The organism is Cyanobium gracile UHCC 0281, from assembly GCF_034931305.1.
Classification (GTDB): Bacteria; Cyanobacteriota; Cyanobacteriia; order PCC-6307; family Cyanobiaceae; genus Cyanobium; species Cyanobium gracile_A.
Genome location: NZ_JAYGHY010000012.1, coordinates 1 through 56,840 on the forward strand (window position 1 = coordinate 1; position 56,840 = coordinate 56,840).

Here is a 56,840-nt window from a genome sequence, read left to right on the forward strand (position 1 = left end):
CGCCAGCCCAGCGGCCCCCGCGCCGCCGCCGCCGCCGGTGGAACCCGCCAACCCCTGAGGGCGTCGCTCAGAGCCGGGCGACGGCGGCCCGGGTTTCCTTGGCGATCTGCTTGTTCTTTTCGTCCTGGCGCTTGTCGTGCAGCTTGCGGCCCTTGCCCAGGCCGATGGTGATCTTGATCCAGGAGCCCTTCAGGTGCAGGTTGAGCGGAATCAGGGTGAGGCCCTTCTGATCGAGGGAGACGCGCAGCTTGTCGATCTCGCGCCGATGGGCCAGCAGCTTGCGCACCCGCAGCGGCTCGTGGTTGAAGAACTTGCCGGCGTGGCTGTGGGGGGAGATGTGGACGTTGTGGAGCTGCATCTCGCCGTTGCGGATCAGGCAGAAGCCGTCGCGCAGGTTCACCTGGCCGGCCCGGATCGACTTCACCTCGGTGCCGAGCAGTTCGATGCCGGTCTCGAGGGTTTCAAGAATCTCGTACTGGTGTCTGGCCAGGCGGTTGTCGGCCAGCAGCCGGTTGGCCGGGTCGGCGCTCTTGGCGCCACCGCCCTTCCTGCCGGGCCCCTTCGCCATCGCTTCGTCCCGAATCACCTGGGTGCTCCCCGACCCTAGGCAGCAGCCGGTACCCTCCAGCCATGGCGATCATCTCTTCGGGGGGACCGACCGGGCGTGTCCCGGGAGCGGGCGGGGGCCAAGCCAGCCCGGCCGCCCCGGAGCGCCTCGTTGACCCCACCGCCCGGCCCGAGGAGGAGCCAGTGGTCCGGGAGGATGGCCTGCGGCCTCGCCGCCTGGCGGACTACATCGGCCAGAGCGAGCTCAAGCAGGTGCTGCGCATTGCCGTGGAGGCCACCCGCCGCCGCCAGGAGGCCCTCGACCACGTGCTGCTCTACGGCCCCCCCGGCCTCGGCAAGACCACCATGGCCCTGGTGTTGGCCGAGGAACTGGGGGTGCGCTGCCGCATCACCAGCGCCCCGGCCCTGGAACGACCCCGCGACATCGTCGGACTGCTGGTGAACCTGCAGCCCCGTGAGGTGCTGTTCATCGATGAGATCCACCGGCTCAACCGGGTGGCCGAGGAGATCCTCTACCCGGCCATGGAAGACTTCCGCCTCGATCTCACCGTGGGCAAGGGCACCACCGCCCGCACCCGCAGCCTGGACGTGGCCCCGTTCACCCTGGTGGGGGCCACCACCCGCGCCGGTTCGCTGAGTTCGCCGCTGCGGGATCGCTTCGGCCTGATCCAGCGGCTGGAGTTCTATGGCCTCGCCGACCTTGAGGCGATCGTGGTGCGGGCCGCTGGCCTGCTGCAGCTGCCCCTGCGGCCCTGCGCCGCCCAGGAGGTGGCCCGCCGCTGCCGGGGCACGCCCAGGATCGCCAACCGCTTGCTGCGCCGGGTGCGGGACGTGGCCGCTGTGGGGGGGCACGGCCAGATCGATGCGGCGCTGGTGGATGCGGCCCTCTCCCTGCACCGGGTGGATGGCCGCGGCCTGGATGCCAGCGACCGCCGCCTGCTGCGCCTGATGCTGGAGGCCTACGGCGGCGGCCCGGTAGGGCTGGAAACCCTGGCCGCGGGGCTGGGGGAGGACCCCGCCACCCTCGAAGCGGTGGTGGAGCCCTACCTGCTGCAGCTGGGTTTCCTGCAGCGCACCCCCCGGGGACGGATCGTCACTGCTGCCGGCCGCGCCCACCTCGATGGTCCCGCCGCGGTGGCGGCGTGAGGCACCGAAAGGGGGCGGCTCTGGCTGTGCTGGCCCTGCTGCTGGCGGGGCTCCTGGCCTGGGCGCCGGCGGGATGGGCCGAGGCCGCCCCTGCGGCGCCGTCTCTGCCCGTGCTGTTTGACCGGGCCCTGGCCGCCAGCCGCGAGGGGCGTTTCGGCGAGGCCCTGCCCCTGTGGGACCAGGTGGTGGACCTGGCGCCGCAGGATGCCTCGGCCTGGAGCAACCGCGGCAACGTGCAGCTGGCCCTGGGGGATCCGCTGGCGGCGATCGCCGACCAGGACCGGGCCATCGAGCTGGAGCCCGCCAGCGCCGACCCCCACCTCAACCGCGGCACCGCCGAGGAGGCCCTGGGCCTGTGGCCGGCCGCCGCCGCCGACTACCGCTGGATCCTGGAGCGAGATCCCCTCGATGCCTCGGCCCTCTACAACCTGGGCAACGTGGAGGGCTCCCAGGACGACTGGCCGGCGGCCCGCCAATGCTTCGAAGCGGCCGCCGGCGCCCGGCCTGGCTTCGCCATGGCCCGCTCCAGCGCCGCCCTGGCCGCCTTCCAGCTGGGGGACACCACGGTGGCGGAGAAACAGCTGCGTGACCTGATCCGCCGCTACCCCCTGTTCGCCGACGCCCGCGCCGGCCTCACGGCGCTGCTCTGGCAAAAGGGTGCCCGGGGTGAGGCGGAGAGCCACTGGGCCGCGGCCTCCGGCCTCGATCCCCGCTACCGGCAGGAAGAATGGCTGTTGCAGATACGGCGCTGGCCGCCCGTTCCCGTGCAGGCTCTGGCCCAGTTCCTGGCCCTGGCCCCCTGAACCGGCTTCGCCCCATCGGCTTCCCCCTCCGCCCATGACCCCGTTGTCCTTTCCCCCCATGGCCCCGGCTGATGCCACCTGGGAGGCGCTCGGGATGGACGCGACCCTGCAGGCGGCGTTGCCGGAGCTGATCCAGCTGCGGCGCCACATCCACCGCCATCCCGAGCTGAGCGGCCACGAGCAGCAGACCGCCGCCCTGGTGGCCGGTGAGTTGCGGCGCTGGGGCTGGGAGGTGCGCGAAGGGGTGGGTCGCACCGGCGTGGTGGCCGAACTGGGTCCGCTGGGGGCTCCCCTGGTGGCCCTGCGGGCCGACATGGACGCGTTGCCGATCGAGGAGCGCACCCAGCTCGCCTACGCCTCCAGCCGCCAGGGCCTGATGCACGCCTGCGGCCACGACATCCACACCACCGTGGGCCTCGGGGTGGCCCGGCTGCTGGCCAGCGTGTCCGACCGGCTCACGGCCCGGGTGCGGCTGCTGTTCCAGCCGGCGGAGGAAACGGCGGAGGGGGCGGCCTGGATGCGCGCCGACGGGGCGATGGACGGGGTGCAGGCCCTGTTCGGGGTGCACGTGTTCCCCAGCCTGGAGGTGGGAACCGTGGGGGTGCGCAGCGGCAGCCTCACGGCCGCGGCGGGGGAACTGGAGGTGGAGGTGCTGGGGGAAGGGGGCCATGGCGCCCGGCCGCACCAGAGCACCGACGCGATCTGGATCGCCGCCCGGGTGGTGAGTGGCCTGCAGGAGGCGATCAGCCGCCGGCTCGATCCCTTGCACCCGGTGGTGGTGAGCTTCGGGCTGATCGAAGGCGGCAAGGCCTTTAACGTCATCGCCGACCACGTGAGGCTGCTGGGCACGGTTCGCTGCCTGGATCTGGAGGTGCACGCCCAGCTGCCGGGCTGGATCGAGGACACCGTCCATGCCCTCTGCCGCGGCCACGGCGGTGAAGCGAGGGTGCATTACCGCTGCATCTCGCCGCCGGTGCACAACGATCCGGAGCTCACCCAGCTGGTGGCCGACGCGGCCGTGGCCCTGCTGGGCCGCTCGAGGGTGCAGTGGCTGGAGCAGCCGTCTCTGGGGGCCGAGGACTTCGCTGAACTGTTGGCCAACACCCGCGGCACGATGTTTCGCCTGGGGGTGGCCGGACCCGGTGGCTGCTCGCCCCTGCACAGCAACAGCTTCGATCCTGACGAGGGCTGCCTGGAGGTGGGCATCAAGGTGCTGGCCCTCAGCCTGCTGCGCTGGATGGAGCAGCCGGTTTGAGTGTCCGTCGGGCCCCTCGGTTCCTGGCCGCCCTGCTGGCGCTCTCGGCGCCGCTGCTGATCCTGCTGGCCCTGCTGGTGCTGCTCACCCGCCAGGGGGCCGACCGGCTGCCGGCGATTCCCGCTCTGGTGATCGGCTGCGGGCTGCTGGGCACCAGCATGCTGCGCCGCCGCCGCCGACGGGCCGAGTTGCTGCGCGCGCTGCGCCAAGGTGAAGCCTCCCCGCCCTGATCCCCGTGAGTGAGTCCACCCCCGATCTGGAAGCGGCGCGGCAGGCGATCGCTTCGGGCGATCCGAGCCGGGCGATGCCGGCCCTGGCGGGGCTGCGGGCCGTGGAGGCGGAGGCGGCCATCCCGTTGCTGCTGCTGGGCCTGGAGCAGACCACCTTCGTGATCCGCTCACTGGCCTGCGCCGGCCTGGGGGTGAAGCGCAGCGAGGTGGGCTGGGCGGCCCTGGAGACGGCGGTGCGGCAGGACGAGGACGCCAATGTGCGCGCCGAGGCCGCCAACGCCCTGGCCAGCTACGGGGTGGAGCGGGCCTGGCCCCTGCTGCGGGACGCCTTCGTGGCCGACGACCAGTGGCTGGTGCGCTGCAGCATCCTCTCGGCCCTGGCCGAACAGGAGGACATGCCTCCGGCCTGGCTGCTGGAGCTGGCCCGGGAGGCGGTGGCCGATGGCGACGGCACGGTGCGGGCCGGCGGGGCCGAGATCCTGGGCCGGCTGGTGCGTGAGGGCCGCAGGCCGGAGGCGGCCCAGGCCCGCGAGGCCCTGGCGGCGCTGCAGGGCGACGGCGACCATCGCGTCACGGCCATTGCTTTGGACGGCCTGCAGGCCTGATCCCTGCGCCAGACGCCTGCGCCTGCACCGGGCCGGGTTCGTGGGGCCTGGTCATGGTGCGGCGCTGTTGATTCCCGATCCTGTACAGGCTGTACAGAACCGGGAATCATGGTTGTGGAGCCCTGTCCCCGTTCCGCCTTGGCCTTGCCACCTTTCAGCTTGGCCCCATCCCCGATCTGCCTTGCTAGCTTTCGAGCGTCACTAGGGGTGCCCGGCGCAGGATCCACCGATCGCTTCGCCCAGGGCTGAGATCACACCCTCCGAACCTGATCCGGGTCATGCCGGCGCAGGGAAGTGGAACCAGGAATGTGAAACCAGTCTCAGGCCGCGCCCCCGCCCTTTGCCGTAGCCCGTCATGCGCAGCGCCTGGATCCAGAAGCGTCGTGGTCAAGCCAACGTCACCCAGCTGCATTACGCCCGCCAGGGGGTGATCACCGAGGAGATGGCCTTCGTGGCCCAGCGGGAAAACCTTCCCGAGTCGCTGGTGATGGAGGAGGTGGCCCGAGGCCGCATGATCATCCCGGCCAACATCGAGCACCCTGGCCTGGAGCCGATGGCGATCGGCATTGCCAGCAAGTGCAAGGTGAACGCCAACATCGGCGCCTCCCCCAATGCCTCCGACCTCAACGAGGAGGTGGAGAAGCTGAAGCTGGCGGTGAAGTACGGCGCCGACACGGTGATGGATCTCTCCACCGGCGGGGTCAACCTCGATGAGGTGCGCACGGCGATCATCAACGCCTCCACGGTGCCGATCGGCACGGTGCCCGTGTACCAGGCGCTGGAGAGCGTGCACGGCTCGATCGAGAAGCTCGACGCCGACGATTTCCTGCACATCATCGAGAAGCACTGCCAGCAGGGGGTCGACTACCAGACGATCCATGCGGGCCTGCTGATCGAGCACCTGCCGCTGGTGAAGGGCCGCCTCACCGGAATCGTGAGCCGCGGCGGCGGCATCCTGGCCCAATGGATGCTTTACCACCACAGGCAAAACCCGCTGTTCACCCGCTTCGATGACATCTGCGAGATCTTCAAGCGCTACGACTGCAGCTTCTCCTTGGGGGACTCGCTGCGGCCGGGCTGCCAGCACGATGCCTCCGATGCGGCCCAGCTGGCGGAACTGAAGACGCTGGGTGAACTCACCCGACGCGCCTGGAAGCACGACGTGCAGGTGATGGTGGAGGGTCCGGGCCATGTGCCGATGGACCAGATCGAGTTCAACGTCAAGAAGCAGATGGAAGAGTGCAGCGAGGCGCCCTTCTACGTGCTCGGCCCCCTCGTCACCGATATCGCCCCCGGCTACGACCACATCACCAGTGCCATCGGCGCGGCCCTGGCCGGCTGGCACGGCACGGCGATGCTCTGCTATGTGACGCCGAAGGAACACCTGGGCCTGCCCAATGCAGAGGATGTGCGCGAGGGCCTGATCGCCTACAAGATCGCCGCCCACGCCGCCGACATCGCCCGCCACCGCCCCGGCGCCCGCGACCGCGACGACGAGCTCAGCCGGGCCCGCTATGCCTTCGACTGGAACAAGCAGTTCGATCTGAGCCTGGATCCGGAGCGGGCGCGGGAGTACCACGACGAAACCCTGCCCGCCGACATCTACAAGCAGGCCGAGTTCTGCTCAATGTGCGGCCCCAAGCACTGCCCGATGCAGACCAAGATCACCGACGAAGACATCGAGGGTCTGGAGCAGGTGCTGGCCGAGCAGAAGAAGGCCCAGGGGGAACCGCTGGGGGTCTGATTTGAGTTTGGGGCGCGGCTCGTATCCGCCGCCAGCGTGGCTTCCCGTCATCGGGTGGGGAGCGATCTGGCGTCGGTAGAGCGGCCCCAGCTGGTGATTGCCAGCGGCACCTTCCATGCGGAGCGTGTTCGCGGAACCGCCGAAGAGCAAGTTAGTTCCTGTGATACCTCACTTTCTGCCCCTCCCGCTCACTCTGGAACCGCTGCAGCCGGTGCGTCAGCGCCCGTAGTCGCTTCATGTCGCGCGAGTTCACCGGATCAAACAGATCCCCCCGGGCGGTTTCGATGAACACCAGCACGTCCCTGGGGGTACAGGGGCCGCTTTTCCAGCCGTGGAATTCCCGATGCAGATCGGGCACCAGCTCCAGGATGTTCTCCGGCAGGTCGGCCAGATCCGGTCGGCTGCCCCGGTCGAACAGATGGTGGCCGTCGAGGTCGATCTTCTTGTGCACCGCCGCCTTCTTGCCGGTGATCTCGCAGCGATGGCCGGCGGCCGACTTGGCGCGCTTGATGGCCCGGTCCACGTCTTCGGTGAGGTAGCGGATCTCGGAGTTGAAGCAGGCCTCCACCACATCGCCCACGGCTTCGATCCAGGCCTGGCGCGTTTTGGTGATGCGACTGTTGACCCGCATGTCGCGGCCCACGCGGGCGATGCCCCGCTGGCTGATCAGCAGCTGCCGCTCCGCGCTCTCCAGGAAGTCCTTGTTGAGCTCCAGGGCTTCTTCCCCTTCTTCGGTGCCGGCGGTGCGAAGCCGGTTCCAGGAGTTGTTCAGCCCCAGGTAGCTGCTCTGCAGGATGCCCACGGTGGTTTTGCGGCTCACGAAGGCCAGATCGCCCCGGATCTCCAGCGTGCCGCCGGCTTCGATGAATTCCTGGGTGATCCGCCGCGACACCAGCAGCTGCTTGCGCTTCTGCTGCACGTTGAACAGCCGATCGCGGAACCAACCCAGCACGCCCGTTTTCTCGGTGGCTTCGATGTAGCGGGCCAGGGCCTCCACGCCCTCCTCGCTGAAGCGCCGGGGCCGCCGCCCGTTGGCGCCGGCCACTGCGGGGCCGGCGTACTCGAAGTTGTTTCATCTGTCTCCCCTCTCCCTGCCAGCCTCCGGGGCCCTTGGTCTGACAGGGCCCGGTAGCTGCTGAGCGCCTTGGGTAGGGAGCTGCCCCCTGCAGTGCCTCGACAATGGCATGGAGCGCCATCACCATGGCGGCCTCCGGTCAATGGCCGATCAGGAACTCCCTCGTGACGGCGGGTGGGGCTGGAGCATCTCCGACTGTCCGGCCTCTCCCGGATCATGTTCTCCCCGGTGGCGCAGTCCATGGCCGAGATGCGCCAGAGCACCTCACCGACGAGGGCCTAGGGCGGTGGCACCACCGGGGACGGGTGGCTGTCGCAGTCGTGCTGGGCGTTCGATGGAGTCCTGGATCTTGACCAGCGCTCCCCCCGGGGCGATCCCCGCGATCAGGAACACGGTCTGGCTTCGGCGGTCATCGGCCACAAGGCTTGCTGCCGGATCCATGGTGGAAACGTCGTTCACGACCCGATCGCCTTGGCCGGTGTTCTCCCTCCAGTCACAGGGTGCAGGTGCCGGTGCCCAGCATCGCCAGCCCCCGGCGCCCGGTCGAGGAGGCCAGCGCGGCTGAGCCGGCTAACTGACCTACGACGCCGAGCTCCGGCGTGATGTCTGCCCGGCAGACTGCGGCCTGATCGCCGCTGGACACGGCGCCGGTATCGTCCTGCTCGCCCCCCGGCGCCATGGCTTGGCCTTCCCGGTGCTGCGCGGCCTGGTCGAAGCGCCCGTGCGGGACCCGCTGCTCGGCCGGCTCAACCGCTGACGGTGGTAGAGGCCGATCAGTCGCCACCGAAGTCGCTGGCCCAGATGCAGGCGCTGGCGGCCATGGCCGATCGGGTGGTGCACCTGCCAGGACGCCTGAGCGCCCGCGAGGAGTGCGGCGCCACGTTGGCGGAGCTCCTGCGCTGATGGGTTGCTGCTCAGTGGACAGGCCCTCGGAAATGGGTTGCTCGGGGGCCCACCGCTTTGCAGACGCCCTTGGGCGAGTGCTTGCGGATGATCGGCTCCGGTGTGTGTGGCGAATTCTTTTCATGGTGGAGTCCCCGGCGCAGTCTGGTCGGTTGAGGACTCTCCTTCACCCTGGAACGGTTTCCGGGGTCCATGTCAAGGGCATCAAGAGGTTGTGGTAGATGAAGGTTCCGCAGCGTATACAGATAGATCTCGAGGTCAGGTTGAGTGCTCCGCTCACCAGCCCGTCATTTCGTTTCCTTGAAAACAGTTTGGGAAAGGCGTGGGTTCCCAAACCATAGTCGCATTCTGCTCCCGCGGTGAAGGCTTCGACGAAACAGAGTCCCGCTTGGAAAGTTGCTTGACACCTATCTTGGTCAGTGCTTAAATTAAACAAACTCTGAGAACAGAAAGAGCCAATATGTCGGCAGTCGCGACGCCCGAAATCAATCTTGCCATTGTGTCTTCAGCGTTTAATGAAGAAGCGAATATTCTCTCGCTATATGAAGCCTGTGCTGAGGCCGCTGAAGGTCTTCAGCGTGAAATGCCGATGACTATCTTGAACTGGCGCCTCTTTCTGATTGATAATTGCAGTGAAGACCAAACGACTTTGGAAATCAGGAGATTGATTCGTAGGGATCAGCGGGTTATCGCCTTTCGGAATGCCCGTAACTATGGGGTTGAGCCTTCCTTTATGTATGGGCTTCAAAGTGTTGAAGAGGCTGATGTTGTCATGCTCATGTGTGCAGACCTGCAAGATCCACCAAGCATTGGCTTTAGCATGCTCAAGCAATGGATTGATGGCAGAGACAGCATTGATGCTGTACTTGGCAGCAAGGAAAGATCTGCGGGCACTCCCTTCATTAAGCTTGGTCGTAAACTCTATTACCGTATGATGAACTTCTCTAATCGTGATCAGGCTGTCCTGCGTGGTTTCCATGGTTTTGGTTGTTATTCTAGCTCCGTTATTAATCAAGCCCTTTGGCTGTGGTCGAACACTTCATTGAATATGCGCAGTTGCTTGATCAGTGCTTCGGGCTGTCATCAGGTTGTGCGTTACGTCCAGCCAGACAGAGTCGCTGGCCGCTCTAGCTATTCTTTCCTTGGGTATGTAAACGAGGCCCTCGTCGCAATCTTTTCAGGAAGTTCTATCGCAGGAAGGATTAGCCTCAGAATTGGAGCCTTTGGAATCTTGGTGTCAGTTCTCCTTGCACTTTCTATTCTTGCCAATAAGCTATCAGGCTTTAGTGGCTATGCACCCGGTACGGTGACAGTCGCGATCCTCGTCATTTTTTCTGCAGCTATTCAAATGATCATGCTTTCGTTGGTGTCAAGACAAATTGAAGCACAATCAAGAGTCTCCTATCGGCAGCCTGTTCAAAGTAGGCGCATATCTGATTGATGGTAGTCCTGTCCTACCGCTATTGCAAGTTTTTGCTTGCAGGTATATTCTTCACGCTTGCAGGACCATCTCTTTTTGTGGTTCTAGCGTCTCAATTGGCACCAGGCCTCGCTTCATTCTTCTCTGAAATTATCATCCACTGCCTCCGCTATTTCTCTCATAGTCGGTTTATCTTTAGCGAGAATAAAAGTAGGGGAATCCGTACATATCTTTCTGCAGCAGTTCCCCTTAGTCTGTTGAATATATGTCTGGCAATGTCGCTGACTGGGTTGATTGGCAAGATCAATATGGCCATTGTATTAGGGGTTCTTGGAAGTACTGGAGGATATCTCTGGTCCAAGATATGCTATCGGTATGATCTATCTGCGAAAATACGTGAAAGCAGAAAAGGGCCATGATTGGCACCTTTGCTATGGTGTGGCATCAAACCCAGACTTATGAAAGGCATCACTTGCACTTAAAGCCTTTCCCCGTGGCCTCTAGGAACATGATCCGACCATTTTGAATGAGCTTTTCCAGAGCTTCCCCCTATGGAATCAAGCAAGATACTCAAGTGACTTAGTGATAGCAAGAGCGGAGTCAACTATCTGGCGGTCTAATGACTTGATCTTGACGCCATAAGTCCTTGCCATTTCCGTGTAGCCTGAGGCTTCAGCGCAATAAATATCCATGGGTAAACTAGAGTCTACATCTGCAATGGGAGCCGGAAGATCAAAGTGATTTGAGACCATCAATGCCAATTCTTCAAGGCTCACTGTTGCATTCACAGCTGGAATAGCCTTGGATGGAGGAGTGTCTTCACTTAGGAGCCAATGCAGTGCAAGCTCAGCGATATTACTTGCATTACCGTAGCTTCTAATCACTGGATGTGGAGCTCTGATGGTTATCCGTTTCCGAGCAGCGGCCTGAAGAAGAAAATCGCCTAATGCATACTTCTTTGGATCACGCATCCAGCGGCCAGTTAACGCGTAAACTCTCAGGATCAAGCTGGGTGCGATTGATGACAATCGTCTTTCTTCATCAAGCTTTAGAGCTCCATAAAGCTGGTGTGCGGTGGATGGGGACCATACGGCTTCATCTAGACCAGTTTCAACCAAGGTGGCTGCTCCAGAGGAAATCTCTATAACTCGAGTCGTCGGTCTCGCCTCTAAGGCTTTGCTCGCTAAATCGGTGATCTTGCGATTCATTGCAATGAATGTCTCTTCCCCCAACGCATGCAACCGGTCTGGGGTTAGAAATGCACAATGAATCAGCGCGGACAACGGTTCTCGTACGGCAAGCTCTGGTAAGGCCTCCAATGGCAGAATTCTGAGATACGTGTTATCTGAGAGGGCTAATCGTCCCTCGCGGCTCGCAAAGGGTGTGACTCGGATCTTGAATTCTTCGGGTGAGATGAGTCGCTGCAGTTCATCAATCACAGTACGACCAACCCATCCCGTTGCTCCCGTAACTGCGATCAAGCCGTCCATCACGATTAGGTGGACTCCATGGCCAAGGGGCTTGCCTCTGGTTCCATTTCACCAAACCGTCTGCCAAAGGCAAGCTTTGGGTATACCTTACTGGTCTGTGAAAGCTTTACCTCAAGGAGATAGGGACCTTCCTCGCTCAACATCCGCGCCAAAGCCTGATCAACGCATCCGGGTTCATCAAGGCGATCAGCGGGAATACCATAAGCCTGCGACAAAGCAACGAAGTTAGGGGACGAGTAACCAATGACAGTGGATTGTAAATTGTCCCTGAAATACGATTCTTGGAACTGCCGAACCATTCCATGGCAGTTATTGTTGAATAGTACGATCTTCAAATCGAGTTGGTTCCGGCGCAGTGTCTCGAGCTCCTGTATATTCAATTGAAAGCTGCCATCGCCGCTCACCAAAATGGCTCGGGCTTTTGGTGCGGCCATGATCGCGCCGATGGCAGCCGGCAGCCCGAAGCCCATTGCTCCCATGCCACCAGATGTAATGAACCGATCGTTTTTCTTAAAGTCTAGGCTTTGTGCGGCCCACATCTGGTGTTGCCCCACGTCAGTAACATAAAGAACTTGCCTCCCTGGCTGAGTTTGACTTAGTGATTGGAGAACCTGCACAGGATTAATTTCTTGCGGCTCTGCTCTGTACTCTGAGTCTGCGGGAAACTGATTGCGTAGGGTGGAAATACGCTCTCGCCACCTATGCGGAGTCGCAGCTAGAGGGTCCTGCGGTATGTCCATTTTCAGTGCTGAGGCCAATTCAGCGATGCTGGCATTAATTGTCCTCTGTGGTTTGATGCGTACCCCGATCTCAGCATGATCAACATCAACTTGCCAGATCTGCTTGCCTTCACAAAAGCTACCAACGTCTGCACCAGTCTGACGAATGTCAAGTCGACTGCCGACCACCACCAGCAGATCTGCCTCTCCCAGGATCTTATTGGCCCAGCGGTTTCCATAAGACCCGATAAAGCCGACCCGCTGGTCGTTGGTGGCGCTGAATAAGTCTACGGCCATCAGCGATAGCACCACAGGAATGGCCAGCTGTGCGCTAATCTGCCTTGCAGCCACTCGGTTCTGAAAACTTGCAGCACCCCCTCCAAGAAGAAGCAGTGGCCGCTCCGCTCGGGTAATTGCATCGAGAAGATCAGCGACTTGTCCATGCAGGACAGGATTGACTGTCTCACAGGAGATTGAGGGGAGGGGGCTTGCGCCTGATCGAGTTAATACTGGCTTTGCCAGTTCCAGAGGTATATCTTCTGACTGAACATTCATGGGAATGTCCACGAGACACGGGCCTTGTCGGCCTTCGAGGGCAATATTGAAAGCTTCTTCAAGGACACGGGGAAGATCCGCCGCATTCCTCAACTGAACCGCCAATTTACAGATTGGTTGGACCATCGTTACGATGTCGGTTTCCTGAAATCCAAGCTGCCGAACACCAGTGTCGACCTTGAGTTCATGGGTATTGACTTGACCTGTAATGAACACTGCCGGAGTTGAATCAAAGAAGCAGCTTCCGATGGCGGTGAGGAGATTTGTTGCGCCAGGTCCACTCGTCGCCAAAGCCACACCAGGAACGCCACTGGTTCGAGCGAAGCCCTCGGCCGCGAAGCCTGCGCCTTGCTCGTGATGGCAGGAAACGATCCGGATCTCTGTTGTGTTACTAAGGGAATCTAGAAGATGGGTAATCATGCCTCCCACCAGTTCAAAAGCATGGGTGACACCTCTGGATTCCAGGTAGAGAGCAACGAAATCGGAGGCTTTCATTTCAGCGATACTGTGGGAAAGATAATGATTGGAACTATTTGACGTTCAACAAGCAGTAATGCGAACTCTTTTGCCTTCGATTCTTTCCGTGAGTTCGGAGAGGGATTCAGATGACTCTAGCCGTAGTACACCAGAATGAATTTCCCAAAGCCTGAGGACTGAAGAAGGATGTGGCAAACTGCCAAATGCGAATTGACATTTGAGAAAGCTATGTCCCCTTAGGTAGTCCAGTGTGAATTGCAACAACTGATTCTCAGTTCTGACCAACTTCTGCCCAAGGGGCCTCTTGTATCCATCTGTCGCTGGGTTGTCACCAGTCCTTTGGATGGGATTCGTGACAGATGCAACGGGAAACAAGAAATCCATTCGAGTTTGCAGACGGCTTGATGAAATGCAGTGGACTAGAACGAAGGTTTGCAGATGTCGACGACGCCACTGCGGATGACCTTCTTGGAATCAAAAGCCCCAGTATCGTAGCCGATCTGAGGAGTAGCGGACAGTTGGGTCGTCCCCCGTCGGCTACTCTCCCAGCTGTCAGTCGACGCTCTTTCCTAACCTCTCCTTCCTTCTCGAGCAGAATCACACCAACAGATTCGGTTTCAGTCATGGAGGCACTTCGCCACCACCGACAGCCCCTGCTTGTCTTGATCATTTGAATTTCTCGCTCCCCATGGTGCAGTGGAGACTGGGTCAGGCTCCTTTGATTAGGGGTTGGCGTTGTCCAAGAGCGCTTCGGCCATGCTAGAAAACAGCAATCATTGAAGGGCTCGACTTGGAGTGATTGCCTTCCCTCATATTCCTTCCTATGTCAATGTGGCGATCACAAGTCAGAATATCTCGTTAATGTCTAATCTCTGGGTGGTCTATCCGGCGCCTTTTGAGGATTAGGAGCGGCCAACGTTTATTCCTATTGCATAGCAGGCGTGACTGGCTAGTCGTTGGGCTCTAGCCAGTTTCAGCCAGGTGGATTCCTTGGACTTCCAGTGTCTATTGACAGAGAACCTTCGGTTCATCAGGCACTCTGCCAAGGCGAATCGACGACTCCTTATAGGACTCTGCAACCGCGTACAGATTCAAGTATTTGTTGCGCTGACAAAGCAACACTCTTGAGTTATGGAACCGTGCACACCAGAACCAGGCGGATCTCTTCTTCCGCTGGTTACGGGTAGGCATCTGAGGAGCAACAGCACCATCGGGAGATGATGCGGCTACTCCCAGACTTTCCATGGAGCCTTGTGGGACTGCCACAGCTCCTCGAGATACACTCGGTCTCGCAGCGTGTCCATGGGCTGCCAAAAGCCTTGGTGCTTATACGCCGCCAACTGTCCGTCCGTCGCCAGACCCTTGAGAGGTTCTTGTTCCCAGATGACCTGATCGTCATGAATACGTTCAATAACCGAGGGCTGCAGTACAAAGAAGCCACCGTTGATCCAGCCCCCATCTCCATGGGGTTTTTCCTGGAAGCCATGAACGATATTTGCCTCATTGAATTCCAGGGCGCCGAACCGGCCAGGCGGCTGCACGGCCGTGAGGGTTGCTTCAAGGCCATGGTTGCGGTGGAAAGCCACTAGTCCAGTGATGTCGACATCTGAAACGCCGTCGCCATAAGTGAAACAGAATGAGTCGTCGCCAATATATTCTTTCACTCTCCTTAGTCTTCCCCCTGTAAGTGTGGATTCGCCTGTATCTACCAGGGTCACCTTCCAAGGTTCGGCGGCTTGGCGATGAACCTCCATGTGATTGATATCCATCCGGAAGGTTACATCGCTTGTATGCAGGAAGTAGTTCGCGAAATACTCCTTGATGACGTAGCCCTTGTACCCACAGCAAATTACAAACTCGTTGATGCCGTGAAAACTGTAGGTCTTGAGAATATGCCAAAGGATTGGCTTGCCCCCAATCTCCACCATGGGTTTGGGCTTGAGATGGGTTTCTTCGCTGATGCGGGTGCCGAGGCCTCCAGCCAAAATGACAGCCTTCATGATGAGGTGGTGTGAGCCAACGGTGGACGCACGGTTTTGGCCGGCGCTTTTGCCGACTGACTATAATCCACCTTCATCCTGGCAAGCCATGCACGTACTATCTTGATCTGTGATGTGAGTTTTCGCCTGATGACTTTAGCTCACGCATCGGACATGGCTCTAGCCTTCTCTCGGGCCATTTCCCACCAAGCTGTGAGGAGGTCATCCTTATCACGATTCATTCCTAAACCCAGATGCCCAATCTCTGGCTGCTCTTGTAGACATGCATCTTATCGATGTGATCTTATTCTCATGCCTGGCTCGGTAGACTAGTCATCCGTGACGCGAGTCGCAACTCCACAAGGTCTCCATGGTCAGACTGTTGCGAATCACCATCGAAGGCGGTCGATCATCTCCATATCTTCTTTTGGGGTCTGGTTCTTTATTGCTTCCAGGCTGCTATCTTCTCTCCATGCCTGTACATGAATTGGCGTGCATCACGTCTTGCCTTGGATGGGTCTGCGGCTGTAGTTCTTATTTGCAGATATCGACCGGCAGGCGTTTTCCTTGCTGTTCGCGTCGTCAAGCCTGATAGACGAGATGATAGGAAGCTCTCGTTACTTAGAGCCTGAGTGCACTCTCCCGAATAGGTATGCCTGATTATCTCCATATGGATCGGCATATGTTCTGATTAACTGTAAGCTTGGATCGGAGCGTAGGAGGCTTAACACCTGACCTTGTATTTTACTGCTTGGAAGCCACGGAAACGTATCCGTATTGCTTGCATTGAATGCCACCACGTAGTCCGATGAGTTGATCGATTGAACGAAGAGCGGCAAGTTGTCAGACAGGTAAAGGTCTCTTGTATTGTTCAGGACATTGTCCTTGGCGAACTGGAACTTTAGTGTAAAGCTATTGAAAAACTTGTTAGAAGTGGTAAAAAAGACTGATATTGGCTTTTCGTTCCTTATCCTGTTTTCCTTTTGATTTTCGAGGATGTCATTATAGAGGGACTCGATGGCGCTTCTCCGATATTGTACTTCTGACGACAATACCCCTGTCTGTTTGCTTATGTGGTACCAAGGCCATTGAAATTGTCCCACCCCGAACAAGAAAATGACGATGATGAAGGCATAGCTAAAGTTAGAGCCATATCGACTGCTTCTCAGTGCCCTGGATACTTCGGCAACGAGTATTACGAAAGTGCATAGAATGTAGAAGTAGAGAGATGCCCCAAAAAAATTCATCTTAAGTTTGGGAGCCGTAACGAGAAGATACAGAATAAAAAAGCCAAGCCACAATGGCAGCGAACTGGTCAATCTTTTCCAGTCTTTCTTGCTAAGCAATGCAGCAGTGCACACAACTACGAAGAGAAACCATGCGTAGATCCACTTGCCCATGGCAATCTGCCCGCTTGCCGATGTCAGATAGTAGGAAAGATGATCGAATAGAGTCAGCTCAGCATTGGGATCCCACATTGAGGCGTTGCTGCTGAACACAACTTCATAAATGTATGCATAAACCTGCTTATGTGCTGCCACGTAATACGGCATTGCAATCGTCAGCGCAACTACAAGGCAGCGAATGTTTGATGCCAGAGCGGAACGTCTGCTAAGCTTAAAATCTTGTCGTCGGATGTCAAATAAAAAGGCAACAAATAGGCTGGCAAGGGCCGCGATTAACGTAATTGGAAAAATTGATGGCTTTGCTAGAAGCGATAATCCAATCAGTAAGCCAATGATTAAGGAACTCTTTTTGCTCCTGGTAACCCTAGATTGCTCTCTAAGTGAAAGAATTGTAAATGTTGCCGTGATTAAGCCCCAGGCAAGATCTGGCCTGCACTCAATGACCAATTGTCCAGTAACGGGCCAAGATAGGGCAATCATTCCTATGAGGATCTTCCCGGCCCTGGAAACACCTTGAGCTAAGCTATCGACAAGGACAAGCAAGAAAAGGACAAAGATGCCGTTGACGATAGGAGGGGCCCAGTTGTGGACCCCAAAGATGGAAAAGCCAATCAGAGGTACTAGCGTCGCCAGAGGTGCATGAGGAGGGCTTTCAATGAAGTTCTCCGCAAGTGCCTTTGCCCCATGATCATAGAGTATATTGAGCCTCGTTAGGGCATCCGTGAAGTATACTATGTCGTCGTAGGTTGGCGGCAGGGCTAATTGCCCTTGACGTAACGACTGATTGATGACTAGAGCGGTAAAGACTATCGACATCAAAAGCCAGATGATGAGATTATCTCTCCTGTCAGCCGTCCTGTGCATGGGATTGCAGAGCTTGTTCTGTGGCATGGTAATAGAGCGCCAGTGATGAGCCTGGACGCTTAAGGCATGCAGCTTGCCTTGCTACAGATTAAAGACGCGGGGCTCGCTCAGTGGATGTGACCCTTGTGATATATCTTTGGGATTGGAACTCTTTGATTTGCCGTGTCTGACGAACACCCAGGCGTTTTGTCGGTCTGGCTGCACACGCTGATTCATCAATCCTGCCATGGCTTCGTCGGATCCGTTGTTAGGTTTTGTTTGCCTTTAACTGGGTGCGAACCTTTCGCTGGTTGGTCATGCCTGCTGCTGACTGGACCACCTGGGGGGTATCGACCTAAGGCCGAGTCGCACCGAGGCTTGTCATCGTTCTACGTCTCGTCCCGTAGCAGGTTGTCACGGGCTGCCGATGTGCCGTACGGCCTCACGAGGGCCCTGGACTACTGCTGGTTCGACTGCCTTCCCAGGATCGGAGGCCAGATAGACCGCACCGCCTTCCCGTGGCTCCAGGGGTTTAAGGCCTTGACTTTTCCGGCTTCTATCCCAGGGCCTCAGAGGCTTTTCCACGCCATGGGGCGATGATGTCGGGTCATTTTCGTTGAAGCTTCTAGTCGTCCACCACGCTGACGCAGGCCAGATGAATGGCGCCACCCACGAAAGCCTTGACCTGCCCTGTCTACCGGAATTCAGTCCCGGTGAAGCCCCCTCGCGTTGATGGCCGGCGATCTTCTGGCGACCATGCTCAACGTGTGTCAGTTGCTTGCTGTCGCCATGGTTCAGGTCGCCAAGTCGTTCCTGCTGGTATCGCTGCACTGACAGTTGCGGGCTGCGGATACGTTCCAGTCACTGATACAGGCGATGCCTTGGGGCGATCGATTGTGACCGGTGTCAGTCACTGTCCGGCTATCCGCCTACAGATTCAACGTCGATGTTTGAGACCCACGGACAGCGGTGGCTTGTTCAGATCTGGCATCCGCCGCCGGGAGTTGTGAACACAGCGTTGATTCGCGAGTATTGCCATATTGTTTGAATGGAAACCAGCCAATCTTCTGAGCAGGACTCCTGCCCTTTCGAGGGGATCCCGGATCGGGCGTTCCCTGCCGTTCCTGCCCAGGCGAGCTATGGAGTGATTATCCGTGGCGTGTGAGGCCTTAGGCAGTGGTCCGCACCACAACCCGGCCATCCAGGTCCCCCCCCCCCTTGCCACGGAGCTGCCTGCTGAGGCCGAACGCATGGAGGCCTTGTCTCGCAACGACCCCCTACATTCCTTCAAGCACTGCGGCTACTGGCAGCCCATGGACACCCTGCGCGACTGTCAGCGGCTCGGAGACCTCTGGCAGCAGGGCCGTGCCCCCTGGAAGATCTGGAGCTGACCATGACCGGCGCCTCCCCTAGGCGGGCCTGGCAGCAGCCCGATCCCGCCTTCTGGCAGGGCAGACGCGTGCTGCTCACTGGCCATACCGGCTTCAAGGGCAGCTGGCTGTCCCTCTGGCTCTGTGAGCTGGGGGCCAACGTGTCAGGTTTCGCCCTGGCGCCTGACACCGATCCCTCCCTGTTCGACCAGCTCGGCCTGTCCAGCCGCCTCGCCCACCACGTGGGCGACCTGCGTGATCCGGCCGCTCTCACGCAGCTGGTGGAGAGCTGCCAGCCGGAGGTGGTGCTGCACCTGGCGGCCCAGCCCCTGGTGCGCCGCAGCTACGCCGAGCCGGTGCTCACCTGGGAAACCAACGTCCTGGGCACCATCCATCTGATCGAGGCCCTGCGCCCGCTCACCCATCCCTGCGCCGCGGTGCTGATCACCACCGACAAGGTGTACCGCAACAACGAATGGCTCTACGGCTACCGGGAGAACGACCCCCTTGGCGGCCACGACCCCTACAGCAGCAGCAAGGCCGCTGCCGAGCTGGCCATCAGCTCCTGGCGCGCCAGCTACTGCGGCACCCTGCCCCACCAGTCGCCCCACCTGCGCCTGGCCAGCGCCCGGGCCGGCAACGTCATCGGTGGCGGCGACTGGGCCGCCGACCGCATCATTCCCGACACCGTCCGCTCCCTGCGCGCCGGTGAGTCCATCACCCTGCGCAACCCCGCCGCCACCCGGCCCTGGCAGCATGTGCTCGAACCCCTCGGCGGCTACCTGGCCCTGGCCGAGGCCCTCGCCGAGCCGGCCCGCGGCGCGGCCATGGCCGAAGCCTTCAACTTCGGTCCCCAGCTGGAGGCCAACCGGCCCGTGCAGGAGTTGGTGGAGCAGGCCCTGGTGCACTGGCCCGGCACCTGGATCGATGCCTCCGATCCCATCGCCCCCCACGAGGCTGGCCTGCTCAACCTGGTGGTGGACAAGGCCCACCACCGCCTCGGCTGGTCGCCCCGCTGGGATTTCGCCACCACCACCGCCCGCACGCTTCAGTGGTACCGCCGCGTGATCGAAGCAGGCGACGACCCCCTGGCCTGCTGCCTCGACGACCTCACCGCCTATCTCGCCTGCTGCCCGCCGGGCCGATCCACCCCATGACCGCCGACCTCGACCAGCTCAAGCAGGAGATCCTGCGTCTCACCCGCGACTACGCCCGCCGGGCCCACGCCGCCTTCCGCCCCGGCGACGACCCGGATCGCACCCCCCATACCGACGGCCAGACGATTCCCTACGCGGGCCGGGTCTTCACCGAAGACGAAGTGGAGGCGGCCGTGGGCACCACCCTCGACTTCTGGCTCACCCTCGGAAGCGAGGGGGCGGCGATGGAAAGCGAGCTGGCGGCCTTCCTGGGGGTGCGCCACAGCCTGCTGGTCAATTCCGGCTCCTCGGCGAATCTGGTGGCCATCTCGGCCCTCACCTCCCACCGCCTGCCGGCAGAGCGGCGCCTGCGGCCCGGTGACGAGGTGATCACCGTGGCGGCCGGCTTCCCCACCACCGTGGCGCCGATCCTGCAGGTGGGCGCGGTGCCGGTGTTCATCGACGCCGACCCGATCACCGGCAACGCCCGCTGCGACCAGCTCGAAGCGGCCTACCGCCCCGGGGTCACCAAGGCCGTGATGATGGCTCACGCCCTGGGCAATCCCTTCGATTTGACGGCCGTGCTGCGCTTCTGCCGCGCCCACGACCTCTATCTGGTGGAGGACAACTGCGACGCCCTGGGCTGCTCCTATTCCATGCCCCGGGAGCTGGCCGAATCCCTCGGCTTCACCACCAACAGCCCCGGCCTCGATGAGGGTCCCGACCGCGTCATCCGCTGGACCGGCACCTGGGGCGACATCAGCACCCAGAGCTTCTACCCGCCCCACCACCTCACCATGGGCGAGGGCGGCGCCGTCAACATCATTCGCGACCAGAAGCTCAAGGTGGTTGCCGAGAGCTTCCGCGACTGGGGCCGCGACTGCTGGTGCCCCTCCGGCAAGGACGACACCTGCGGCAAGCGCTTCGACTGGCAGCTGGGCGAACTGCCCGCCGGCTACGACCACAAGTACATCTACAGCCACCTGGGCTTCAACCTCAAACCGCTCGATCCCCAGGCCGCCATCGGCCGTGTGCAGCTGCGCCGCCTGCCGGAGTTCATCGAGGCCCGCAAGCGCAACTGGCAGACCCTGCGCGAGGGGCTGGTGGCCACCGAGTCCGTGCTGGAGTTCTCCCTGCCCACCCACGCCACCGGCTGGGATCCGGCGGGTGGCTTCTCCTGGGATGCCACGGGCTGCCGTACCGACTGCTCCTGGTTCGGCTTCAAGATCTCGGTGAAACCCGACGCCCCCTTCCGCCGCACCGACCTGGCCCGGGAGCTTGATGCCCACCGCATCGGCAACCGCATGCTGTTCGGCGGCAATCTGGTGCGCCAGCCGGCCTTCGTGCAGCTGCGCGCCGATCGCCCCGAGGCCCTGCGGGTGGTGGGCGATCTGGCCGGCGCCGATGCGATCATGGTCGACACCCTGTTCCTGGGTACCTACCCGGGCCTGACGGCTCCGATGCTGGCCAAGGAGATCGCCGTGATCCGGGCCTTCTGCCAGGCCTGATGCGGCTGTTCCTCACCGGCGGCACCGGTTTCGTCGGCTCCCACGTGCTGGCGGCGGCCCTGGCGGCGGGCCACCAGGTGCGGGCCCTGCGCCGCAGCCCCGCCTCCGCCCCGGTGATTCCCCTGCCCTGCCAGCCCGAATGGTGCGAGGGCGATCTGCACAGCCTCACCGCCCCCCAGCTGCAGGGGGTGGAGGTTGTGCTGCACCTGGCCTCGGCGGGGGTGAGCCCGAAGCAGGTGCCATGGGCCGAGCTGATGCAGGCCAACGTGGCCGGCAGCCTGCGGCTGCTGGAGCTGGCAGCGGACGCTGGGGTGCGCCGCTGCGTCGTCACCGGCACCAGCCACGAGTACGGCAATGCCGCCCGCCGCTACGACGCCATTCCCCCCGACGCCCCCCTGGAGCCCCTCAGCGCTTACGGGGCCAGCAAGGCGGCAGCGTTCCAGCTGCTGCGCACCTTCGCCATCGAGCGGGGCCTGGAGCTCTTCTACGGCCGCATCTTCACGGCCTATGGCGAGGGCCAGTTTGCGGGCAACTTCTGGCCGTCCCTGCGCCGTGCCGCCCTCGCCGGCGACGATTTCCCCATGACATCGGGCCGGCAGGTCAGCGATTTCATTCCCGTCGCCGCCGTGGCCACCCACCTGCTGGAGGCCTGCACGCGCCCCGACCTCATCGCCGGAGTACCCCTGGTGACCAACATCGGTTCGGGGGCCGCCACCAGCCTGCTGGCCTTCGCCGAGGCGGAATGGGGGCGCCTGGGGGCGACCGGTAGATTGCTGCCCGCCAGCCTTCCCGACCGCCCCGATCAGATCGAACGGTATGTGCCCGACCTGCGCGGGCTGAGGATTCCGGCCTCTCCCCTCCCCTGAATCCGATGAAGGTCCTGATCACCGGCGGTTGCGGCTTTCTCGGCTCCAACCTGGCCGCCTCCTACCTTCAACAAGGGGCCGAGGTGATCGTGGTCGACGCCCTGTTCCGGCGCGGTTCGGCGGCCAACCTGAACTGGCTGGAGCAGCAGGCCGCCCCGGGCCGCTTCCACTTCATCCAGGCCGATCTGGCCGAGGCCGAGGCCGTGCTGGCCGTGTTCCGCCGCCACGCCCCCTTCGACTACATCTGCCATGTGGGCGGCCAGGTGGCGATGACCACCTCCCTGACCGATCCCGCCCGCGACCTGCAGACCAACGTGCTCGGCACCTTCGCTGTGCTCGAAGCCGCCCGGGCCCTTTCTCCTGAAGCCCTGATCGCCTACAGCAGCACCAACAAGGTCTACGGGGATCTGGAGGGGCTGCGCTACGAGGAGACCGCCACCCGCTACCGGCTGCCGGATCACCCCGAAGGGCTCGACGAATCGCTGGGGCTGGATTTCTCCACCCCCTACGGCTGCTCCAAGGGCGCCGCCGACCAGTATGTGCGTGACTGGGCCAGGGTCTATGGCCTGAAAACGGTGGTCTTCCGCCATTCCTCGATCTTCGGCGGCCGCCAGTTCGCCTCCTTCGACCAGGGCTGGGTGGGCTGGTTCTGCCAGAAGGCGATCGAGCAGAAGCGGGCCCACCTCGCCGGCGTTTCCCCCGAGCCTTTCACCATCGCCGGCACCGGCAAGCAGGTGCGCGACGTGCTCCACGCCGACGACCTGATCCGCCTTTACCGGGCCGCCTACGACCACAGGGAACAGATGAACGGCGAGATCTTCAACATCGGTGGCGGCGTGGCCAATTCCCTCAGCCTGCTGGAGCTGTTCGCCCTGCTTGCCGAGCTGCTGGCTATCCCGCCGCTGGTGTACACGCCCACCCCCCGGCGGGCCAGCGACCAGGATTGCTTCATCGCCGATATCGGCAAGGCTGGGCGGCTGCTCGGCTGGTCGCCGGCCATCTCCTGCCGCGATGGGGTCAGCCGCATGCTCGCGTGGACCGAAACCAACCTGATGGCGGCCTGAATCAAGCCGTTGCGCAGAACCATGGTCACTGTCCTCCAGAGGATCCAGACGTTCCGGCAGTCAGCGGAGCAGCGGCTGCCTCCCCGGCTCCACGCTTTTCTCGTCTCCGCCGCCCTGATCGGCCTCTGCGCCCTCGGCTACCACCTGCGGCGCCCGTCCGTATCGCTGCAACCCGGTCTCTACGCGGAAGATGGCTCGATCTTCCTGCAGCAGGCCATTGATCAGGGCGCCGGATCGCTGGTTCAGCTGTATGCGGGCTACAGCCATCTTCTGCAGCGGATCACCGCCCTGACGGCCGTGAATCTTCTTTCGCCGCTGGCCTATCCCGGCTTCTTTCTGCTGGTGGCCTGGGTGTCGTACCTGCTGCCCCTGGTCAGCGTCGAGGCCCTGATCGGCGCCGGGGTGTTCAGCCGGGTGTTGCGGCTGGCCTACATCCCCTACGTCTACTACCCCTATGCAGGCGAAACCTATCTGAATCTGCCCAATGCCTACATCTTCTTCCCGCTCGGCTTCATCCTGATCGCCTATGGCGTGGTGGCGCAGCAGGGCACTGGGCGTGCGGAGGTCTTCCGATCTCCGCTCCTCAAGGGAGCGTTGTTCCTCTACGGGCTGGTGGCGGCGTTCACCGGCCCGTTCATGGCTCTCTACACGATTCCGCTGATGATCTTCGCTGGCCTGCGTCGCCGCCGGCTGCCGCTCCGGCCCCTGTGGCTGAGCCTGCCGGTGCTGCTGTCGTCCCTGCAGATCTACTTTTCCCAGCTGCAGACCAACTACCCCCTCTCCACGGCCCAGGCGCTGGCCAAGCTGCTGATGCGGCCCGGAGTGCTGCTCGACTGGTTCACGGTGCACATGATCGCCCCGCTGCTGGGGGGCTACAAGCCCTGGTGGTACCTGCGGGACCTGCCCGATCCCCTGCAACTGCTGGCCGTGCTCGGGGTGCTGCTCCTGGTCGTGTTGGCCGTGCGTGTGGTGACAGCGCGCATGGGCCAGCCGGCCCTGCTTTACCTGGCCATCTTCTCCACCCTGGTGCTCTCCTTCTCCAGCCTGCTGGTGGCGACCCGTCGCGGGGTGGACCTGAAGATGTTGAGCGTTGAAGATGCGGGCGGGCGCTTCTTCTATTGGAACACTGTCCTGTTTCTGTCAGTGTTGGTATTGGCCTTCTTTTTTCTGGCCCGGGACCAACGAACGCGTAACAGTGCAACAGCTCGTTCCCTGGCCATCTGGCTGGTGCTGACCGTCGTTTTCTATCACAACAATGTCATCAACAGGCCTGTCTTTGACGTGAGTCCAACGGGGCAGATCAGAACCATCGGCTACGAGGGTCAGCTGAGCGAGCAATGCGGCAGTCCACGTCCTCAGCCAATTCAGATTTTTGGAGGTCCAACGTGGAATTTCCACCTAGGCCAGCGGCAGATTCAGCTTCTCTGTGCCGGCAAAACCTAACGCCCGAACATACCCACAGCGACGATCGCATAGCCGAGGGTGATTGCCACCAGGCTTGCCGGCTGAAGTGCGGCCGAATCCTTGAGCGCGAAGAGCACATAGAGAAGCGGATACTGCAGGCTCAGCATCAAAACCGCCAGTTTGCGGTCGGCGGCGGGCAGCACGAGTGCCGTGATCCCGAACGACGCGCCATAGCAAAGCAGAGAGGCCACCAGATAAAGCATTGAGGTGCGGATGCCTTCGGCAGGAGGTCGGATCCGCAAGATGAATTGGCCCAGGCATGCCGCGAGAACGGCAGCCAAAAGATACACTGCCTGCAGCATGCTTTTCGTCAACATTGGGCCATCATATCGCCATTTGCATTCCATGTTACAACGAGTCTTCCAACGTTGAAGCCCTCTATGTGAGGCTGTCAAAGGTTCTTGAGCAGTTCCCTGACGATGCTTTCTCGGTTGTATTTGCCGATAATTGCTCCACCGACCACACGGTCGCACTGATTGAGGGATTGGCGGCACGGGATTCGCGGGTTGGCCTGATTCGCAATGTCTCGAACTTCGGCTTTGTGCGCTCCTCCGCCAACGCTCTGCTAGTCCCGGATGCTGATGCCAATGTCTTTCTGATGGCCGATCTTCAGGATCCCCCCGAGTTGGTGGCCGATCTGATCACGGCCTGGAAGCAGGGCGACAACCAGGTGATCTTTGCCGTTCGGCGTTCGAGCCATGAGAGCCCGATCCTGTTTCTCTGCAAGAAGATCTACTACGCCACGCTCTCCTGGCTCTCCGACTATCCGATGGTTCGCGATACCACCGGTTTCGGCATCTACGACCGTTCGGTGATCCTGGCCCTGCGGGAGTCGATCGATTCCTACCCCTTCATCAAGGGTCTGGTCTGCGCCATCGGCTTCAAGTGGTCGACGATTCCCTACGTGAGTGCCGATCGCAAGGGGGGCAGCAGTTCTGCCTCCCTGTCGTTCCTGGTGGATTTCGGCGTGCTTGGCATCGTCACCTCCTCCCGCAAGCCGATGCGCCTGATCACCACAGCCGGCCTGTCGCTCGGGGCCCTCTCGATCCTGCTGTCGTTCGTGGTGATGCTCAGCAAGCTGATCTTCTGGGATAGCTTCCAGTTTGGCCTGGCCATGCTCTCAATCTCGGCGCTGTTCTTCGCCGGCGCGATGATGTTCGCGCTCGGGATCCTGGGCGAATACATCGGCTTCATCAACCAGCGCACCCTGCGCCTGCCCCTGGTGGTGGAGCGCAGCCGCCACAACGTGCCATCCCGTCAGCGCTGAACGGCAGCCAGAGCCACAATCCGCCATGAAAAAGCCGGACCATGGCGGCCCGGCTTCGGTAATGGTCAAGCCAACCCTTGGCTTTTTTGGGAGGATCCGATCAGCCCAGCGCCTTCGCCGTGGCCACCACGTTGTCGACGGTGAAGCCGAACTTCTCCAGGCAGACGCCGCCCGGGGCGGAGGCACCGAAGCTGTCGATCGAGACGGTGGCGCCATCGAAGCCGCTGTACTTGTGCCAGCCGAAGGAGCTGGAGGCTTCCACCACCACCCGCTTGCGAACAGCCGCCGGCAGTACCGACTCGCGGTAGGCGGCGTCCTGCTCCTCGAACAGCTCGACGCAGGGCATCGAAACGACCCGCACCGCCTTGCCTTCGGCAGTGAGCTGGGCGGCGGCCTTGACGCAGAGGTCGAGCTCGGTGCCGGTGCCGATCAGGATCAGATCCGGGGTGCCGCTGCAATCCTCAAGGATGTAGCCGCCCTGGGCCACCTTCTCGGCGGCGGAGTTGGCCTGGTTGACCATGGCCTGGCGGCTGAGGGCCAGCACCGTGGGGCGCTTGCGGTTGGTGACGGCGACCTTGTAGGCCCCCATGGTCTCGTTGCCGTCGCCGGGGCGGATCACCAACATGTTGGGAATGGCACGTAGGTTGGCGAGGGTCTCCACGGGCTGGTGGGTGGGGCCGTCTTCGCCCAGGCCGATCGAATCGTGGGTGAGCACGTAGATCACCCCCAGCTGGGAGAGGGCCGACAGCCGCATGGCGCCGATCATGTAGCCGGCGAACACCAGGAAGGTGCCGCCATAGGGAATCAGGCCGCTGTTGTGGTAAGCGATGCCGTTGAGGATCGCCGCCATGGCGTGCTCGCGCACACCGAAGTGCAGGTAGCGGTTGGCTTCGAAGCCCTTCTGGAAGCTGGCCTCGCCCTTGATGTCGGTGAGGTTGGAGTGGGTGAGGTCGGCGGAGCCGCCGATCAGTTCGGGCAGGCTGGGGCCGAAGGCGTTGAGGGCGTTGTAGGAGTGCTGGCGGGTGGCCAGGCCTTTGTCGGCGGGGGTGAAGACGGGCAGCGAGGCATCCCAGCCCTCGGGCAGTTCACCGCGCAGCAGGCGCTCGAACTCGGCGGCTTCGGCGGGATAGCGGGTGCGGTAGCTCTCAAGGGTGGCGTTCCAGTCGGATTCGGCGGCGGCGCCCCGTTGGATGGCCTGACGCCAGTGCTCGTAGGCGGGCTCGGGCACTTCGAAGGCCCCGTAGCTCCACTCCAACTGCTGGCGGGTGAGTTCGGCCTCCTCGGCCCCTAGGGCGGCGCCGTGCACGCCGGCGGTGTTGGCCTTGTTGGGGGAGCCGTAGCCGATGGTGGTGGTGACCTTGATCAGGCTGGGCCGGTCGGTGACCGCTTTGGCCGCCTCGATCGCCCGGGTGATGGCGGCCACGTCGGTGTTGCCGTCTTCGACGTGCTGCACATGCCAGCCGTAGGCCTCGTAGCGCTTCAGCACGTCCTCGGTGAAGGACACGCCGGTGTTGCCGTCGATGGTGATGTGGTTGTCGTCGTAGAGGGCGATCAGCTTGCCCAGTCCCAGGTGGCCGGCCAGGGAGGCGGCCTCGCTGGAGACGCCCTCCTGGTTGCAGCCGTCACCCATCAGCACGTAGGTGTAGTGGTCGACGATCGTGGCGTCGGGCCTGTTGAACTTTGCGGCCAGGTGGGCTTCGGCGATCGCCAGGCCCACGGCATTGGAGATGCCCTGACCCAGGGGGCCGGTGGTGACTTCCACGCCCGGGGTTTCAAAGGTTTCCGGGTGGCCGGGGGTGCGGGAGCCCCACTGGCGGAACTGCTTGAGGTCCTCCAGGGTGACGCTGTCGTAGCCGGTGAGGTGCAGCAGCGCGTACAGCAGCATGCAGCCGTGGCCGGCCGAGAGCACGAAGCGGTCGCGGTTGAACCACTGCGGATTCTTCGGGTTGTGGCGCAGCACCTTGTCCCACAGGGAAAAGGCCATCGGAGCGCAGCCCATCGGCAGGCCGGGGTGGCCCGAGTTGGACTTGTTGATCGCATCGACCGCCAGGAAGCGGATGCTGTTGATGCAGAGCGTCTCTACGTGGCTCTCGACCTGGGTGGTGGGGGCGGCGACCATGGCTTGACGGGGGAGTGCAGGGAGGAGGGAGGTGGTCCTGGGATGGGGCGCCGGGTGATCAGGGCATCCGGCGGAAGGCGAGGCAGACGTTGTGGCCGCCGAATCCGAAGGAGTTGGAAAGCACGACGTTGACGTTGTGTTCCCGGGCCTGGTTGGGCACCACATCCAGATCGCAGGCGGGATCGGGCGTGCTGTAGTTGATCGTAGGCGGTACATGGTTGTGGGCCACCGCCAGCACCGCGGCAATCGCTTCGATACCGCCGCTGCCGCCCAGCAGGTGGCCGGTCATCGACTTGGTGGAACTGACCGGGATGGTCATGGCGTGGGTCCCGAGGGCCGACTTGATGGCGGCGGTCTCGTTGCTGTCGTTCGCCTGGGTGCTGGTGCCGTGGGCGTTGACGTAATCCACCGCCTCCGGCTCCAGCCGGGCATCGGCCAGGGCCAGCCGGATGGCTTCCGCCGCCCCCACACCGCCCGGGGAGGGAAGCGTGTAGTGGTAGGCGTCGCAGGTCATGCCGTAGCCGACGATCTCGCCGAACACGCGGGCGCCCCTGGCCGTGGCGTGCTCGAGGCTTTCCAGCACCAGCACCCCAGCCCCCTCGCCGATCACGAAGCCGTTGCGTTCGGCGTCGAAGGGACGGCTGGCCGTGGCGGGGTCATCGTTGCGGAACGAGAGGGCCCGGGCGCTGGCGAAGCCGGCCACCCCCAGGGGAGTGATCGCCGATTCGGCCCCGCCGCAGACCATGGCGTCCGCCAGGCCCATCTGGATCAGCCGGAAGGCGTCACCGATGGCGTTGGAGCCGGCGGCGCAGGCGGTGGCCACGGCGCTGCTGGGACCCTTGGCGCCGATGGCGATGGCCGCCAGCCCGGTGGCCATGTTGGGGATCATCATCGGCACGCAGAACGGGCTGACCCGGTCGGGACCGCGGTCGGCCAGAACGTGGGCCTGGGTTTCCATCATCAGCAGTCCGCCCACGCCGGAGCCGATCGCCACCCCGACCCGCTGGGCATTGCTGTCGTCGATGCTGAGACCGGCATCGGCCACCGCCTGTTTGGCAGCAACCACGCCGAACTGACAGAAGCGATCCCAGCGCTTCGCTTCCTTCGGCTCGAGCCAGCCGGCCGTATCGAAGTCCTTGACTTCGGCGGCGAAGCGGCAGGCATGACGGGAGGCATCAAAGAGGGTGATCGGCGCCACCCCATTGCGGCCGCTGATCAGCCCCTCCCAGTAATCCGCGACGTTGTTGCCGATCGGTGTGACCGCGCCCAGGCCGGTGACGACGACGCGGCGGAGACCCTCCACCATGGACGCCTCAGGCCTGCTTCTCTTGGATGTATTTGACGGCGTCGCCCACCGTGGTGATCCCTTCGGCCGACTCGTCGGGGATCTCGATGTCGAAGGCTTCCTCCAGGGCCATCACCAGCTCGACGGTGTCGAGGGAATCAGCTCCCAGGTCGTTCTGGAAGTTGGATTCCGGCTTCACCTCGTCAGCCTCCACGCTGAGCTGTTCGGCAACGATCGACCGGACTTTCTCGAAGATCGCTTCCTGGGACATGGCTGCTGTGAGGGAGGCAGCATCCTACGGGTCGCCCCGGTCGGGCCCTTTCGCCGTATGAACAAGGGTGACGGCCGACGTCGGGTCCGGCCCTGCGCCGGAACGGTGTGGGTACTTTGGGCACCTCGCCGTTCGTTCCCGGCCCTGGCATGTCCCACGCCGTCAAGATCTACGACACCTGCATTGGCTGCACCCAGTGCGTCCGTGCCTGCCCCCTCGACGTTCTCGAGATGGTGCCCTGGGATGGCTGCAAGGCCGCCCAGATCGCTTCCTCGCCCCGCACCGAAGACTGCGTCGGCTGCAAGCGCTGCGAAACCGCCTGCCCCACCGACTTCCTGAGCATCCGCGTCTATCTCGGCGACGAGACCAGCCGCTCCATGGGCCTGGCCTACTGACACCGGGCGGCGCCGCTGCCCTCCCATAAGCTCTTGCCCGGCGCCAGCGCCGGGCTTTTTTTTGGCCCCCACCCCGTTTCCCGCCGGATTGCTTCTCCTATGTGCGGCATCGTTGCCCTGATCGGCTCACGGGAGGCGGCCCCCCAGCTGCTGGAAGGTCTGCGCCAGCTGGAGTACCGCGGCTACGACTCCGCCGGCATCGCCACCGTTGACGCGGCCGGCCTGCACTGCCTCAAGGCCGAGGGCAAGCTGGTCAACCTCACGGCCCGCTACGAGGAACAGGGGGCCCCCGGCCAGTGCGGCATCGGCCACACCCGCTGGGCCACCCACGGCAAGCCGGAGGAGCGCAACGCCCACCCGCACCTGGATGGCAGTGGCCAGCTGGCCGTGGTGCAGAACGGCATCATCGAGAACCACCGCAGCCTCCGGGAGGAGCTGCAGGCCGAAGGCGTGGCGTTCCGCTCCGACACCGACACCGAGGTGATCCCCCATCTGCTCTCCCGGTGGTTGCGGCAGCGGCAGGCTGAAGGGGCGGTGGCCTCGCCAGCACTGTTGCTGGAGGCCCTGCAGCAGGTGCTGCCCCTGTTGCAGGGGGCCTACGCCCTGGCGGTGGTGTGGGCGGCAGTGCCCGGGGCCGTGGTGGTGGCCCGGCGGCAGGCACCGCTGCTGATCGGCCTGGGGGAGGGGGAGTTTCTCTGCGCCAGCGATACGCCGGCCCTGGCGGGCTTCACCCGCACGATCCTGCCGATGCAGGACGGGGAGGTGGCCCTGCTGACGCCCCTGGGGATTGAGCTCTACGACGGCGCCGGGGCGCGGGTGCAGCGCAACCCCACCCTGCTGGTGGGCACCGAGCACGTGGCGGACAAGCGCAGCTTCCGCCATTTCATGCACAAGGAGATCCACGAGCAACCCGAAACCATGGCCCTGTGGGTGGCGCGCCACCTGCCGGAAGGAGCCCTGGTGGCGCTCCCCCTCGACGAGTCTGTCTACGAGGGGGTGGAGCGGATCCAGATCCTGGCCTGTGGCACCAGCCGCCATGCGGCCCAGGTGGGCGCCCATCTGCTGGAGCAGCTGGCGGGGTTGCCCACGTCAGTGTTCTATGCCAGCGAGTTCCGCTATGCCCCGCCGCCGCTGGAGCCCCACACGCTCACCATCGGTGTCACCCAGTCAGGCGAGACGGCCGACACCCTCGCCGCCCTGGCGATGGAGCAGGAGCGGCGCTTCCTGGTGGCCGATCCGTCCTACGCGCCGCGCCTGCTGGGCATCACCAACCGCCCGGAGAGTTCCCTCGGCCGGATGGTGACCCACCTGCTCGACATCGGTGCCGGCATCGAGGTGGGCGTGGCCGCCACCAAGACCTTCCTCGGCCAGCTGCTGGCCTTCTACGGCTTGGCGCTGTCCTTCGCCGAACGCCGCGGCGGCACGGCCCACCCCCTGGGCGGCGGCCGCACCCCCGCCGAGCTGCGGGCCCTGGCGGAGCAGCTGCGGGCGCTGCCTTCGGTGCTGCAGCAGCTGGTCGACGACCATGACCGCTGCTGCGCCGAGCTGGCCCATCTGTTCGCCGACACCCAGGACGTGATCTTCCTGGGACGGGGGATCAACTACCCGATCGCCATGGAAGGGGCCCTCAAGCTCAAGGAGATCAGCTACATCCACGCCGAGGGCTACCCGGCGGGGGAGATGAAGCACGGCCCGATCGCCCTGCTCGATGCCCGGGTGCCGGTGGTGTCGATCGCCGTCCCCGGCAGCGTGTTCGAGAAGGTGCTCTCCAATGCCCAGGAGGCCAAGGCCCGCGACGCCCAGCTGATCGGCGTCGCTCCCGCCTGCCCGGACACCGAACTGTTCGATGTGCTGCTGCCGCTGCCTGAGGTGGACGAACTGCTCAGCCCCCTGCTCACGGTGATCCCGATGCAGCTGCTGAGTTATCACATCGCCGCCCATCGTGGCCTCGACGTCGATCAGCCGCGGAACCTGGCCAAGAGCGTCACCGTCGAGTGAGGGTGTCGGTCCTCGGACCTCCAGCGGCGGGTGAGCCCGCTTGGCGGGCAACGCCGCCTTCGGCGGTCCCAGGACCGACACCCTCCCTTGGGGAGTGGGATCGAGAGCTTTCCACGGCTTCCGGCGACCTCAGCGCCACAGGCCCGCCCCCTGCCAGAGGCTCCCGAGTCGCCGGTCGAGTTCCCTGCCGACGAAGGGCAGGCCGGCATTGGGGGAGAAGGTGACCTCGTTGAGGTAGATCCGCTCGTCGTCTCCCACCATCAGGTCGATCCTGACAGAGCGGAACTGGGCACCGAGGGTGCGGGCCACCTCCAGGCAGCGTTGCTTCAAGGGCTCGCTGAGATCGAGATCCCCAAGCCGCATCTCCTCGGGATCCTGTTCGGCGTGAGCTTGAAAGCTTCCGTCCAGCAGGAGACGCCGGTTGGGCACCCCAGGACTCAGCGCCTTGGCAAAGACCGTGATCAGGGCGACGTCGCCACCGAGGACATAAAAGAGCAGGCTGATCGACGGCGTGCGGGCCGAGACCGATCTCTCCAACAGGAGATGCGGTGGAAAGGCGTTGTACCACCATTCCCCCTGTTCGAGGCCGTAGGGGCGGCTCAGCCACTGCTGGCAGGTCGCTTCCAGCACTTTGCGCTGCATGGCATCCAGCGGGAAGCTCACTTTCTTGACCATCCCCGAGCCGTGGCTGGCCTTGAGGTAGTAATCGCCGGGCGCCAGGCTTTCATTGGCTGGCAGGGCGGGCTGCTGGTCGTGCCAGACCACTTCCGGCAGGCTTACGCGGCCTTCGAGGGCCGGGGGAAGGAAGTGGGCCGTGAGCAGTTTGTTGCCACTGGCCGGCACCTTGATGGGCGCGAAGAACTTCGCGTGGTTCACCTTCTCGGAATAGAGCTGAGGTGACACCAGATTGGGAAACCGGCCGCAAGCCGTCCGATAGGTCGCCAGGACGTTCTGCAGGGTCGCGATCAGTTCCTGGCGGCTGTAGAAATCGATGCCTCGCTGGTATCCCTCTGCAGGGACTGTGGCGAAGGGCGACGGTGAGGCGCGCTCCATTGCCCGCAGGATGCGCCGGGCCTGATACCGGGTGATCCGGGCCGCCAGTGTGCGTTTGAGGGTTCTCAACCAGCGCGTCGCCGCCGCCGACAGCCTGGACACAGTCTTCTGGATGGACAAAGTCCTCAGCAGGGGCGCAGCGCTGGGGCGTCACTGCGCCCGTACTGGTCGTCGAAGCGGACGATGTCGTCCTCCCCGAGGTAGGGGCCGCTCTGCACCTCGATCAGCTCCATGGGGATCTTGCCTGGATTGGTGAGGCGGTGCCGGGCACCGAGGGGGATGTAGGTGCTCTGGTTCTCGCCCACCAGCTCCTCCACGCCGTCCTTCTCCACCACGGCGGTGCCCCGCACCACCACCCAGTGCTCGGCCCGGTGGTGATGCATCTGCAGGGAGAGGCTGGCGCCGGGCTTCACTGAGATCTTCTTGACCTGCCAGCGCTCCCCTTCCACCACGCCGTCGTAATGGCCCCAGGGCCGGTAGATGCGGCGGTGGGCGCGGCTCTCGGGGGCGCCGTCCCGTTCCAGCCGGCCGACGATCCCTTTCACCTCCTGGGCCCGGTCGCGATGGGCCACGAGCACCACGTCGTCGGTCTCGACCACCACCAGGTCCTCCACACCCAGCCCCACCACCAACCGGTGTTCGCTGCGCAGATAGCAGTTGCGGCTGCCCTCGCTGATCACCCGGCCCCGCAGCACGTTGCCTTCGTGGTCCTGCTCGGAGGTTTCCCACAGGGCTCCCCAGCTGCCCACATCGCTCCAGTCGGCATCGAGGGGCAGCACGACGCCCCGGTCGGTCTTCTCCATCACCGCCACGTCGATGGCGATGCTGGGGCCGTTGGCGAAGGCCTCCCGCTCCAGCCGCAGGAACTCCAGGTCGGCGCTGTCCTGCTCCAGGGCCGTGCGGCAGGCGCCCACCACCTCGGGGGCGAAGCGCTCGAGTTCCGCCAGGATCGTGCTGGCGCGGAACAGAAACATGCCGCTGTTCCAGGTGAAGCGGCCGGTGGCGAGGAAGCCCTCGGCGGTGACCTTGTCCGGCTTCTCCACGAAGCGGGCGATCGGTACGGGTGTGGTGGCGGCCATGGGTCGGGCGGCCTCGATGTAGCCGTAGCCGGTTTCGGCGCTGGTGGGCACGATGCCGAAGCTGACCAGCTGGCCGGCGGTAGCGGCGGCCATGCCGGCGGCCACGGTGGCGCGGAAATCGGCGGCGCGGCGAATGACGTGATCGGCGGCCAGGATCAGCAGCAGGGGGTCGTCACCGCGGGCGGTGGCCTGCAGGGCCGCCACCGCCACTGCCGGCGCTGTGTTGCGCCCCACCGGCTCCAGCAGGATCGCCGCCGGCTCCACGCCGATCTGGCGCATCTGTTCGGCGACGATGAAGCGATGGTCTTCGTTGCAGATCAGCAGCGGCGGCGCCAGGTCCGGGAGGCCCTGCAGGCGCTGGTGGGTCTGCTGGAGGAGAGTTTCCTCGGTGGTCCCAGCCAGGGGCCAGTACTGCTTGGGGTAGCTGGCCCGGGACAGGGGCCAGAGGCGGGTGCCGGTGCCGCCGCAGAGGATCACCGGAACCAGGGAGGGGGAAGGCATGGAGGCGGCAGCGGTCCCGCAGGACCATCAGACGGCCCCATTCAACCCGAGGTGACCCCGGCCGTCAGCGTTCCTGTGCACCCGGGGCCACTTCAGAGGTCCAGCAGGCCGGGGGGCGGCGTGAGGCCGATCCAGCCCTCCGCCAGATTCACCTCCGGCACGATCGCCTCCACGAAGGGGATCAGCAACCGCCGGCCCCCCGCCGTGAGCTCCACCTCCAGCAGATCGTTGCCGGCGTGGATCAGGTCGGTCACGGTGCCGAGGGACGCCTGCGGCTCCTCCAGCAGCCGCACCTGGAGCCCCACCAGATCGAGGAGGTGGAATTCCCCCGGCTCCAGGCTGGGACGGTCGTTGGCGGGCACCAGCAGGTGCTGATCCACCAGAGCTTCGGCCGCGGTGCGGTCGCTGACGCCTTCAAGGCGCAGCACGAACAGGTTCTTGCCCGGCAGGGGCCGACCGGCCAGCAGCCGCACCTGGCGGGGTTCGCCCTTGGGGGCCTGCAGCCAGCGCTGGCCTGGCCTGGTGAAGCGTTCGGGGAAGTCGCTGAGGGGCAGCAGACGCACCTCGCCGCCCATGCCCTGGGCCGCCACGAAGCGGCCTACGGCCATCAGCTCCCCCGGGTCGGCTCCGGGCGCCTCATTGCTGGTGTCGGCCACGGCCAGATCGCTCCCATCGCGGCGCATCATCGCGCCATGGGCCGGGGCGGTGCCCGCCGCCACCGCAACAGGGCACCCAGGCATTGATAATGACCCCACTTGATGGCTCCTGGGGGCCTCCGCCATGGCCAGCAGCCCGATCCTGCCCGGTTCCACCGTGGTGGTTCGCGATCCCCGCTCGATCTACAACGGTTACCAGGGCTTCGTGCAGCGCATCAGCGGGGCGATGGCGGCGGTGCTGTTTGAAGGCGGCAACTGGGACAAGCTCGTGACCGTGCCCCTCAGCACCCTGGAGCAGGCCTGAGCTCGAGCGCCGCCAGGACAGCCCTGGCCGCTTGCTGCTCCGCCTCCCGCCGCGAACCGCCCCGGCCCTCACCGCTGAGGCCGCCCACTTCCACCTGGCACTCGAAGCGCTCCGGATCCCCATGCACCCGGCTGCGCTCGCGGCAGTGGTAGGCGGGCAGGCCCTTCCCCTGGCCCTGGCTCCATTCCTGCAGCACCGACTTCCAGTTGTGGCGCAGGGGGTCGGCCAGCAGCTCAGCGGCGCTGGCCTGCCAGTGGGGGCCCAGCCAGTGCTGTACGGCCACCAGCCCGCCCTGGGGACCGCCGCCCACGGTGTAGATGGCGCCCACCAGGGCTTCGCAGCATTCGGCCAGCACGGTGGCGCGGCCGGCCCGATCGCCGGTGGCCATCGCACCCAGCAGCAGCACCGGCTCCAGGGCGATGGTGCGGGCCAGCTCACTCAGCCAACGGTCGGACACCAGCTGGGCCCGCAGGGCGGAGCTGTCCCCCACGCTCAGGGAGGGGTGGGCCGAACGCAGGAACTCGGCGGCCGCCAGTCGCAGCACCGCATCGCCAAGGAACTCCAGGCGGTCGTGGTGGCGGGGCTGGCCGGTGGAGCTGTGGGTCAGGGCCTCATCGATGGTGGCCAGGGCGGCGGCATCGGCGGCCGGATCAAGGAGCAGCAGGCCGTTGCCGCTGCCGAAACCGAGACTCTCCAGAAAGGCCAGGAGTTGCTGGCGGCGCTCGGGCGTCATCGCGGGGCAAGGGGGGAAAGCAGGACGTAAGCCGGGTTCTGTTCTCCCCTGCCAGCGGCAGGGGGGGTGATCATCTGTCTGGGACCGCCGTTGCCGACGGCCTCGAGCGGCGCATGGGAATCGGGACGGGGAAGATGGCCAACCGCTGTCCCTGGGCCTTGCTCCCAGCCGGGGTTTACCAAGCCGGCACCTCTCGATGCCGCTGGTGCGCTCTTACCGCACCTTTGCACCCTTGCCTGTGCACCCGGCGAGCCGGGGCCATCGGCGGTGTGTTTCTGTGGCACTGTCCTCACGGTCACCCGCACTGGGCGTTACCCAGCAGGCCTGGCCATTGGGGAGCCCGGACTTTCCTCAACCGGCCGCGGCGCTGGCCCGAGGGCCGCACCGCACCGATCGCGATCACCTCGCCTGCTTTCCGGGGTCACTGTAGGCAGCGACCCGTGGGACCTCACACGCTCCGGCTGCGCTTGCGGGACTTGTTGCCGAAGACACGCAGCGCCTGACCCAGCAGGGTTGGCCCACCGGGTTTCCCTTGGGCCAGGGCCGCGAAGCCCGTGGCCATGAGCAGCGACTTGATGCTGTTGTTGGCGGCTTCGCTGATGAAGCCCTGCAGACGTTTGGAGCGGGCCTGATCGGTCTGATAGGCGAGAGCATTGAAACGTGAATCCGCCTGAGCAACGATGGTCTGTTTGAAGGAGCCAAAGGGCTGATCGAGTTTGGCCGGAAGATTGATGGGCTGGGGCAGTTGCCCGAGCAAGGTACGCAATTCCTGCTCGTTGCTGGTGGCCTCGAGTTGCCGTTTGAACTTCTTCCAGATGGCCTGGGTCCGGCCCTCCTCACTCGATTGCTGCCGCAGCACCCGCATGCCAGCATACAGTTGAATGGGTATCAGCACCAGGTAGAGAATGGCCACCCAGGTGCAGATGTTGCGCAGCAACTTCACGTTGTTGCCGATGGGCTGGGCGGAGCCAGGGAAGGCGCCGGCCGTACAGACCAGGAGACTACCGATCAGGAGCGAGAAGCCAGCCGCCGTCAACGCCCCAGAAAGCTGCAACTGCCAGACGGGGTCCAGCAGGCGCACCGGGAGGGAGCTGAACACCAGCACAGCCAGACCAAGACCGATGGAAACAAGGCCAATGACGGAGAACGCATTGGCGGCTTCTTTCTTGAGGCGAACCTCTTGGTTGCCTGAAAAACTTGGCTCCGTCGCATCCATGCCTGAGTTTTTTCAGAAGGCAGGGCCAAATCTAGCTGCGCAGGGCCGTTTTTCAGGAGGGGCGCTTCGGCCAGGAATGGAGTTGTGACCAGCACGTGGGCAAAAAAAAGCCCCCACCGAAGTGGGGGCCAAAAACCTTGAAAGCGCTAGGCTCAGGCGGTTTGCTTGATGCGGCGACGCAGCTTGCGTGAGAGGCCGAAAGCGGCACCCGCACCCAGGATGGGGAGCGGGCCGGGGACGGTCTCACCGTCGTCAAACTTCTGGGTGACGCTGTCGGTGATGCCTTGAACGGAGTTGCTAGGCAGGTTAGCCACAATCAGCTTGGAAATGAAGTCAGCTGAAACGGGTTGAACGGCGACTCCGAATGTCTTGGGACCGTTGGAGTTGACGATGATGGGTTGACTCTGGGTGGTGGTGATATCCAGGATTTCGTCGTTGGTGGAGACGTTAAGGGTCTTGGTCCAAGCCGGAATGTTGGAGCCGATGACCGATGAGGTAGCCGACGTATTTGCGCTCTCCAGCCTCTGACCGCTGTTGAGAGCATCAAAGATGGTCATCGTGTAGCCGAACTCGTAAGTGCCTGGCGCGAAATTGGCGAGGGCAGCAAGAGTGTGGTTGGTACCGCTGAAGGTGAAGTTGAAGACCCCGCTGTTGAGGGCGCCGCCTGTGTCAGTGGTGAGGAAGAAGCTGCTGTAGATCTTGTCGCCTGAGGTGCAGGCAAAGTCTCCAGAAAAAATGGTGGCACCTGGAGTGAAGGCGGTGCAGTTGGCGGGCTTGCTGCTGCCGTCGACCCCACCGGGCCACTCGTTGCCGGAGGGAGCGAACTCCTGGGCTTGGGCCGGGGCAACGGAAAGAAGAGAAGCGGCCAGGCTTGCGCTGAGCGCAGCCCCAAGGCCTATAGGCGTTCTGAGCGAAAGCATGGTGGGTAGACGGAAAGGACTCGTACCGGCGGAATACTACCACCTCTCACCCGTTTCACAGAATCAGCTTCCCCAGGTTCGCAAACCCGCACAGTCAGGGCTCGCGTCTGGACCGCCGCCGCCGCCCCAGCACTCGGTTTTACGGCCCCAGGCCCCAGCGGCCCCCGGACTGTCTCCCACTCCCGCGGATCCTTCGCTGGGCGTCGCTGGCCCCCGTAGCCTTCATAATCACTTGGAAGGGGCTGTAGCTCAGCCGGATAGAGCGACGGTTTCCTAAACCGTAGGTCGTGGGTTCGAGTCCCGCCAGCCCCGTTCCGAGTGCCGCAGGCCCCCCCAGGGAGGCATCGGCTGACCCGTAACGACCGCTACCCCTGGTGGCCTTCCCAAACCAGACACCCTCGCTAGCGTGTGGCCAGTCGTCAGCAGTGGATGACCCAGCTTCACGACCTGCGCCTGCGGTTGCTGGTGCAACAGGAGAGCGAGGCCATCGCCCACGCCCACCCCGATGAGCTGGATCTCTCGGTGGTGCAGGCCCGCTGCCTCTGCTGGCTGGCCCTGCTGGCCGACGCCCATGAGGAGCAGGCCATCGATGCCGAACGCCGCGGCGACGTGGAGCAGGCCATGGGCTGGTTCGCCGATTCCATGCGCCTGCGCGATGTGATCCAGGTGGTGAGCTCGATCGAAATTCCCCTGCCGCTGCTCAGTGAGGCGGGGGATCGGCCCGATCAAGGCCCCCTGGCGGCCTGACGGTGCCATGATGGTTGTTGAATGAAAGAAGGGACGCGGTGCCAGAAGAGCCCTGCCAATGTCCTGATTGCCAGCGGTTCTATCGGGAACACGACCGGCTGATCCGAGAAAATCCCAGCCTCCGTCAGCAGCAGGAGCTCAACTGGGCCGCCCTCCAGTCGTTCCGTACCCTGGCGGGCCGGGTGCTTGAGGAGCTCCAGAAGCAGCACGGCGACGGCGACACGCCACCCGCCCCTGCGGCTCCCGAGGCCGACCTGCAGGAGGTCAACGGCGAGGCTGCTCCCGAAAACGATGCGATCCAGCAGGCCATGGCCGATCTGGAGAACATCAATGCCCACCTGTTCTCCATCGAGGCCCTGATGGAGCGCATCTTCGATGTGAGGGTGCCCGAGCCGGTGGAGCAGACCTTCCGGGAGGTGGCCGGTGAGCTGGCCCCCGACCCCCTCAACGCCGACCGTCTGCGCCTGAACCGGCTGCTGCATCAGACACCCGATCTGCCCGATCACCGGGGCGGCTGAGCCAAGCGATCACTGCGGCGCTGGCAGCTGCCGTCCCTTCACCTGAGCCTCGTCGATCTGGCAGGTGATCGTCACCGGGAAGGTCTCGGCCCGCCAGATTCGCTCGGCATAGTCCCTGATCGAGCGATCGGAGGAGAACTTGCCGCTGCGGGCCGTGTTGAGCAGCGACATCCTGTTCCAGAGAGGGCGATCGTTCCAGGCCTTGCTCACCGCTTCCTGGGCTTCCAGGTAGGCCTTGAAGTCGGCCAGCACGAAGAAGGGATCGTGGCCGATGAGATTCTCCAGCAGCGGCCGGAACAGTTCCGTGTCGCCATTGCTGAAGTGGCCGTACTCGATCAGGTTCAGCGTCTCCCGCAGCTCGGGGCTGGCGTCGATGTGGTCCCAGGGCCGGTAGCCCTCCTCCCTGAGGCGGGCGATGCCTTCGGTGGTGCGGCCGAACAGGAAGAAGTTGTCGTCCCCCACCTCCTCGCGGATCTCAACGTTGGCGCCATCGAGGGTGCCGATGGTGAGGGCGCCGTTCATCATGAATTTCATGTTGCCGGTGCCGGAGGCTTCCAGGCCGGCGGTAGAGATCTGCTCGGAGAGGTCGGCGGAGGGGTAGACGCGCTCACCGAGCTTGACGTTGTAATCGGCCAGGAAGATGACGCGCAGGCGGCCATCCATGTCGGGGTCGGCGTTCACCACATCGGCGATGCCGTTGATGAAGCGGATGATCAGCTTGGCCATGGCGTAACCCGGGGCGGCCTTGCCGCCGAAGATCACGGTGCGGGGGGCCTGGCCATCGGCGAGGCCGTTTTTGATGCGCAGGTACTGGGCGATCACCTGCAGGGCATTGAGGTGCTGGCGCTTGTACTCGTGGATGCGCTTCACCTGCACGTCGAACATCGAGGCCGGATCCACCAGCACGCCCGTGTGGCGATGGATGTAGTGCGTCAGGTGGCGCTTCACCGACAGCTTGGTGGCCCCCCAGTTCTCGAGGAAGCCGCCGTCGTCGGCGTAGCGCTCCAGCTGGCGCAGCTCCTCGAGGTTGCGCACCCAGCCGTCGCCGATCGTCTCATTCAGCAGGGCCGAGAGCTGGGGATTGGCCAGGGCCAGCCAGCGGCGCGGCGTCACGCCATTGGTGACGTTGGTGAACTTGTCGGGCCAGTGGTTGGCGAATTCGGGGAACAGCTCCTGCTTCACCAGGTCGCTGTGCAGCGCGGCCACACCGTTGACGTGGTGGGAAGCGATGGTGGCCAGGTGGGCCATGCGGACGGCCTTCTCGCCGGTTTCATCGATGATCGAGAGCCGGCGCAGCACGCCCTCGTTGCCGGGGTGGCGCAGGCGCACCTGCTGCAGGAAGCGGCGGTTGATCTCGAAGATCAGCTCCAGGTGGCGGGGCAGCAGGGACCCGAACAGATCGAGGCCCCACTTTTCGAGCGCCTCGGGCAGCAGGGTGTGGTTGGTGTAGGAGAGGCAGGCGGTGGTGATCGCCCAGGCGGCCTCCCATTCGAGGTGTTTGTCGTCGAGGAGCAGCCGCATCAGTTCAGCGACGGCGATCGAGGGATGGGTGTCGTTGAGCTGGACGGCCCAGTGGTCGGGGAACTCCTGGATGGGAATGCCGCGGGCATCCAGGCTGCGGATCATGTCCTGCAGGGAGCAGCTGACGAAGAAGTGCTGCTGCTTGAGGCGCAGCTGGCGGCCCTTGGCGGTGCCGTCGTTGGGATAGAGCACCTTGCAGAGGGTTTCTGAGCCCACCTTCTCCTCCACGGCGCCGTAGTAGTCGCCGCTGTTGAAGGCATAGAAATCGAAGGATTCGGTGGCATCGGCCCGCCAGAGGCGCAGCCGGTCACAGGTGTTCACCCGGTAGCCCAGCACTGGCACGTCGTGGGGGACGCCGATGGCGTGCTCGGCGGGGATCCAGCGCACCCGGTAGGCGCCTTGGTGGTCGCGGTAGCTCTCGGTGTGGCCGCCGAAGCCCACGAAACAGGCCTGGTCGGGGTGGGGGATCTCCCAGGGCCAGCCGGCCTTGAGCCACTTGTCGGTGATCTCCACCTGCCAGCCGTCGCGGATCAGCTGGTCGAAGATGCCGAACTCGTAGCGGATGCCGTAGCCGGTGGCGGGGATCTCGAGGGTGGCGAGAGATTCGAGGAAGCAGGCGGCCAGGCGACCCAGTCCGCCGTTGCCCAGGCCCGGTTCCTCCTCCACATCGAGGATCTCCTCGATGTCGTTGATGCCGAACTGCTTGAGGGCCTCGGCGGCCTCCTCCTGGATGCCCAGCATCAGCAGGTTGTTGCCGAGCTGGGGGCCGATCAGGAACTCGGCCGAGAGATAGGCCACGATCCGCTTGGGGTTGGCGGCAATCGCTTCAATGCCCGCCAGGTAGCGGGTCATCAGCCGGTCGCGCACGGCGTAGCTGAGCGCCATGTAGAGGTCGTGGCGGCTGGCGCTGGGGGCGAGTTTGCCGAGCGTGTAGAAGAGGTGCTCGGTCATGCCGTCGAACACGTCCGTCGCCGTCAAGCCGCTGCGATCGGGGTCCGCGAAGCACCCGGGCGTGGGCAGGCTCAGGTTGCGGGGTTGATGGTCGTTCATGGCGGTCGGCGCGCGGTGATCCCTCAGGCACAGGTCTGGCCGTGCGTCTCCAGACCGTAGCGGTGGTTGCCATTCCTCTCGCCCGGCCTGTTGGGAGATCAGCAACGGCACACCTGGGCGACGCCAACGCCCTTAGCGTCCGCTCGGCACTGATTGCGTCCATGTTCGCGCCCAGCCTTCTGCTTGAAGTCGGCACCACCCAGATCGAGACGGTGGAAACGCTGCTGGAGGTGGGTCGCTATCTGGTCATCTTCCTGGTGGCCCGGGCCCTGGCGGAGCTGATGGTGCGCCTCAAGCTGCCCACGATCCTCGGCGAACTGGTGGCAGGCGTGCTGATCGGCGTCACCGGGCTGCACCTGATTCTTCCGCCAGCCGCCCATGCCGAGCTCAACCAGGTCATGCTCGATCTGGTCGGTTCCTGCGCCGGGGTCAGCCCCGAGACCGTGGCCGAGATCTACACCGAGAGCTTCCCGTCCCTGGAGGCCACCGCCAAGCTTGGTCTCTATGCCCTGCTGTTTCTCACGGGCCTGGAAAGCGAACTCGACGAGCTGATGGCCGTGGGCCAGCAGGCCACCACCGTGGCGATCACCGGTGTGCTGTTGCCCTTTGCCCTGGGCACGGCTGGTTTGTTTTACCTCTTCCATGTGCCGCTGTTTCCGGCGGTGTTTGCCGGTGCCTCGATGACCGCCACCAGCATCGGCATCACCGCCAGCGTCTTCGGCGAACTGAAGTTCCTCAAGACCCGGGAAGGCCAGACCGTGATCGGTGCCGCCGTGCTCGACGACATCTTCGGCATCGTGATCCTGGCGGTGGTGGTGGCCCTGGCCGGAGACGGGGTGCTCGCCGCCGGTCCGATCCTGCAGCTGGTGCTGGCGGCGGCGGTGTTCGTGGCCGTGGCCCTGTTCCTGAGCCGCACCGCCGCGCCGGCCTTCGACTGGGTCCTCGATCGCCTCAGGGCCCCAGGGGAAGTGGTGGTGGCCGGTTTCGTGGTGCTGGGCCTGTGCTGCTTCATCGCCGAGGCCATCGGTCTGGAGGCGGCCCTGGGGGCCTTCGCCGCCGGCCTGATCCTTAGCGCCTCCAAGCACACCAAGGCGATCCAGCAGTCGGTGAAGCCCCTGGTGGCCCTGTTCGCCACCGTCTTCTTCGTGCTGATCGGCAGCGCCCTCGATCTGTCGGTGATGAATCCCCTCAACCCCGCCAACCGCGAAGGGCTGGTGGTGGCCCTGTTCCTGCTGGCCGTTGCGATCGTCGGCAAGGTGGCCGCCGGCTGGAGCTACCTCAGCGTGCAGAAGACCAACCGGCTGGTGGTGGGTCTGGGGATGATGCCCCGCGGGGAAGTGGGTCTGATCTTCCTGGGTCTGGGCAGCCAGGCCGGCATCCTTTCGACGCCCCTGGAGGCGGCCATCCTCTTGATGGTGATCGGCACCACGTTCCTGGCGCCGTTGTTGCTGCGCCTGGCACTCAGCGGCGTCGAGGTCCCCACGGAGGCCCCCGCCGATGGGTCTGCAGATAGGCCCACCGAGCAGGCCGCCTGATCCCCGGGCCGGTCTGGCTGGCCTCAGCGCTGTCGGTCGTCGTCTCTGCCGGCGGCCAGGCTCAGCGACAGGCCCGCCAGGACGGCGATCAAACCCAGGCTTCCGGCCCAGCCAGGCCCGAGGGCCCAGCTGAGCAGCAGTTCCACCACCAGGCCCACCGCCAGGGCCAGCAGCAGGCTGCCGCCCACCAGCACCAGTTGCTGCAGCCCCTCCTCCAGGGACGCCTCGGCCAAGGCCTGCTCCAGCCGGCCCAGCGGCACGCTCAGGGGCAGGTAGAGGGCCAGGGCCCACAGGGCCACCCCCGGCAGCAGTGGGCTCAGGTCGGCGAGGGTGAAGGCGTCAGACATGGCGGCAGGCGCAGGGGGCGGGGCCGCACGCTGGTCGGGCTTCCTAGCATCGTCTCTCACTGCAATGCCGCGGCGTCCATGGCTTCGTCACCCGAAACCACCTGGCAGTTCCTGGGCCATCGGGTGCACGCCGTGCATGCGGCTCCTGAGCAGCCCACCGGGCCGGCGATCCTGCTGGTGCATGGCTTCGGGGCCTCCACCGACCACTGGCGCTTCAACATTCCTGTGCTGGCCCGCACCCATGAGGTTCACGCCATCGATCTGCTCGGCTTCGGCCGCAGCGCCAAACCCGCTGGCCTCACCTACGGCGGCGCCCTCTGGCGCGACCAGCTCTGCGCCTATGTCAACGAGCGGATCGGTCGGCCCACGGTGCTGGTGGGCAACTCCCTCGGCGGCTTTGCCGCCCTGGCCGCCGGCGCCGCCCTGGGGGAGGGGGCCGCGGGCGTGGCGCTGCTGAACGCCGCCGGCCCCTTCAGCGACGAGCAGCAGCCACCCCAGGGGTGGGGCGCCATCGCCCGCCAGACGATCGGGTCGGCCCTGCTGCGCAGTCCGGTGCTGCAGCGCCTCCTGTTCGAGAACATGCGCCGCCCCGCCACGGTGCGCCGCACCCTCAATCAGGTCTACATCGACCGCACCAACGTCGACGACGAGTTGGTTGAAGCGATCCTGCGGCCCTCGCGTGATCCAGGGGCCTTCGGCGTGTTCCGCACCGTCTTCGACATTCCCCGCGGTCAGCCCCTCGACGAACTCTTTGCCGGGCTCACGGCACCGTTGCTGCTGCTCTGGGGCATCCGCGACCCCTGGATCAACGCCGCCGGTCGCCGGGCCAGTTTCCAGCGGCACGCGCCGGCCCGCACCACCGAAGTGGTGCTCGACGCCGGCCACTGCCCCCACGACGAGGTGCCCGACCAGGTGAACCGGGCTCTGCTGGAGTGGCTGGCGGGTCTGGTGGAAAGCCCGGTTGCCGCGCTGACCGCTGGCTGAACCCAGCGGCGGCTCCCGGTCGGTACATTTCCCTCCACAAAGGGGGGCAGGGTTGATCGCCGCCGTCACAAACACCGCAGCCGTCCCAACGGCAAGCGGCAAGGAGACCGGAGCTGGTGGCAAGGCGGGTGGCTTTGGCTACCGGCCGGACATCGATGCGCTGCGAGGAGCGGCGATGCTGGCGGTGCTGGTGTTCCACCTGAACAAGGGGTGGCTGCCGGGTGGGTTCACGGGAGTGGACATCTTCTTTGTGATCTCGGGCTATGTGGTGATGGGCTCGCTGCTGAGCAAGGCGGCCAGCCAGCCGCTGGGGCCGCGGTTGGGGAATTTCTATCTACGGCGTGTGCGGCGTCTGCTGCCGAACCTGCTGGCGTGCCTGGCTGTGACAAGCCTGGCTGTGGCGGCGTTGATCCCGCCCTTCGAGAGCGGGCCCTACTTCAACGCGGCCCTGAAGGCGCTGTTCGGGTGGTCGAACAACTTCCTGATGGGTCAGATCGATTACTTTGCCCGCGACGCGGACCTGAATCCGTTTCTGCACACCTGGTCGCTGGGCGTGGAGCAGCAGTTCTACCTGGTGTTTCCGCTGCTGCTGTTGGGGATCGGCTATGGGGTGCGGCGGAGCGTGCCGCTGCTGATAGCGCTGACGGTGCTGTCGCTGGGGGCGAGCTGGTGGTGGACGCAGAACGCGCCGATGGCGGCATTTTTCCTGATGCCGAGCCGGCTGTGGGAGCTGACGAGTGGATCGTTGCTGCTGGTGGCGCAACGGCGTGGGCTGCTGGGTGCGGGCTGGCTGAAGGGCCGCTGGCTGCGGCTGGCCGGCGGAGCGCTGCTGGTGTGGGCGGTGGTGATGACGTCAGAGCGGGAGGGCTTCCCGGTGCCTGGGGTGCTGCCGGCGGTGCTGGGGACGCTGCTGGTGCTGCAGGCGGGCCCCGGTGAGGGCGGGAGATTTCTGCCGGGTCGTTGGCTGGAGCGGTTTCTGCTGACGTGCGGACTGTTGTCGTATTCGCTGTACCTGTGGCACTGGCCGGTGATCGTGCTGCTGCGCTGGACGTGGGGGATGGAGACGTGGTGGCAGTACATGGTGGCGGTGGCCGGGAGCGTGGTGCTGGCGGTGGCGGCGTATGGGCTGGTGGAGCAACCGGTGCGGCGCCATCCGCTGACGTGGTGGTGGGAGACAGGGCTGGCGCTGCTGGCGGTGGTGGGGTTGTGGCTGGGAATCGATGCCTTGCACCACCAGTTCCGGGGAAGGTTGTTCATCGGCAGTGATCCCACGCCGGTGCCGCGCCACGAACGCGTGCAGGAATGGGATCCCACCATTCTGGGAACGTTGATTGATAAAAACTGCACATTGAATTACTGGACGCCCTATGGTCCGGAATCCCGGCCCAATTATGATCGCTGCCAGAAGCCAGGCCGGCCTGGCGCTGGCGAAATTTTCCTGCTGGGTGATTCCCATGCCCAGCATCTGCTGCCGATGCTGGACGAGGTGACACGTCGCACCGGTCAACGCATCACCTTCTCGAACAAACCCTCGTGCTTCCTCGATCCAGCACTGACCGTGGAGCTCAATCAGAAGCCTTATCAGCCCTGTACGGATTTTGCCGCTGGTGAGATGAAGCGTGCCATTGAGAGGCTCAAGCCAGGGGATATCGTCATGATTTCAAGTAACCTTCACAATTATCTCTCCAGTGCTCAGGGCATTGGCTCTGAACTCGAGTCGTCGGCACGACTTGATGGCAGGCAGCTCAACATCTCCGAGTTGCGTCGGGCTCACCAGACTTCAATGCGTGCTTATGCCATGTTCCTTCAGCAGCGAGGAATTCAATTGGTGCTAGTGGTGGATAATCCTCCCCTTTCCCAGGACATTGTTTTCTGTCCCAAGGGTTCTCAACGAAGTTGTGCCTTTGATCCCAAGGTCACCTTCGCCAGGCAGAGTGTCGTTGCCTCCATTCTCAATGAAACGGCTGCAGGACTCAAGAACGTGCATGTTTTCGACCCTGCCAAGGCCCTGCTTGAGGCCTCAGGACAGGTGCGCTATCGAGATGGAAGAGGAACTGTGATCTATTCCGATTCCCACCACCTCAGCGTGACCGGCAGTCGATCCCTGGCAGAGCCGTTTGAGCGATTCCTGGTGGAGTCCGGTCTGATCCCGGCGGCGTCCCGCTGATGGTGGCCGCGACCACCAGCAGCCCCGTCGCCTCCTCGGGCCAAGCGTCGGCACCTGGGCGGTTTGGCTACCGGCCGGACATCGATGCGCTGCGAGGAGCGGCGATGCTGGCGGTGCTGGTGTTCCACCTGAACAAGGGGTGGTTGCCGGGTGGGTTCACGGGCGTGGACATCTTCTTTGTGATCTCGGGCTATGTGGTGATGGGCTCGCTGCTGAGCAAGGCGGCCAGCCAGCCTCTGGGGCCGCGGTTGGGGAATTTCTACCTGCGGCGTGTGCGGCGTCTGCTGCCGAACCTGCTGGCGTGCCTGGCTGTGACAAGCCTGGCTGTGGCGGCGTTGATTCCGCCCCTGGAGAGCGGGCCCTACTTCAACGCGGCCTTGAAGGCGCTGTTCGGGTGGTCGAACAACTTCCTGATGGGTCAGATCGATTACTTTGCCCGCGACGCGGACCTGAATCCGTTTCTGCACACCTGGTCGCTGGGTGTGGAGCAGCAGTTCTACCTGGTGTTTCCGCTGCTGCTGCTGGGGATCGGCTATGGGGTGCGGCGGAGCGTGCCGCTGCTGACGGCGCTGACGGTGTTGTCGGTTGGGGCGAGCTGGTGGTGGACGCAGAACGCGCCGATGGCGGCCTTTTTCCTGATGCCGAGTCGGTTGTGGGAACTGACGAGCGGCTCGTTGCTGCTGGTGGCGCAACGGCGCGGGCTGCTGGTGGCGCCGTGGCTGAAGGGCCGCTGGCTGCGTCTGGCGGGTGCGGCGCTGCTGCTGTGGGCGGTGGTGGCGACATCGGAGCGGGAGGGCTTTCCGGTGCCGGGGGTGCTGCCGGCGGTGCTGGGGACGCTGCTGGTGCTGCAGGCGGGCCCCGGTGAGGGGGGGAGATTCCTGCCGGGTCGCTGGCTGGAGCGTGGTCTGCTGACGGCGGGCCTGCTGTCGTATTCGCTGTACCTGTGGCACTGGCCGGTGATCGTGCTGCTGCGCTGGACGTTGGGGATGGAGACGTGGTGGCAGTACGGGTTGGCGGTGGTGGGGAGTGTGGTGCTGGCAGTGGCGGCGTATGGGCTGGTGGAGCAACCGGTGCGGCGCCATCCGCTGACGTGGTGGTGGGAGATGGTGCTGGCCCTGCTGGCGGTGGTGGGCCTGTGGCTCGGGATCGATGCGTTGCACCACCAGTTCCGGGGCAGGTTGTTCATCGGCAGTGACCCCAATCCAGTCCCGCTCCATGAGCGGATCAACAACTTCAATCCGATGATTCCCGGTACTGGAATCACTCCTTCATGCACCGTTCCGGTTGGCAAGCCCTACGACCTGACGACGCGACCGAACTACGACCTCTGCCAGAAACCTGGCAAGCCTGGTGCTGGAGAAATCTTCCTGTTGGGTGATTCCCATGCCCAGCATCTGCTGCCGATGCTGGACGTGGTGACAAGCCGCAGCGGACAGCGACTCACCTTTGCCGCCATGGGGGGCTGCTTCCCTGATCCCTTGGTGCAGATCAATTGGGGGATGCAGGAGTATGGCCCATGCCAAGAGTTCGTCAGCGGCGAGATGGACCGGGCCGTTGAACGCCTGAAGCCGGGTGATATTGTGATGTTGTCTAGTTGGTTGAACCATTATATCGCCGATATTGACCCAAGGGGACAGCCGAATGCGGCGCTGAAGGAGTCGAGAGGTCGTCGCCTTTCGGCATCACAGGCGCGTGAGATGCATGTGGCCAGCATGCGCAGCTTTGCCAAGCGTCTTGCAGCGCGCAATATCCAATTGCTGCTATTTGTCGATACGCCAGAGCTGGCCAGGGAAATGATGTTCTGCCCACGAGACTTCAGCAGAACCTGCTCTCCCGATCCCCAGATAACCGCTCGCATGCAGCAGACCATTCGCGAAACATTGAACGCCGCAGCCTCTGGATTGCCCAATGTCCATGTCTTTGACTCCACCCCAGCTTTCCTTGATCCGATGGGTCGGGTGATCTACCGAAAGCCTGACGGGACGCCCCTGTTTGCCGACTCCAATCACCTCAGCATGACCGGCAGCCGATCCCTGGCTGAGCCGTTTGAGCGTTTTCTGGTGGAGTCCGGTCTGATCCCGGCACCGTCCCGCTGATGGTGGCCGCGACCACCAGCAGCCCCGTCGCCGCCTCGGCCAAGGCGTCGGCCCCTGGGCGCTTTGCCTACCGGCCGGATATCGATGCGCTGCGTGGTGCGGCGATGCTGGCGGTGCTGGTGTTCCACCTGAACAAGGGGTGGCTGCCGGGTGGGTTCACGGGCGTGGACATCTTCTTTGTGATTTCGGGCTACGTGGTGATGGGCTCGTTGCTGGGCCAGGCCAGCAAGCCGTTCTGGCCGCGGTTGGGGAATTTCTACCTGCGGCGTGTGCGGCGTCTGCTGCCGAACCTGCTGGCGTGCCTGGCTGTGACAAGCCTGGCTGTGGCGGCGTTGATCCCGCCCTTGGAGAGCGGGCCCTACTTCAACGCGGCCCTCAAGGCGCTGTTCGGATGGTCGAACAACTTCCTGATGGGTCAGATCGATTACTTCAATCCGGATGCGGACCTGAATCCGTTTCTGCACACCTGGTCGCTGGGTGTGGAGCAGCAGTTCTACCTGGTGTTTCCGCTGCTGCTGCTGGGGATCGGCTATGGGGTGCGGCGGAGCGTGCCGCTGCTGACGGCGCTGACGGTGTTGTCGGTTGGGGCGAGCTGGTGGTGGACGCAGAACGCGCCGATGGCGGCCTTTTTCCTGATGCCGAGTCGGTTGTGGGAACTGACGAGCGGCTCGTTGCTGCTGGTGGCGCAACGGCGCGGGCTGCTGGTGGCGCCGTGGCTGAAGGGCCGCTGGCTGCGTCTGGCGGGTGCGGCGCTGCTGCTGTGGGCGGTGGTGGCGACATCGGAGCGGGAGGGCTTTCCGGTGCCGGGGGTGCTGCCGGCGGTGCTGGGGACGCTGCTGGTGCTGCAGGCGGGCCCCGGTGAGGGGGGGAGATTCCTGCCGGGTCGCTGGCTGGAGCGTGGTCTGCTGACGGCGGGCCTGCTGTCGTATTCGCTGTACCTGTGGCACTGGCCGGTGATCGTGCTGCTGCGCTGGACATTGGGGATGGAGACGTGGTGGCAGTACGGGTTGGCGGTGGTGGGGAGTGTGGTGCTGGCGGTGGGTGCGTATGGGCTGGTGGAGCAACCGGTGCGGCGCCATCCGCTGACGTGGTGGTGGGAGATGGTGCTGGCCCTGCTGGCGGTGGTGGGTCTGTGGCTGGGGATCGATGCGTTGCACCACCAGTTCCGGGGCAAGTTGTTCATTGGTCCCGATCCGGATCCTGTGCCCTTTCGGGAGCGCATTCATACCTATGACCCCTACATCTTGAACAGCGGCATCAAAGAGAAGAACTGCACGGTCCCGATTGGCAAGCCCTACGGCCTGGCGACGCGACCGAACTACGACCTCTGCCAGAAACCTGGCAAGCCTGGGGCACGAGAGATCTTTCTGCTGGGCGACTCCCATGCTTTGCATTTGGTGCCGATGCTCGATTCGGTAACCAGCCGCACGGGACAGCGGCTGACGCTTGCTTTTCAAATGGCCTGCTTCCTTGACACGTCCATGGTGGCGACTCTGGGAAATGTGAAGTTCCCCGTTTGTCAGGATCTCGCCAGAGGTGAGATGGAACGCGCCCTTGAGCGTTTGAAGCCCGGTGATATTGTGATGATCTCAAGCTGGCTGAATTCTTATCTTTCGGGATTGTCCTCCAGTGGTAAGCCTTCACCCATGGTGGTGGAGAAGCATGGCAGGCGGATCAACCCCCCTGAGGCGAGAGCGATCCATGTCGCGAACCTTCGCCGATTTGCCAAGCAGTTGGCGGCCAGGGACCTGCATTTGGTGCTTACGGTGGATACACCCATGCTGTTGCAAAAGCCCATGGAATGCAGGCCGAAGCCTGGCCAATGGGAGCAATGTTCACCAGAGCCGCAGATCACCGCTCGCATGCAGCAGACCATCAGGGAGACCCTTACGGAGGCTGCGGCTGGATTGTCGAATGTGCATCTGTTTGATCCCAGCCCTTTCTTCCTTGACGCTGAAGGTCGCGTTACCCCCATGCGGCCAGACGGAACACTGCTCTTTTCCGATGACCATCACCTGAGCGTGTCGGGGAGCCGATCGCTGGCGGGTCCGTTCGAGCGCTTCCTGCAACAGCAGGGCCTCACCAGCCCCGGGCCCACCCCCTCCGCCCCCTCGCCATGACCCTGCATCCCCCCACCGGGGCTTCCCCCCACTGGCGCTTCACCGATCCGGCCAGCGGCGATTCCCTCACGGTCGTCCCCGAGCGCGGCGGGCTGGTCACGGGCTGGTGCTGCGGCGGCAGCGAGATCCTCTACTTCGATGCCGAGCGCTTCGCCGACCCCGCCAAGTCGGTGCGGGGGGGGATCCCTGTGCTCTTCCCCATCTGCGGCAATCTGCCCGGCGACGAGCTCGTGCTGCCCCAGGGGCGCTTTCCATTGCCCCAGCACGGTTTTGCCCGTGATCTGCCCTGGTCGATCGCTCCGCTCCCGGCAGGGGACGGCGTGCGCCTGCGCCTGGAAGACAGCCCCCTCAGCCGCCCCCATTTCCCCTTCGCCTTCGTCCTCGAGCTGGAGCTGCGGCTGCAGCCCTCGGCCCTGGCGATCACGGCCCGGATCAACAACCGGGGTGAGGCCGGTGCGGCGCCCCTCCCCTTCAGCCTGGGCCTGCACCCCTACATCGCCGTCGCCGATCTGGCCCGCGTGCGGCTCGAAGGCCTGCCGGCGGACTGCTTCGACCACCTCAGCATGGCTCCGGCTGCCACTGCTGATCAGCTGTCCCGGCTGGAGCAGGGGGTGGATTTTCTCTGCAGCGGCCAGGGCCCGGTGCGCCTGGTGGATCCAGCGGGGGGTCGGGTGGTGACGCTGTCCCCCTCGGCGCCGATGGATCTGGTGGTGGTGTGGAGCGACCCGCCTCGGCCCATGCTCTGCCTGGAGCCCTGGAGCGGGCCGCGGGGAGCCCTGAGCACGGGAGAACGGCGCCTGCTGGTGCCCGCCGGGGAGTCCCTGGAGCTGGGTTGCCGCTACAGCGTCGAAACGCTCTGAGCAACGCCCGGCAGCCGGCCCGGCGCCAGCTGCCCGGCCGGATCGAAGCGGCGCTTGATCGCCTCGATCAGCGGCCGCGACGGGGCATCCAGCCAGGCCGGCAGGCCGGCCACCGGCGGCTGGCGCAGCACGGTGAGATGGCCCCCCAGCTCCGTGCAGAGGCTGCGCAGTGCCAGCATCTGGCCTGAGGTCACAGTGGCCTGGGGTTCCTCCGAGCCTGTCCAGGCCAGGCCGAGGCCGCTGCCGGCCGCCATGTCCACGGACAGGCCGGCCAGGGCTGGGGCCTGCATCAGGGTCTCAAGCCGGTCGGGGCTGACGCCGAGCCGCAGCAGCCAGGCAGGCGCGGTGGCCGCCGTGCTGGGCGTGGCGGCGCCTCCCCGGGCTCGGGCCAGCCAGGCCTCGGTGGTGGTGGCGTCCAGCACTCGGGCCTTCAGGCTGCTGCGCTCCTGCAAACAACGCACCTGCTCTTCCAGGGTGGCCGCATCAACGCTGGCCAGGCCGATCAGCAGCAGGGGTTCCGATGCCAGGCCGGCAGCGCTGGCCAGGCTGCCATTCCACCAGTCGATCCGCTCCGGGCTGAGGCTGGAGCCCAGCAACCAGCGGCTGAGCAGGGCCAGAGCGCCGGTCTGGCCCTGGAAGCAGACACTGCGGCGCAGGGGCGGCTGGGGCAGGGTGCGCAGGGTCAGTTCGGTGATCAGGCCCAGGGAGCCCCAGCTGCCGGTGAACAGCCGCATCAGGTCGTAACCGGCCACGTTCTTCACCACCTTGCCGCCGGCCCTGGCCGTCACCCCATCGGCCCGCATCAGCTCAAGGCCGATCAGCTGGTCCCGCACCCCCAGGTAGCGCTGGCGGTAGCCGCCCGCCAGGCCCCGGGCCACCAGGCCACCGATGCTGCCGGCGGTGGCGCCATCGCCGTCCCCCCAGGGGGCATCCACGGACAACCACTGGCCATGGTGTCCGAGAACCTCCTGCACCTCCACCAGTGGTGTGCCGGCGGCCACGGTGATGGTGAAATCGCCGGGGTTGAACTCCCGCACCCCCCGCAGAGCGGCGCAGCTGAGCACCGTGCAGGGCCCCTGGAGCGGCGGTCCCCAGTCGAGGCGGCTGCCCAGGCCCGCGGGCAGCCAGGCCGAACCTTGCCGGTGCAGGTCCCGCACCAGCTCCTGCAGCTCGCTGGGCTCAGGTCGCATCACGGCACGATGGTGCCATGGCGCAGGCAACCGTCGATTCCGGGTCCGATCTCAAGATCCTCGTCATCGACGACGACCCCACCGGCTCCCAGACCGTGCACGGCTGCCCCTTGCTGTTGCGCTGGGACGCCGAGACCCTGGCTGCCGGCCTGGCCCACCCGTCGCCGCTGCTGTTCCTGCTGGCCAACACCCGGGCCCTGGCGCCGGCGGCGGCAGCCGAGCGAGTGCGCGAGATCTGCCGCGCCCTGCGGCCTGCCCTCCGGCAGGCGGTGGCTGTCGGCCGCATCGGTGGCTGGCTGGTGGTGAGCCGGGGCGATTCCACCCTGCGGGGCCACTTCCCCCTGGAGGTGGAGGTGATCAACGAGGAGCTCGGCCCCTTCGACGCCACCCTGCTGGTGCCGGCCTTCCTGGAGGGGGGGCGCACCACCGTCGATGGGGTGCATCGGCTCCACGGCCAGCCCGTGCATGAGAGCCCGTTCGCCCGGGACGGCCTGTTCGCCTACGGAACCAGCTACCTGCCGGACTGGGTGGCGGAGAAGAGTTCGGGACGGATCCCCGCCGCCGCGGTCGACCGCATCGGCTGGCGGGAGCTGGACGTGGGCGGTGCTCCCCTGCGGCGTCACCTGGAGCGCCTCGAGGGCAATGCCTGCGTGGCGGTGGATGGGGCCTCCGTCCCGCAGCTGGCGGCCCTGGCCACCGCGGTGCGCTGCGTGATGGCTACAGGGGGCCCGGCGGATGATGGCCCCGGCGATGGGCGTCCCCGCCGCTTCCTGTTCCAGAGCGCCGCCAGCCTGATCCAGGCCCTGGCAGGCTTGCCCCCCCAGCCGCTGGCGCCGGCGGCTCTGGCGTCCCTGCGCCGCCGCCGCGGCGAGCGGCCCCTGCCGGGGCTGGTGCTGGTGGGTTCCCATGTGCCCCTGGCCGACCGCCAGCTGGAGCGCTTGCTGGAGGAACCCGGTTGCGTCGGGGTGGAACTGGCGGTGGCCAAGGTCCAGCGGTTGCTGGAGGGCCCGGAACCGGTGCGGTTGCTGGCCTCGTTGGAGCTGGCCTGGGGGCAGCGGCTGGCGGACGTGCTGGCCGGCGGCCACACGCCGGTGCTGTTCACCAGCCGTGGCGAGGCCCGCTGTCGCCACGCGCAGGAGCGCCGGGCGCTGGGCCTGGCCCTGGCGGGGGTGATGGCGCGGCGGGCGGCGGCCGTCGCCCCCGATCTGGGCTACCTGATCAGCAAGGGGGGGATCACCACCCACACCCTGCTGGCCGATGGGCTGGCCCTGGAGCAGGTGGAGCTCCAGGGCCAGCTGCTGCCAGGACTCTCACTGGTGCTGGCCGCCCCAGACACCGATCAGGGGCCCCTGCCCGTGCTCACTTTTCCCGGCAACCTGGGCGACGACGGCACCCTGCGGGAGGCGTGGCGATGGATGGAGGCTCAGGCCGGTCCGCCGTAGCTGCGATCCAGCAGCTCGATCGGATGGAGCACCGGCAACGGCCGCGCCTGCCCCTCCATGGCCTGGCGGATCTGGAGCGTGCAGCCGATGTTGGCGCTCACGGCCAGCGCGGCGCCGGTGCCGCTCAGATCCGCCGCCTTGATCCGCCCCAGTTCGGCGGCTTCCTCCGGCTGCATCAGGTTGTAGATGCCGGCGCTGCCGCAGCAGACGCCCGCTTCGGTGGCTTCGCGGATCCGCACATGGGGGATCCGGCCCAGCAGGCGACGGGGCTGGGCCGCCAGGCCCTGGCCGTGCAGCTGGTGGCAGGCATCGTGGTAGGCCAATTCCAGGGGCCGCTCCGCACTGGCGGCCGTGCCGTCGCCGTGCGGGAGCGGCCGCAACGCCGCCTGGAAGCTGTCGCTGAGCCCGACCTCGTCGAGGAATTCCTGGATGTCGGCGACTCTGCCCAGCAGGGGATGGCGGCTGCCGAGGATCTCCCCGTAGGACTTCATGGTGTGGCCGCAGCCCGAGGCGGCCACCAGCAGGGCCTCGAGGGGTTCGGGGCCCGCGGCCTTGCCCGGGCCGATCACCGCCTCGAAGCTGGACATCAGGGCCGTCGCCAGCTCCCTGGTCTGGGCCAGTTCCCCCTGGTGGTGGGTCATGGCGCCACAGCAGCCCTGGTCGGGCGGGATCACCACCTCAATGCCGTTGGCGGCCAGCACCCGGATGGCGGCGGCGTTCACCCCCGGCTCAAAGACGCGCTGGACGCAACCGAGCACCAGCCCGACCCGGCGCCGGCGGGGTCCGCGTGCCGGTACCAGCACGGGCCAGTCGTCGCGGAAGGCCTGCTCCGGCAGCGGTGGCAGGAGCTTCTCCATCGCCGCGACCTGGGGCCCGAACAGGCGGGTGAGCCCGCTGCGGCGCGCCAGGGCCTGCAGGGGTGTGCCGGCGTAGGCCCGCAAAGGCGCCAGCAGGGCCCGCAGCCGCTGGGGGTAGGGGAGCAGGGCGAAGATCAGCCGCCGGAAGACGCGTTGCGCGGGGCTGCGCAGTTCGGGCGCGTTCAGCCGCGGCCGCATGGTCTCGATCAGCTGGTCGTAGCGCACGCCCGCCGGGCAGGCGGTGACGCAGGCGAAGCAGCCCAGACAGCTGTCGAAGTGCTTCGCCACTGTGGCATCCAGCACCAGCTCCCCGGCGTCGATCGCCTTGAGGGCATGGATCCGTCCCCGGGGCGAATCCATTTCGGTGGCCAGCACCCGGTAGCTGGCGCAGGTGGGCAGGCAGAAGCCGCAGTGGACGCACGGGTCGGCGGCAATGAATCCGGCGCCGGGGGCTGCGGCACCCGGAGAACCGCTGGCGGCGATGGACGGGAGGCTCATGCCCTCCATTGTTGCCGCTCGCCAGGCGCCTCCCGACAGCCCGTCGTCAGTCCCAGAAAGCGCCGAACCAGGCGTCCCACTGTCGCGGCATGTGGAGCATCAGGCCAGCCCCCGGGTAATTCGTCAGTTCCCCCACCAGGACGCCCTTGTCGCTCAGATAGCCGTCCACCCGCAGGAAGGGTGTGTCCGAGGAGAGTTCCCTGGCCAGGGCGAGGAAGGTCTGCAGCTCCTTCTGATCGGTGGCGGCAAGCTCCGGGCAGTGGTCGAACTGGGGCCTCAGCAGCGGCAACGGCTGAAGCGTCTCATCGAGAAACAGCTCCTTGCTGCGGGGCAGATGCCGCTGGCTGCCGCGGTGGGCGATGTGGGCGGACTCCGAGCGATGCAGCCGTATCCCCCTGACCCGGCCGCGGAAGCAGAAGGCACTCATTTCGGTGCACGGCCGGGAGGCGAAGCTGAGCAGCTCTTCGGCGAGGAGCCGGCGCGGCA

48 protein-coding genes, 1 tRNA gene, 1 other RNA gene and 1 riboswitch (1 of these 51 running past the window's edge) are annotated in these 56,840 nt (G+C 64.7%); of the genes, 28 read left to right on the plus strand and 22 right to left on the minus strand.

The genetic code is table 11. The features are described 5' to 3' along the window. Positions 1 to 67 precede the first annotated feature (67 nt). On the minus strand, positions 68 to 568 hold the full coding sequence (gene smpB, locus VB739_RS05565) for an SsrA-binding protein SmpB (protein WP_216907361.1): 501 nt from the start codon (positions 566 to 568) through the stop codon (positions 68 to 70). 62 nt (positions 569 to 630) lie between these two features. Between smpB and ruvB the strand changes: the two genes are divergently transcribed. From ruvB to thiC, 6 genes are all read left to right on the plus strand, one after another. Further along, complete coding sequence (gene ruvB, locus VB739_RS05570; RefSeq protein WP_323356121.1) at positions 631 to 1,713, plus strand: Holliday junction branch migration DNA helicase RuvB; 1,083 nt, start codon at positions 631 to 633, stop codon at positions 1,711 to 1,713. Then, positions 1,710 to 2,516 (plus strand): tetratricopeptide repeat protein, encoded by an 807-nt coding sequence (locus VB739_RS05575; RefSeq protein ID WP_416233303.1) that lies wholly within the window; start codon positions 1,710 to 1,712, stop codon positions 2,514 to 2,516. The genes ruvB and VB739_RS05575 overlap by 4 nt, the downstream gene beginning before the upstream one ends. Before the next feature lie 94 nt (positions 2,517 to 2,610). Beyond that, complete coding sequence (locus VB739_RS05580) at positions 2,611 to 3,771, plus strand: amidohydrolase (RefSeq protein WP_323356167.1); 1,161 nt, start codon at positions 2,611 to 2,613, stop codon at positions 3,769 to 3,771. Beyond that, positions 3,768 to 4,001: a DUF3188 domain-containing protein gene (locus VB739_RS05585; protein WP_323356122.1), complete on the plus strand. Its 234-nt coding sequence runs from the start codon at positions 3,768 to 3,770 to the stop codon at positions 3,999 to 4,001. Before VB739_RS05580 ends, VB739_RS05585 begins: the two co-directional genes overlap by 4 nt. A 5-nt stretch (positions 4,002 to 4,006) precedes the next feature. Continuing rightward, positions 4,007 to 4,606, plus strand: coding sequence for a HEAT repeat domain-containing protein (locus VB739_RS05590; protein WP_323356123.1), 600 nt, complete (start codon positions 4,007 to 4,009; stop codon positions 4,604 to 4,606). 193 nt (positions 4,607 to 4,799) lie between these two features. Then, positions 4,800 to 4,916, plus strand: a riboswitch (TPP riboswitch). A gap of 45 nt (positions 4,917 to 4,961) precedes the next feature. Continuing rightward, entirely contained in the window at positions 4,962 to 6,350 is a 1,389-nt protein-coding gene (gene thiC / locus VB739_RS05595) for a phosphomethylpyrimidine synthase ThiC (RefSeq protein WP_323356124.1), read from the plus strand. A 151-nt stretch (positions 6,351 to 6,501) separates the two neighbouring features. On the opposite strand, the gene VB739_RS05600 is transcribed toward thiC, so the two are convergent. Next, entirely contained in the window at positions 6,502 to 7,395 is an 894-nt protein-coding gene (locus VB739_RS05600; RefSeq protein ID WP_323356125.1) for a hypothetical protein, read from the minus strand. A 789-nt stretch (positions 7,396 to 8,184) separates the two neighbouring features. On the opposite strand from VB739_RS05600, the gene VB739_RS05605 reads away from it, so the two are divergent. Both VB739_RS05605 and VB739_RS05610 read left to right on the plus strand, forming a co-directional pair. Next, positions 8,185 to 8,328, plus strand: a complete 144-nt coding sequence (locus VB739_RS05605) for a hypothetical protein (RefSeq protein WP_323356126.1) — start codon at positions 8,185 to 8,187, stop codon at positions 8,326 to 8,328. Positions 8,329 to 8,788: 460 nt separating this feature from the next. After that, positions 8,789 to 9,769 carry a glycosyltransferase gene (locus tag VB739_RS05610; protein WP_323356127.1) on the plus strand — a complete coding sequence of 327 codons (981 nt, stop codon included), beginning with the start codon at positions 8,789 to 8,791 and terminating at the stop codon, positions 9,767 to 9,769. Between the two features lie 536 nt (positions 9,770 to 10,305). On the opposite strand, the gene VB739_RS05615 is transcribed toward VB739_RS05610, so the two are convergent. From VB739_RS05615 to VB739_RS05630, 4 genes are all read right to left on the minus strand, one after another. Continuing rightward, the gene (locus VB739_RS05615) at positions 10,306 to 11,238 is read right to left on the minus strand and encodes an NAD-dependent epimerase/dehydratase family protein (protein ID WP_323356128.1); all 933 of its coding nucleotides are present in this window, start codon (positions 11,236 to 11,238) and stop codon (positions 10,306 to 10,308) included. A gap of 5 nt (positions 11,239 to 11,243) precedes the next feature. Next, positions 11,244 to 13,007 (minus strand): thiamine pyrophosphate-binding protein, encoded by a 1,764-nt coding sequence (locus VB739_RS05620; RefSeq protein ID WP_323356129.1) that lies wholly within the window; start codon positions 13,005 to 13,007, stop codon positions 11,244 to 11,246. Between the two features lie 1,208 nt (positions 13,008 to 14,215). Beyond that, positions 14,216 to 14,989, minus strand: a complete 774-nt coding sequence (gene rfbF, locus VB739_RS05625; protein WP_323356130.1) for a glucose-1-phosphate cytidylyltransferase — start codon at positions 14,987 to 14,989, stop codon at positions 14,216 to 14,218. Between the two features lie 596 nt (positions 14,990 to 15,585). After that, the gene (locus VB739_RS05630) at positions 15,586 to 17,265 is read right to left on the minus strand and encodes a hypothetical protein (protein ID WP_323356131.1); all 1,680 of its coding nucleotides are present in this window, start codon (positions 17,263 to 17,265) and stop codon (positions 15,586 to 15,588) included. Between the two features lie 1,202 nt (positions 17,266 to 18,467). Between VB739_RS05630 and VB739_RS05635 the strand changes: the two genes are divergently transcribed. From VB739_RS05635 to VB739_RS05660, 6 genes are read left to right on the plus strand one after another with little or no spacing between them, the layout of a single operon-like run. Continuing rightward, a complete protein-coding gene (locus VB739_RS05635) occupies positions 18,468 to 18,608 on the plus strand; it encodes a hypothetical protein (RefSeq protein WP_323356132.1) in 141 nt (46 codons plus the stop codon). A 2-nt stretch (positions 18,609 to 18,610) separates the two neighbouring features. Next, positions 18,611 to 19,744: a CDP-glucose 4,6-dehydratase gene (gene rfbG, locus VB739_RS05640; protein WP_323356133.1), complete on the plus strand. Its 1,134-nt coding sequence runs from the start codon at positions 18,611 to 18,613 to the stop codon at positions 19,742 to 19,744. After that, complete coding sequence (gene rfbH / locus VB739_RS05645; protein ID WP_323356134.1) at positions 19,741 to 21,231, plus strand: lipopolysaccharide biosynthesis protein RfbH; 1,491 nt, start codon at positions 19,741 to 19,743, stop codon at positions 21,229 to 21,231. The genes rfbG and rfbH overlap by 4 nt, the downstream gene beginning before the upstream one ends. After that, complete coding sequence (locus VB739_RS05650; protein WP_323356135.1) at positions 21,231 to 22,097, plus strand: NAD(P)-dependent oxidoreductase; 867 nt, start codon at positions 21,231 to 21,233, stop codon at positions 22,095 to 22,097. The genes rfbH and VB739_RS05650 overlap by 1 nt, the downstream gene beginning before the upstream one ends. Positions 22,098 to 22,102: 5 nt before the next feature. After that, on the plus strand, positions 22,103 to 23,161 hold the full coding sequence (locus VB739_RS05655) for an SDR family NAD(P)-dependent oxidoreductase (RefSeq protein WP_323356136.1): 1,059 nt from the start codon (positions 22,103 to 22,105) through the stop codon (positions 23,159 to 23,161). A 21-nt stretch (positions 23,162 to 23,182) separates the two neighbouring features. Continuing rightward, a complete protein-coding gene (locus VB739_RS05660) occupies positions 23,183 to 24,604 on the plus strand; it encodes a hypothetical protein (protein ID WP_323356137.1) in 1,422 nt (473 codons plus the stop codon). On the opposite strand, the gene VB739_RS05665 is transcribed toward VB739_RS05660, so the two are convergent. Beyond that, the gene (locus VB739_RS05665) at positions 24,601 to 24,927 is read right to left on the minus strand and encodes a hypothetical protein (RefSeq protein WP_323356169.1); all 327 of its coding nucleotides are present in this window, start codon (positions 24,925 to 24,927) and stop codon (positions 24,601 to 24,603) included. The genes VB739_RS05660 and VB739_RS05665 overlap by 4 nt on opposite strands. Between VB739_RS05665 and VB739_RS05670 the strand changes: the two genes are divergently transcribed. Beyond that, complete coding sequence (locus VB739_RS05670; protein WP_323356138.1) at positions 24,885 to 25,892, plus strand: glycosyltransferase family 2 protein; 1,008 nt, start codon at positions 24,885 to 24,887, stop codon at positions 25,890 to 25,892. The two genes, VB739_RS05665 and VB739_RS05670, sit on opposite strands and share 43 nt — an antisense overlap. A gap of 100 nt (positions 25,893 to 25,992) precedes the next feature. Here the strand turns inward: VB739_RS05670 and tkt are convergent, their stop codons facing one another. Genes tkt through acpP form a run of 3 tightly spaced genes read right to left on the minus strand, consistent with a single transcriptional unit; the run spans position 25,993 to position 29,567 of the window. Then, complete coding sequence (gene tkt, locus VB739_RS05675) at positions 25,993 to 28,011, minus strand: transketolase (protein WP_323356139.1); 2,019 nt, start codon at positions 28,009 to 28,011, stop codon at positions 25,993 to 25,995. Positions 28,012 to 28,069: 58 nt separating this feature from the next. Continuing rightward, on the minus strand, positions 28,070 to 29,317 hold the full coding sequence (gene fabF, locus VB739_RS05680) for a beta-ketoacyl-ACP synthase II (RefSeq protein WP_323356140.1): 1,248 nt from the start codon (positions 29,315 to 29,317) through the stop codon (positions 28,070 to 28,072). 7 nt (positions 29,318 to 29,324) lie between these two features. Then, entirely contained in the window at positions 29,325 to 29,567 is a 243-nt protein-coding gene (gene acpP, locus VB739_RS05685) for an acyl carrier protein (RefSeq protein ID WP_035833476.1), read from the minus strand. Between the two features lie 149 nt (positions 29,568 to 29,716). Here acpP and psaC point away from each other — a divergent pair, with 149 nt between their 5' ends. Both psaC and glmS read left to right on the plus strand, forming a co-directional pair. Continuing rightward, positions 29,717 to 29,962 (plus strand): photosystem I iron-sulfur center protein PsaC, encoded by a 246-nt coding sequence (gene psaC, locus VB739_RS05690; protein ID WP_011377242.1) that lies wholly within the window; start codon positions 29,717 to 29,719, stop codon positions 29,960 to 29,962. Positions 29,963 to 30,061: 99 nt separating this feature from the next. Further along, positions 30,062 to 31,960 carry a glutamine--fructose-6-phosphate transaminase (isomerizing) gene (gene glmS / locus VB739_RS05695; protein WP_323356141.1) on the plus strand — a complete coding sequence of 633 codons (1,899 nt, stop codon included), beginning with the start codon at positions 30,062 to 30,064 and terminating at the stop codon, positions 31,958 to 31,960. A 129-nt stretch (positions 31,961 to 32,089) separates the two neighbouring features. On the opposite strand, the gene VB739_RS05700 is transcribed toward glmS, so the two are convergent. The 3 genes from VB739_RS05700 to rimM form a co-directional block, all read right to left on the minus strand. Then, positions 32,090 to 33,115, minus strand: a complete 1,026-nt coding sequence (locus VB739_RS05700) for an ATP-grasp fold amidoligase family protein (protein WP_323356142.1) — start codon at positions 33,113 to 33,115, stop codon at positions 32,090 to 32,092. Positions 33,116 to 33,138: 23 nt separating this feature from the next. Then, positions 33,139 to 34,593, minus strand: a complete 1,455-nt coding sequence (locus VB739_RS05705; protein WP_323356143.1) for a mannose-1-phosphate guanylyltransferase/mannose-6-phosphate isomerase — start codon at positions 34,591 to 34,593, stop codon at positions 33,139 to 33,141. A 92-nt stretch (positions 34,594 to 34,685) separates the two neighbouring features. Further along, a complete protein-coding gene (gene rimM, locus VB739_RS05710; protein WP_323356168.1) occupies positions 34,686 to 35,201 on the minus strand; it encodes a ribosome maturation factor RimM in 516 nt (171 codons plus the stop codon). Between the two features lie 172 nt (positions 35,202 to 35,373). Here rimM and VB739_RS05715 point away from each other — a divergent pair, with 172 nt between their 5' ends. Beyond that, complete coding sequence (locus VB739_RS05715) at positions 35,374 to 35,553, plus strand: NAD(P)H dehydrogenase subunit NdhS (protein ID WP_015109734.1); 180 nt, start codon at positions 35,374 to 35,376, stop codon at positions 35,551 to 35,553. On the opposite strand, the gene rnc is transcribed toward VB739_RS05715, so the two are convergent. The 4 genes from rnc to VB739_RS05735 all read right to left on the minus strand — a co-directional run bounded on the left by rnc (position 35,531) and on the right by VB739_RS05735 (position 38,422). Continuing rightward, the gene (rnc, locus tag VB739_RS05720) at positions 35,531 to 36,286 is read right to left on the minus strand and encodes a ribonuclease III (protein ID WP_323356144.1); all 756 of its coding nucleotides are present in this window, start codon (positions 36,284 to 36,286) and stop codon (positions 35,531 to 35,533) included. The two genes, VB739_RS05715 and rnc, sit on opposite strands and share 23 nt — an antisense overlap. Positions 36,287 to 36,297: 11 nt before the next feature. Continuing rightward, positions 36,298 to 36,702: RNase P RNA component class A (gene rnpB / locus VB739_RS05725), an RNA gene on the minus strand. 32 nt (positions 36,703 to 36,734) lie between these two features. Beyond that, the gene (locus VB739_RS05730; RefSeq protein ID WP_323356145.1) at positions 36,735 to 37,502 is read right to left on the minus strand and encodes a hypothetical protein; all 768 of its coding nucleotides are present in this window, start codon (positions 37,500 to 37,502) and stop codon (positions 36,735 to 36,737) included. Positions 37,503 to 37,654: 152 nt separating this feature from the next. Continuing rightward, positions 37,655 to 38,422, minus strand: coding sequence for a hypothetical protein (locus VB739_RS05735; RefSeq protein ID WP_323356146.1), 768 nt, complete (start codon positions 38,420 to 38,422; stop codon positions 37,655 to 37,657). A gap of 238 nt (positions 38,423 to 38,660) precedes the next feature. On the opposite strand from VB739_RS05735, the gene VB739_RS05740 reads away from it, so the two are divergent. The 3 genes from VB739_RS05740 (at position 38,661) to VB739_RS05750 (ending at position 39,687) form a co-directional block, all read left to right on the plus strand. Then, a tRNA-Arg gene (locus VB739_RS05740) sits at positions 38,661 to 38,734 on the plus strand. 117 nt (positions 38,735 to 38,851) lie between these two features. Beyond that, positions 38,852 to 39,169: a hypothetical protein gene (locus VB739_RS05745; protein WP_323356147.1), complete on the plus strand. Its 318-nt coding sequence runs from the start codon at positions 38,852 to 38,854 to the stop codon at positions 39,167 to 39,169. 38 nt (positions 39,170 to 39,207) lie between these two features. Continuing rightward, a complete protein-coding gene (locus tag VB739_RS05750; RefSeq protein WP_323356148.1) occupies positions 39,208 to 39,687 on the plus strand; it encodes a hypothetical protein in 480 nt (159 codons plus the stop codon). Between the two features lie 9 nt (positions 39,688 to 39,696). Here the strand turns inward: VB739_RS05750 and VB739_RS05755 are convergent, their stop codons facing one another. After that, complete coding sequence (locus VB739_RS05755; RefSeq protein WP_323356149.1) at positions 39,697 to 42,258, minus strand: glycogen/starch/alpha-glucan phosphorylase; 2,562 nt, start codon at positions 42,256 to 42,258, stop codon at positions 39,697 to 39,699. A gap of 161 nt (positions 42,259 to 42,419) precedes the next feature. Between VB739_RS05755 and VB739_RS05760 the strand changes: the two genes are divergently transcribed. Continuing rightward, positions 42,420 to 43,793: a cation:proton antiporter gene (locus VB739_RS05760; protein ID WP_323356150.1), complete on the plus strand. Its 1,374-nt coding sequence runs from the start codon at positions 42,420 to 42,422 to the stop codon at positions 43,791 to 43,793. Positions 43,794 to 43,816: 23 nt separating this feature from the next. Here the strand turns inward: VB739_RS05760 and VB739_RS05765 are convergent, their stop codons facing one another. Next, on the minus strand, positions 43,817 to 44,140 hold the full coding sequence (locus VB739_RS05765) for a hypothetical protein (RefSeq protein WP_323356151.1): 324 nt from the start codon (positions 44,138 to 44,140) through the stop codon (positions 43,817 to 43,819). Positions 44,141 to 44,218: 78 nt separating this feature from the next. Between VB739_RS05765 and VB739_RS05770 the strand changes: the two genes are divergently transcribed. Genes VB739_RS05770 through VB739_RS05790 form a run of 5 tightly spaced genes read left to right on the plus strand, consistent with a single transcriptional unit; the run spans position 44,219 to position 52,367 of the window. Further along, positions 44,219 to 45,124 carry an alpha/beta fold hydrolase gene (locus VB739_RS05770; protein WP_323356152.1) on the plus strand — a complete coding sequence of 302 codons (906 nt, stop codon included), beginning with the start codon at positions 44,219 to 44,221 and terminating at the stop codon, positions 45,122 to 45,124. A gap of 52 nt (positions 45,125 to 45,176) precedes the next feature. Then, positions 45,177 to 47,291, plus strand: a complete 2,115-nt coding sequence (locus VB739_RS05775; protein WP_323356153.1) for an acyltransferase family protein — start codon at positions 45,177 to 45,179, stop codon at positions 47,289 to 47,291. Beyond that, complete coding sequence (locus tag VB739_RS05780) at positions 47,291 to 49,387, plus strand: acyltransferase family protein (protein WP_323356154.1); 2,097 nt, start codon at positions 47,291 to 47,293, stop codon at positions 49,385 to 49,387. The genes VB739_RS05775 and VB739_RS05780 overlap by 1 nt, the downstream gene beginning before the upstream one ends. Further along, positions 49,387 to 51,507 carry an acyltransferase family protein gene (locus tag VB739_RS05785; protein WP_323356155.1) on the plus strand — a complete coding sequence of 707 codons (2,121 nt, stop codon included), beginning with the start codon at positions 49,387 to 49,389 and terminating at the stop codon, positions 51,505 to 51,507. The genes VB739_RS05780 and VB739_RS05785 overlap by 1 nt, the downstream gene beginning before the upstream one ends. Beyond that, the gene (locus VB739_RS05790) at positions 51,504 to 52,367 is read left to right on the plus strand and encodes a galactose mutarotase (protein ID WP_323356156.1); all 864 of its coding nucleotides are present in this window, start codon (positions 51,504 to 51,506) and stop codon (positions 52,365 to 52,367) included. The genes VB739_RS05785 and VB739_RS05790 overlap by 4 nt, the downstream gene beginning before the upstream one ends. Here the strand turns inward: VB739_RS05790 and VB739_RS05795 are convergent. Continuing rightward, complete coding sequence (locus VB739_RS05795) at positions 52,346 to 53,557, minus strand: FAD-binding oxidoreductase (RefSeq protein WP_323356157.1); 1,212 nt, start codon at positions 53,555 to 53,557, stop codon at positions 52,346 to 52,348. The two genes, VB739_RS05790 and VB739_RS05795, sit on opposite strands and share 22 nt — an antisense overlap. Positions 53,558 to 53,574: 17 nt before the next feature. Here VB739_RS05795 and VB739_RS05800 point away from each other — a divergent pair, with 17 nt between their 5' ends. Then, complete coding sequence (locus tag VB739_RS05800) at positions 53,575 to 54,999, plus strand: four-carbon acid sugar kinase family protein (RefSeq protein WP_323356158.1); 1,425 nt, start codon at positions 53,575 to 53,577, stop codon at positions 54,997 to 54,999. On the opposite strand, the gene VB739_RS05805 is transcribed toward VB739_RS05800, so the two are convergent. Next, a complete protein-coding gene (locus VB739_RS05805) occupies positions 54,981 to 56,354 on the minus strand; it encodes a (Fe-S)-binding protein (RefSeq protein ID WP_323356159.1) in 1,374 nt (457 codons plus the stop codon). The genes VB739_RS05800 and VB739_RS05805 overlap by 19 nt on opposite strands. Before the next feature lie 46 nt (positions 56,355 to 56,400). Beyond that, positions 56,401 to 56,840: the 3' portion of an ATP-grasp fold amidoligase family protein gene (locus VB739_RS05810; RefSeq protein ID WP_323356160.1), read on the minus strand. 418 nt of this gene lie beyond the right edge of the window; the window shows 440 of its 858 coding nt (coding positions 419-858); the start codon falls outside the window, past its right edge; its stop codon occupies positions 56,401 to 56,403.

Bases quoted from the DNA above. Each gene is read 5' to 3' on its own strand.
- smpB (WP_216907361.1), bottom strand. From the start codon at position 568: ATGGCGAAGGGGCCCGGCAGGAAGGGCGGTGGCGCCAAGAGCGCCGAC.
- ruvB (WP_323356121.1), top strand. From the start codon at position 631: ATGGCGATCATCTCTTCGGGGGGACCGACCGGGCGTGTCCCGGGAGCG.
- VB739_RS05580 (WP_323356167.1), top strand. From the start codon at position 2,611: ATGGACGCGACCCTGCAGGCGGCGTTGCCGGAGCTGATCCAGCTGCGG.
- thiC (WP_323356124.1), top strand. From the start codon at position 4,962: ATGCGCAGCGCCTGGATCCAGAAGCGTCGTGGTCAAGCCAACGTCACC.
- VB739_RS05610 (WP_323356127.1), top strand. From the start codon at position 8,789: ATGTCGGCAGTCGCGACGCCCGAAATCAATCTTGCCATTGTGTCTTCA.
- VB739_RS05615 (WP_323356128.1), bottom strand. From the start codon at position 11,238: ATGGACGGCTTGATCGCAGTTACGGGAGCAACGGGATGGGTTGGTCGT.
- VB739_RS05620 (WP_323356129.1), bottom strand. From the start codon at position 13,007: ATGAAAGCCTCCGATTTCGTTGCTCTCTACCTGGAATCCAGAGGTGTC.
- rfbF (WP_323356130.1), bottom strand. From the start codon at position 14,989: ATGAAGGCTGTCATTTTGGCTGGAGGCCTCGGCACCCGCATCAGCGAA.
- VB739_RS05630 (WP_323356131.1), bottom strand. From the start codon at position 17,265: ATGCCACAGAACAAGCTCTGCAATCCCATGCACAGGACGGCTGACAGG.
- VB739_RS05635 (WP_323356132.1), top strand. From the start codon at position 18,468: ATGGAGGCCTTGTCTCGCAACGACCCCCTACATTCCTTCAAGCACTGC.
- rfbG (WP_323356133.1), top strand. From the start codon at position 18,611: ATGACCGGCGCCTCCCCTAGGCGGGCCTGGCAGCAGCCCGATCCCGCC.
- rfbH (WP_323356134.1), top strand. From the start codon at position 19,741: ATGACCGCCGACCTCGACCAGCTCAAGCAGGAGATCCTGCGTCTCACC.
- VB739_RS05650 (WP_323356135.1), top strand. From the start codon at position 21,231: ATGCGGCTGTTCCTCACCGGCGGCACCGGTTTCGTCGGCTCCCACGTG.
- VB739_RS05655 (WP_323356136.1), top strand. From the start codon at position 22,103: ATGAAGGTCCTGATCACCGGCGGTTGCGGCTTTCTCGGCTCCAACCTG.
- VB739_RS05660 (WP_323356137.1), top strand. From the start codon at position 23,183: ATGGTCACTGTCCTCCAGAGGATCCAGACGTTCCGGCAGTCAGCGGAG.
- VB739_RS05670 (WP_323356138.1), top strand. From the start codon at position 24,885: ATGCCGCGAGAACGGCAGCCAAAAGATACACTGCCTGCAGCATGCTTT.
- VB739_RS05665 (WP_323356169.1), bottom strand. From the start codon at position 24,927: ATGCTGCAGGCAGTGTATCTTTTGGCTGCCGTTCTCGCGGCATGCCTG.
- tkt (WP_323356139.1), bottom strand. From the start codon at position 28,011: ATGGTCGCCGCCCCCACCACCCAGGTCGAGAGCCACGTAGAGACGCTC.
- fabF (WP_323356140.1), bottom strand. From the start codon at position 29,317: ATGGTGGAGGGTCTCCGCCGCGTCGTCGTCACCGGCCTGGGCGCGGTC.
- acpP (WP_035833476.1), bottom strand. From the start codon at position 29,567: ATGTCCCAGGAAGCGATCTTCGAGAAAGTCCGGTCGATCGTTGCCGAA.
- psaC (WP_011377242.1), top strand. From the start codon at position 29,717: ATGTCCCACGCCGTCAAGATCTACGACACCTGCATTGGCTGCACCCAG.
- glmS (WP_323356141.1), top strand. From the start codon at position 30,062: ATGTGCGGCATCGTTGCCCTGATCGGCTCACGGGAGGCGGCCCCCCAG.
- VB739_RS05705 (WP_323356143.1), bottom strand. From the start codon at position 34,593: ATGCCTTCCCCCTCCCTGGTTCCGGTGATCCTCTGCGGCGGCACCGGC.
- rimM (WP_323356168.1), bottom strand. From the start codon at position 35,201: ATGGCCGTAGGCCGCTTCGTGGCGGCCCAGGGCATGGGCGGCGAGGTG.
- VB739_RS05715 (WP_015109734.1), top strand. From the start codon at position 35,374: ATGGCCAGCAGCCCGATCCTGCCCGGTTCCACCGTGGTGGTTCGCGAT.
- rnc (WP_323356144.1), bottom strand. From the start codon at position 36,286: ATGACGCCCGAGCGCCGCCAGCAACTCCTGGCCTTTCTGGAGAGTCTC.
- VB739_RS05730 (WP_323356145.1), bottom strand. From the start codon at position 37,502: ATGGATGCGACGGAGCCAAGTTTTTCAGGCAACCAAGAGGTTCGCCTC.
- VB739_RS05735 (WP_323356146.1), bottom strand. From the start codon at position 38,422: ATGCTTTCGCTCAGAACGCCTATAGGCCTTGGGGCTGCGCTCAGCGCA.
- VB739_RS05745 (WP_323356147.1), top strand. From the start codon at position 38,852: ATGACCCAGCTTCACGACCTGCGCCTGCGGTTGCTGGTGCAACAGGAG.
- VB739_RS05755 (WP_323356149.1), bottom strand. From the start codon at position 42,258: ATGAACGACCATCAACCCCGCAACCTGAGCCTGCCCACGCCCGGGTGC.
- VB739_RS05760 (WP_323356150.1), top strand. From the start codon at position 42,420: ATGTTCGCGCCCAGCCTTCTGCTTGAAGTCGGCACCACCCAGATCGAG.
- VB739_RS05765 (WP_323356151.1), bottom strand. From the start codon at position 44,140: ATGTCTGACGCCTTCACCCTCGCCGACCTGAGCCCACTGCTGCCGGGG.
- VB739_RS05770 (WP_323356152.1), top strand. From the start codon at position 44,219: ATGGCTTCGTCACCCGAAACCACCTGGCAGTTCCTGGGCCATCGGGTG.
- VB739_RS05780 (WP_323356154.1), top strand. From the start codon at position 47,291: ATGGTGGCCGCGACCACCAGCAGCCCCGTCGCCTCCTCGGGCCAAGCG.
- VB739_RS05785 (WP_323356155.1), top strand. From the start codon at position 49,387: ATGGTGGCCGCGACCACCAGCAGCCCCGTCGCCGCCTCGGCCAAGGCG.
- VB739_RS05790 (WP_323356156.1), top strand. From the start codon at position 51,504: ATGACCCTGCATCCCCCCACCGGGGCTTCCCCCCACTGGCGCTTCACC.
- VB739_RS05795 (WP_323356157.1), bottom strand. From the start codon at position 53,557: ATGCGACCTGAGCCCAGCGAGCTGCAGGAGCTGGTGCGGGACCTGCAC.
- VB739_RS05800 (WP_323356158.1), top strand. From the start codon at position 53,575: ATGGCGCAGGCAACCGTCGATTCCGGGTCCGATCTCAAGATCCTCGTC.
- VB739_RS05805 (WP_323356159.1), bottom strand. From the start codon at position 56,354: ATGAGCCTCCCGTCCATCGCCGCCAGCGGTTCTCCGGGTGCCGCAGCC.